We start from the raw sequence: 57,671 nt of genomic DNA, 5'->3' as shown, positions 1-57,671 counted from the left end.
CAGTGCGCAGAAACTTTAGCCCAAAAGCAAGAACCCGACACAGCGTCGGGTTCCTGGTACTTCTGCACTGTTGTTTTACGAGGCGTTTTTCTGCGCGTTCATCGCTTCAAAAATAGAAGTAATGCTTGAAGCCGTTGCCTTTAACTGCCCGACGACCAGGTCCATTGCGTTGTATTTCTTGGTGAGGGTTGCCGTCAATGTCGTAATACGACGGTTGAGCGCCTCCTGATCATTGGCCAGTCGCGTCTGCACCTTATTAAGACTGGTGGTCTTGCCAGCCAGAACGCCATCGGCTTTCGTATACGGCTCAAGCGCAGTGTTCATGCGTGCGATCAAGCCACCCGAGCTGGTGCCGTCAGCATTGGTCACACCGGTGAACATCGCCTGAATCTGGCTGCCCAGCTTCTTGTCGCTCAGCGCTGTTGTGAGTTCGGTAGTGCTCAACGTCAACTTGCCGTCAGACTGTTGAGTCTTGATCCCCAACTGCGACAGGGAACTCAAGCCGGCATTCGACGTAGCCGTGGCAATCTGGTCACGTATCGTTGCCAGCAGCGCACGCGGCGTGGAATCGCCGGTCAACGCGGCGGCCGTGTATTTACCCTGACTGTCGACAGTGCCCTTGGTCAACGACGACACCAGAGAAACCAGTGTGTTGTAGGAGTCGACGAACGACTGCAATGACGTTTTCAGACCATCGGTATTAGTGGCTACCGTGACCTTGGTCGATGCCGAAGGATCAGCAGAAGCGCTGGGCGCGACCAGCTCGAATGTCAGACCGGAAATCGCCGTGCTCACGGTATTGGTCTTGCTGGTCAGACTCAAGCCATCGACCGTGAATGCGGCGTCCTTGGCGACATCGGTAATCGCACCGGCGCCAGTACCCGAGGCACTCATCAACTTGGTGCCATCAATGTTAAGTGCTTCCTGGCCGGAAGACCCCGTCACCGAAATGTCACTGCCCTTGCCGGTGGTCGTCGAACTGAACACCAGCCTGGAACCGTTGTTGTCGTTGATAATGTTGGCAGTGATGCCTTTACCCTGCAGCGTCGAGTTGACCTTGTCGCGCACTTCCTGCAGCGTCGAGGTCTTGTCGATCGCCACGTTGTAATCAGTGCCATTTTGAGTGATTTTCAGAGTACCACTCGGAATAGCACTCGCCTGCGTCGAGCTCAGCGCGGCGGTAGCCACCTTCGAAGGCGTTGCCAGCTGGCTAATGTTGATCGCGTAGGTGCCGTTGACTGCCGTGTTGCCCGCTGTGGCCTTGACCACCGCTTCATTGGAAGACGTAGCAGCAAAGCCCTGAAAGGCAGGCGTGGTGGAACTGGCAAGGGTGTCCAGTGTTTTCTGGAACGCAGCCAGTGCAGACGTCAACTGACTGACACCCGACAGCGATGCAGTCGTTGAGGCACTTTGCTTGTCGATCTGGTTTTGCTTGGGCGTCTTCTCGGCGTCGACAAGAACCGTCACGATATTGCCGATCGCCAGGCCCGAACCCAAGCCTGTTGAAGCTGAAATTGGACTTGCCATGTTACTTCTCCCTTCAAGAATGCCGCCGGCTTTCCTGCGCTTTCAAAGCACCGGGCAACCTGCAACAAATACCGTACCGGTGTTCAAGCCTTGGCGCGAAACAACAAACTGTTCGCATCACTCAGGCTATCGGCCAGCTTCAGGATTTCTGCATTAGGAATCTGTCTTACCACTTCACCCGAGTCGCTGGCAATGACCTTGACAATGACTTTGCCAGAATCTTCGTCAATCGAAAACTCGAGATTGCGCTTTACCTCGTGAAAGAACTTCTGGATGTCCTCAGCGGCTGCCTTGACTTTGGCATCGTCCTTGGAATCATCCTTGTGCAGACCGGAGCCTTTACTTTCGGCCGTTGCGGCAACGCGCTCGACGGGCGCCTTATCAGCAGGCTTGTCAACCGACGCATCCGGCACAGGGGCCTGACTCACCGGTAGAACGGCCGGATAAGTCACGTTCAACTTCACACTCATATCCATGACCATTACCTCAGAAAGTAAAAAAGCGAGAGAGCACTGTTAAGTACTCCCCCGCTAAAACTCACGCCGCTATTACTGAAGCAGTTTCAGTACTGCGGATGGCAGCTGGTTAGCCTGAGCCAGAACAGAGGTGGAAGCCTGTTGCAGGGTCTGTTGCTTGGTCAGCTGTGCAGTTTCAGCAGCGAAGTCGGTATCCTGGATACGACCCAGTGCAGCACTGGCGTTTTCGTTGATGTTCTGCAGGTTGGAGATGGTGCTGGTCAGACGGTTTTGTGCAGCACCGAGATCAGAACGCGTGTTGTTGATGGTCTGCAGAGCCGAGTCGATAGCGGCCATTGCAGCAGAGAAGTTGGTCTCTGCAGCAGCACTGTCGGAACCGACGATGGTGATTGCCGAACCGACACCCAGGGTGTTTGCGTCAAAGCTGGCGCTCAGAGTCAGAGTGATCTGGTTCGAGGCGCCGGAGTTGGAGCCAACCTGGAAAGTCATGGTGCTGGCAGAACCGTCGATCAGGTTTTTGCCGTTCAGGTTGGTACTGTTGGCGATACGGGTCAGTTCCGAACTCATCTGAGTGAATTCTTTGTTCAGCGCAACGCGGTCAGTAGCGCTGTTGCTGTCGTTTCGCGACTGAACAGCCAGTTCACGCATACGTTGCAGAATGTTGGTCGACTCTTGCAGCGCGCCTTCAGCGGTCTGAGCAATGGACATACCGTCGTTGGCGTTTTTGATCGCCATGGTCTGACCTTTGATCTGCGAGTTGATCTTGGTGGCGATGTTCAGGCCAGCAGCGTCGTCTTTGGCGCTGTTGATTTTCAGACCGGAAGACAGACGAGTCATCGAGGTCGAAAGGGCGTCGGAAGCGCGACCCAGGTTCTTCTGGACGTTCAACGATGCTACGTTGGTGTTTACTGTTAAAGCCATGATGAATTCCTCGTTGGTTTGGTACTACGTGGCTTCCGGCCCCTGCAAGCGCCGGGTGTGCCTAGAGAACCTTCGTAATAGTTATCGTCGCGATGGCAGGTTGCTTGAGTGTTTTTTTTTAATATTTTGCCATCACCGTGACACCCCTTATAAAACAAGGGTTTGGGGCAAAATCACACGACGAAAAAGAGAGGAATTGATGACAGTGAGAAACAGGGTGAGGCAAGCGTGTTGCGTAGCGAAGTTCAAAATGTGACGGAGATCACAGTTTAATTTAAAAACGCCCGGGGAGTTATCCGCAGGCGTTCTTTGTAAGACGAGTCGAACTCAGTCTTTATAGATAATTGCAGAGCCCCAGGAAAGTCCCACACCAAAGCCACTCAAGGCGACCCGCTTCCACGAAGAGCCAAGCACATGCTTTTCGATCAGCAACGGAATACTGGAGGACACGGTGTTGCCGGTTTCGACCATGTCCTTGAGAAACTTCTCAGGCTTGTCCTCGAAGCGCCGCGCGACCGCATCGACGATCGCGGCACTGCCCTGATGAATACAGAAGGCATCGATATCGTCTGGAGTCAGATCCGACTCGGCCAATAGCTCATGCAGATGCGCCGGCACTTTCAACAGTGCGAAGTTGAACACCTGACGACCGTTCATGAAGAAAATGCCGTTACTGACCTTCAGATGTGGCGCACCGGAACCATCGGTACCGAACTTCGCCTTGCCCAGCTGCCATTCGGCACCCTCGCCCATCCAGGTGGCTGTCGCCGCGTCACCGAACAGCATGGTGGTGTTGCGGTCTTCCTGATCGACAATTTTCGAATACGGATCGGCAGTGATCAACAGGCCATTTTTCAAGCCTGCCGCCTCCATGAAGCCCTTGATCGCATAAATGCCGTACACATAGCCGGAACAGCCCAGCGATATGTCGAATGCAGCGACGTTGGTCGACAGCCCCAGCTTGTCCTGAACGATGGCTGCGGTATGCGGCAGCCCTTCCTCGTCGCCATTCTGGGTGACGACGATCAGCACATCGATGCTTTCGCGCTTGAGCTGCGGGTTATTGGCAAACAGCGTGTTGGCTGCCTCAACGCACAGATCCGAGGTTTCCTGGCCGGCGTCTTTGCGCGGCAGGAAGGTGGAGCCGATTTTCCCAAGGATGAATTCTTCATCCTTGCCGAATCTGGCGCCTTGAGCGTAGTTATCAACACCTGCAACAGGCACGTAACTCGCTATGCTTTTAATGCCAATCATCATGGCTTCCCGATGAGTAAACAGGTCATTTTTCGTCCCGACGAAATCGGGGCGCTACCGAATAGGGGTGATTTACGGACATTTTCAGGGCGCTTGGCAGGTTAAAGCAAGTCAGGCGCATGTCGCTCCCTGTAAAACAATACAGTGGAGATGCACTTTATGACCCGCAGGTCACTCCCGTGTGCATGCTTTAGGATAATTTGCGTCGAGGGAACATGCACTTGATGCTTGCCGGCAGCTTCCTGCGAAGAAGCCTTCAAAGTGACGAACCGGCCGCGAAGCAGCCGGTTTTACGGGGGTGAACGACTCAAACGGCCAGAGTGAAGCCTTTGCCGTGGAGATCCAGATTGACGTTGTAGGCTTCATCCTGCGCGAACTGCGCTGACCACTTGTCCATCAATGCTTCGCGCGCCTGCTGCGGGGCATGCAGCACACCGGAATGCACCACCTGCACATGCGGCGTCCATACGGTCAGGTAGCCGGCTTGCGCAGCCTTGAGGCACAGGTCGACATCGCCCAGCGCTTCGGCGAATGCCTCCTCATCAAGACCACCCACTGTGTTGTACAGCTCCTTGGCAATCATCAGGCAGGCCGATGACACGGCAGAGTAGTTCTGCTCGACCACCAGACGCTGCATGTAGCCGGTGGCGGTCTTGGGCTCACCGACAAACCCCGAACCCACACCGCCATTCAGACCCAGCACCAGACCGGCCTGAGTCACTGCGCCTTCGCCATCCACCAGCTTGGCGCCTACCACACCCACTTCCGGGCGCTGCGCCTGGTTGAGCAGTGATTCGATCCAGCCGACATTGACGATCTGACTTTCGGCATCCAGCAGGATCAGGTATTCGCCACCGGCTTCCTGGCTGATCAGATTGCGCAGGGTCGCGGGACTCATGCGCTGTTCGGTACGGAACACCCGCACCCGACCCGACACCTGCTCCTGCCGGTCAAGCCAGGTCGACAGTTCGGCAGAAGTGCTGGCGTTGTCACCGATCAGCACTTCATAACGCTGATAGCGGGTGCGTTGCAGAATGCTTTGCAGGCAGCGCTGCAATTCGGGGAGGTTGTCCTGGCTGTGCAGCAGGATCGAAACCACCGGCCGGTGGGCGTGGCGATAATCGATCTTGTAGGTGCCAGGCTGCGCCGAGCTGACTTCAGCCTGATAACCGCGCTTGCCAAGGTGGCGCTTGAGCGCTTTCTGTTCGTCCGGATTGTCTTTCAGCTCGGGCGCATCACAGATCAGCAGCGGCTCGCTCAGATGGGCCAGGCCACTCATGCCGCCCTGCTCGATCAAGCGCAGCAACAGATCGAATTCCAGCGCCTCGGGAAACTCGCGCGAGTAACCACCCGCCTCGACCAGCAACTCGCGACGCACCAGCCAGTGACGAGCCATCAATGCTGGCAGGCTTTGCAGCAGATCAAGGTTGAAACCAGGGCGAAACACCGGGGCCAGCGTGCCATTGGCTTGACGCTGAACCTCATCCACTGCAACAGCCCGGCACTGCGTCGCATCGATCAGCTCGGCGCTGGCCAGCAGCAGACCGCTGCGGGTGAACTCTTCGCCGGCCTGCGCTAGCATCAGCCAGTCGCTGGGCGACTGTTTGACGACCTGATTAATCTTGTCGACGTAATTGCTTTCGGTGACTTTCACAAAGTGCAGGGTATCGTGCAGCGTGGTCACTGCTGGCAATTCCCCGGTGGTGAACACCACCACCCTGAAGGCCTTGTAATGACTGTTGATCAGGCTGTCGAACGTGGACTGCAGCTTGAATACGTCAGCCTCCAGGTCCAGCAACAGGATACCGATCTGCGACCCGGCGGGTTTGCTGGCGAGCTTGTCGCTGATCTGCTTGAGGGCCTCAGGCGCCGGATCGCGCGAATCGAGCCAGTTGAGCAGTTGACCGGAAGCCATGCCATCGAGCAGCCGACCATTGTCGAAAGCGGATGCCGCCTGCAGACGCTGGCTCCACGCCGAAACCTGTTCGATCTGCTTTTCGCTGTCCTTGCCTTTGCCGCTGATCAATTCCGCGATCAGGCTCTTCACGACGCCCAGGTTGAAAGCGTAGGTTTCGTAGGCGTACCACAAGCGGCTGATGCGCGCCTCGGCGTCCGGGTTGCTCTGCTCGCGCAACAACTCGGCCTGCTTGAGCAGCGCCGCTTCCACCCCTTCCAGCTGCAGACGGCCCGCCGGCATCAGATGGATGAGGAATTCGATTCTGGCCAGTTCATCGAAGAGTGCCTGGTTGTAAAACGGCATTTCGACGAACTGGCGAGGCTCGAAGAGCGCGTCCGATTGCTCAAGGCCGACATTCCACACCGCGCTGATGATTTTCTCATCGCCCTGGAAGCCCTGAGTCTTGAGGCACTCGCCCATGGCGGCAAGACCGGCCTGAATCTTCTGTTCGCCCTGCGCGCCGTCGAAGCCCGCGCCTTCACCGAGCAGCGCGGCGAGTTTTTTGGCGAACGCATCGCGGGCTGCCCTGGCTTTGGGATCAGTGTGCCTGACGGCTGCGGCAATGGCCGCGCCATGGCGCAGCTCGGCCTGCTTGCCCGAGGTGAAATGCAGCGCATGAGGGACTGGCAGGATGCGCAGGCGAGCCGCCGCAACCAGATAGTTCATGTGGCCGATTTCCTGCCAATGCGGCTCGGTGTCATCGGTAACCGAGGTGAACCACTGCTGCGCCAGCTCCGTACGCGTCACTGCGCTGAGCAGCGACAGGCTTTCGCTCATGAAACTCAGAACCCGCTCACCCGCGTCATCCGAGGCATAGTCTTCGCAGGTTTTGCGATCGCGACGGAAATAGTCCACCTGACCGACCTGCGCCTGATAGCTCAGGCTGTAGCCCTGACAGGCGCCGTAGGTCGGGTTGGCCTCAAGAAAGCTCAGCGCTGCGCTCAGTGCATCAGGCAGCAAAAAACTGTCGACAGGAGCCTGAACCACGAAGGGGGTGGTCACCTGCTTGAGCCCCTCGGCGACCCTGACGCCAAGGCTGGCACTGGCCAGCGCGTCACTGTGCAGGTAATGCAGGCCGGCTGTGCCGGCAATCTCCGCATCAGGCTGGGCTGACGCATCGACCACTATGAGGGTGCACGGAAACTGGCTGTAATACTTCAAGGCGCGGCGCAGGAAGTCTGGCTGGTCCCTGGCCATCAACAGCAGGGTCAGACGCTGATTCAAAGCGGTGTGTTCATTTCCCGAATGGCTTTGCATGATCTTTCCTTATAACGAATCGATTGCGCCTTCAACCGCAGCGGGCGTTGAAGCAAGAGCGTAGCGTGACCGTGCCAGCGGACAACCCGCTGGTGCGTGTTCAAACGGATCGGATCAGTCCGGCAACCAGCCGTTGGCCCAATACTGCAGGTTTTCGCCGCGCAACATGAAGTCACGCAGTACTGTCTCGCGCAACTCGTCGCCCATGCGGTAGCTGGCATTGGGGTCGGACAAGTGCATGCGGATCGCCTGCAACCATTCTTCCGAGCTGTTGGTGTACACCCGGGTCGCCGGCAGATGGCCGCGATACGCCTCGGTGTCGGAACAGATCACCGGATAGCCGCAGGCGCCGTACTCCAGCAACCTGAGGTTGCTTTTGCAGTCATTGAAAATATGGAATTCCAGCGGTGCCAAGGCCAGATCAAGGTTCAGGCTGGCGAGCTTGGCCGGGTAGGTTTTCAGGCTGACCCCTGGATGGAACTCATGGATGTAGGGCTTGAGCAGATCCGGGCACATGCCGAAGAACACCCACTCGACTTCATCAGCCAGTTCGCGCACCACATCGGCAATCAGCTCCAGGTCCCCCCGATGGCTGGTGCCGCCGCCCCAGCCGATTCGCGGCTTGTCCGAGCTGCGACGCTGGGTCCGGAGGTTACTCCACAAGTGGGTCGCCAGCATGTTCGGCACGACGCGAATGTCGCTGTGCATGCTCGACAGCGCCTCGGCCAGCGGGTGAGTCGATACCACCACACGGTCACACAGGCCTATGCCCTTGCGCAGCATGGCGCCAATGTTGTCCGGCATGTTGCGCTTGTGCTCGTTGCGCTCGGGGACATCGGCGATGTAGTCATCGAGCTCGAAAATACGCATGGCACTGGAGTAGTTCTTCGCCAGCTCGATGTCCGGAACCTTGGCTTCTGTGTAACGGCCCTGGAAAACGATGACATCCGGCGACTGGCGCTCTATTTCGACCGGTGTTGCGGTCTCGTAAGTCATTCGGCCAACCACCCGCCCGGCCGCCATCAACTCCAGCAGTGGCTGGCTGACCCGGTAGTGCCCCACCGCCGAGGAGTTGACCGCCATACCGAAAATGGACGGCAGATGCCGGGTGCAGAACGGGCTCCAGCCCGCCAGCAGACCAGGGTCCAGAGTGAACGACAGCGCCTCGTTGAGGTACAGGTTGGGGTTGTAGGCCTGATCCCTGGCCATCTTCGGCAGCCACTTCTGGAAGAATGATTTCTGCTCGTTGTCGAGTACCTGACGAGACGTCTCGTTACGTTCGGCGGCAGCAGGCTCGGCCAGTACCAGCGATGAATCCGGGGTACCGACGATCAGGTAACCCTCGTGCCCGACGCGCATGCACAGGTCCAGATCCTGCAGCCCCTGCGTGAAGGTCGCCGCCTCCAGTGCGCCGACGGCGTCGAACACCTCCTTGCGCACCATCAGGCAATTGCCGCTGACCGCACTCCAGTTCTGGGTCAATTGCAGGCGCTGCATGTAGCCACTGGCACCTGCAGGGAAATTGATGAACGGCCGACCGGCCAGGCCATCCATGCCCATGACCATGCCTGCGTACAGAATATTGCCTTGTGGATTGAGGATACGTGGACCGACGATCCCGACCTCGGGGCGCTGGGCATGGTGCATCAGCCCCTGCAGCCAGTCCGCCTGATGGATCAGGGCATAGGCGCTGAGCATCAGCAGATAATCGCCACGCGCCTGACCGGCGGCATGATTCTGGGCGGCTGCCTCGCTGCCTGCTGCGGACAGGGAAAAAATCCGCAACTTGTCGCTGCCCAGCTCACTCATCGCCGTGAACCATGCCCGCGCTTCGGCGCTTTCGCTGGCGTTGTCGACGATCAGGACTTCGTAATTCGGGTAGGTGGTGTTGCTGAGCAAACTGTCTATGCAGCGCTCCAGGGCGCCCAGTTGATCCCTGGCGGTGATGATGATCGAGACCAGAGGCTGCGACGGGTGAACGTACTCGATGCGATTGAGCAACGGCAACTGATCGTGATGAATCACGTGTTCTCTGCCGATCCGTGACAGGTGGGCTGCAACCAGAGGCTCGCTGTGCTTGATGACACTAGGCAGTGACAGCCAGTCAGCGAATGCCAGACGCGACTCGACCTGCACTTCGGCGATGTGCTCGATGCTCTGTGGCCCGGCCCCTTCGACCAGACGCCAGATCACATCGTGCGGGGCGAGTTCATCGAAGGCCGGATCGAAACCGCCCATGTCGAGCAGATTTCGACGTTCGAACGCCAGCGTGCGCCCGACATAAGGGTAGGCACGCAGCAGGTCCAGGTTGAAGCCGGGTTTGAAAATCGGCTCTCTGGACTCGTCCTCGACCAGCGCGCCTTCGTCGCTGTAGACACACAGCAGCCCGGGGATCTGGGCGATACGCTCGGCCAGAATCAACAACGCTGGCTGCGTCAACCGGTCACCGGCGCGCAACAGGTAGACCCAGTCGGCACTGTCCAGCAATGGCAATACTTCGTTCAGTTGCCGAGCCCAGTCCGGCTGCAGAGAAAAACGCAACACCTGCGGATCGTCGACACTGGCGTTGGTCAGCACCACCACCGAGTCTGCGGCATAGTCCTGTTCGGCCAGGCTGCGCAAGGTGATATCGAGGGCCTCGGCATCGCCATCCGCATCGATGATCACCGGCACGATACGTGGCTGCCAGGCCCAACTGACGATGCGCTGTTCCAGCAGTTTTTTTTGCGGCTCGGAAAACCGGCGGCAGGACAGCCATTCGGCGTAAAGCTCTGCATAGCTGTCACTGCTGCTGCCAACGCGGCTCATCATGATGCCCTGGCGACCAGCCATCACCCCGTAAAGGCCGACCTCATCCCACTCGCGCGGCTCTTCGTGCGCGCGGCGCAGAGGCAGAAAACGCACCCAGCCCTGAGCCGGTGCGTCTTCGCCGCTACGCGCCTTGAGCATTTCGTTCAGCCAGCCCCATTCGGTGGTGGCTTTCTGGTGCATATCGCCCTGACTGCTGAAGCGCCCCGGATGCAGGCGTTCGGTGCTCTGGATACTGTGCAGCACCACCAGATTGCCGCGTCGCAGCAGGCAGATAAACAGCGTGAAATCCAGCAGCGCGACGAAACCTTGCGGCAGCGCAATGGACGGCAGGTACTCCTGGACATCGGCGCGACGCATCAGCGCACCACTGAAACCGCCCAGATAATTGCGCGGCGTGCGCTCGAAAATCGCCAGCATGTCCTCGCCCTTGAACACGGCGTCGTAGGGCACGAGGCCGACGTTTTCCATGCGGGCCGGCAAGACATAATCATCGACATCCACCAGATGGCGCTTGCTGACGACGAGTTGGACGTCCTTGTAGGCATCAAGGGTTTGCGCCTGATACGCAATGCAGTAGTTATAGAGGCGGTCGTCGTCACAGAGAAACTTGATGTACTCGCCGCTCGCCTGCTCCAGCCCCTTGAGCAGGTTGCCCTGAAACCCCAGGCGCTGAGGATTGCGCAGGTAACGGGCCCGGTCGCTGTCGGGAGCCACCAGTTCGTCGAAAATCGCCTTGATCTCGTCGCTACGGCAATCATCACAGACGATGATTTCGAGATTGTCGTAGACCTGGTCCAGCGCACTTTGCAGCGCTGCGCGGAAAAAACGCGGATTGAAGGAGGGAATGACAATACTGACGAGAGGGACTGAATTCACTATGACTGACTCGCGAGCGGCTGGGGACCCATCAGTCGAGTGGCCTCCCTCACCGCTGAAAAAAGACGGCGGATGCTCAACGTCAGAACTCAAAGCTGACTGAACAGGTTCAACTTGGATAGCATGGTAAACACCTGCTGAGAAGCGTCCAGCATGGTTTTCTGCAATGTCAGGCGGGTGGTCGCCTCGACGATATCGGCGTTTACGTAAGTGCCTTGCTCAGTGGTGTTGTTACCTTTGAGCAGATCGTTGGTCGTGCCTTGGGCGGTTGCCGCCAGCTGACGCGCGCCGCCGCTGGAACGTGCCGTAGAGGCCTGTTCGATGGCACTGCTCATGTTGCCCAGTGCAGAGTTCAGCGCCGCCGTCATATTCTGCGAAGCTACCAGGTTGCCATCGGTGGGCGTCGACAGGGCTTTGATCGCCGCTGTCAGCGTATTCAGGATGTTCTCGGTCTGGTGTGTGCCGGATTCGACGATGAATTGGTCGCCGGCAGCCGGTGTGCCGCTGATATTGAAGTTCACCCCTGAAGCATTGGCCGTCGAACCGGTCATGGTGCCGCTGGACACTGGCTTGCTGCTGCTGGTCAATGGCGCAGCATACAAGTCGTAATCGGTCGGACTGGTGAACTTGAGGATCGCGCCTTCTGTCGGGAAGGTATTGTTGAACGCGGCCCGGTCCGCAGCGGTATTGCCCACGGCAGAGCTGCTGACGGTCGCCGTTGACGTATTGCCGGCGCTGCGCGCGGTGGAAACACTGTCCGGTGTCGATGCCAGCTGGTAGCTGCGATTGGTCAGCGCCGCATCGGCGGTAGCGTCCGAGACCCGGTCAGCGGCTGGCAGGTTGACGTTGAGGGTCATTTCCACGCCGCGGAAGGTGAACGTCTGGGCATCGAACGAGCCGTGGGAAAACTTGCCACCCGACGACGTATCGGAACTCACGTCAGTGCCACTGGCGTCAGTGATCTTGAACTGCGTGCCGCTGAGAAAGGTCAGCGTGTACGGCTCGCCGCCCTGGTAGCTGGCGTTATAGGTCGGAGTGGACGTCACCAGACCACCGCTGAGGCCGATCTTGCCGTCATCGGTTGCAGGCGAAAGCAGCGTGGCAGACGTACGGGTGGTGTTGACCGACTGCTCGAAGGCCTCGAAACCTGTGGTATTGCTGGCCATTACCAGGCCGTCGCCCACCGCCAGATTGACGCTGGTCTGGTCGCCCTTGTAGCTGTAAGAGCCGTCAGCGTTCTGCGCGTACGGTGGCGTCGACGCCTTGGAACCAGAAAATATGTACTGACCATTCGGGTCCTGGCTATTCATCAAGCCCAGAATCTGGCTCTGGTACTGCTTGAGCGCCGAAGCCTTGGCGAGACGGTCGGAGTCGGTAAAGGCGCCACTGCCCGCCGAGACGATCTGCTCACGCGCAGCCTGCATCGTGTCGATGATGCTGGTCAGGGTCGTTTCGGTAGTCACAACGTTGGTATTGATCGTGCCGATATTGGTTTCGTACTGGGTCAGCATGGAGTTCTGCTGGGCCAGTTGCAGTACGCGCGCCGCACCCACCGGATCATCGCCCGCGGTATTGAGCTTGATGCCGCTGGAGACCTCTTCGCTGGTCTTGTTCAGGTTCGAATAGTTACGCTGATAATTGGTGTTCGTGGATTCGAAGAACTGGGTAGTCGAGATACGCATGGCTCACGATTCCTTAAAGACTGTTGATCAGCGTGCTGAAAATGGTTTGTGCCGCCTTGATGATCTGCGAAGAGGCGGTGTAGTACTGCTGGTACTTGATCAGGTTGGACGCTTCTTCGTCGAGCGATACACCCGAGACCGAATCACGCGACGACTTGGCCTGGCTGACCACGGCCGCAGTGGCGGTCACATCGTTCTTGCTCTGGCTGGCCAACGTACCTACCACAGATACCGTACTTGCATACGCACCGGACAGGCTGGTGCCCACACCACCGTTGATGACGCCGACAGTCTTGGCGGTCTGCAGACCTGCCACCGCCAACGCATTGCGGTTATCGGACGAGCCACCACCGGTCATGCCAATGCTGAACGTGTCATTGGCAACCGGCGAGCCGGAGATAGTCATTTGCAGTTCAAAAGCGGTTTTGCTGCTTGGCGTCGTCGTAGTGTCAGTGTAGCCAACGTTCAACTTGACCGTGTTGGCCTGGCCCTGAATGATCGAACCGCCGACGGCGTTGCCATTCTGGTCAAGCACCGCACCGCCACTCGCATTGATCAGGGTGTAGCTCTGCACGCCGCTGCTATTCGCAGCACCCATCACCAGTTTCATCGGGGTGGAGGATTTGAGCGCATTACGCAGGTCAGCGGTCTGGGTGCTGTCGTATATATTGGACTTGGTGTTCAGCACCGGCTGAGTGAAGCCACCGGTGCCGGAGTTGCTGCTACCCGCCGTTGCCGTCAGGGGCGCCGCAGCTGCAATGTCCTTGGCATCGGTCAGCGCCACCGAAATCCCCGCCGCGCCAGTGCGTGTCGGGATGACCTTGAAACTGTCACCGGCTGCCAGCGTGTTGCCATTGAGGCTCACACTGAAGCCTTCGAACTGCTTGGGCGGATTGTCAGCCAGCGAACCGGCCCCCACGCTCTCGCCGTTGGGCAGGCGGCGCACGCTGAAATTCGATGAGTCGCTGAACGTCACTTCATAATCGTTGGCGGTCAGCTTGCTGGTGTCGCCGATCGTCACGTTGAGGTTGCCGGAGCCGACACTGTTGGTGGTTTTGCCGATGCTGCGCTGGGTAATGGCATCCGCACTGTTGATGCTGGAGTACAGGTTCGAACCAAAGTTACCCTTGCTGTCGATACCCTGATTCATCTGGCTGTTGACCTGATCGGACAGCACCATCGCGGTACGGCCCAATTCATTGGTCGCGGGCACCAGCACTTCGTTGCGATAACGCAACAGACCACCGATCGAGCCACCCGTGAGCACCGAGGTCACATCCGTCTGGGTCTGGCCGTAGGCAACCTGCACGTTGTACTGCAACGGATCGGACGGGCTCGGGCTGGCCGACATCTTGTAGGACGTGCCGCCACTGACCAGTGATTGTCCGGTGCCGGTATAGATGTCGAAGTTGCCGTTGTTCTCGACAACCTTCACACCGACCAGCTCGTTGAGCTTACGAACCGCCTCGCTGCGCGAATCGAGCAAGGTGTTCGGCGTGGCGTTGCCCGCCGACGCTTGTGTAATCTGCTTGTTCAGGCTCGCCAGGGTGGTGGTCAGTTCGTTGACCTGCTTGGTGAACGTGTCGAGCTGCGTGTTGACGTTGTCGTTCTGCGTGGACAACTGCGACGACACCGAGTTGAAGCGTGCGCTCAACGCGCCAGCCTGGGTCAGGAACGACGAGCGTTCGGCCGACTGCGTGGCGCTGGTGGCGATGCCCTGCATCTTGGTGAAGAAGTCCGCCAGCTGCACGGAGATCCCCGTCGCACTGTCGGACAGCAATGTATCGGTCTTGCTGGCCTGACCGGAATAAGCCACTGCATCCGCGCTGAGGGCGGTGCTCGATTGCAATTGGGTGTCCAGATAGCCGTTGTAGATGCGACGTACGTCGGACAGCGTAGTGCCGGTACCGATGTAGCCTACACCCTGACCAAGAGCGATCTGCGCCGACGCCGTGGTCAGCACCTGCTGACGCGAGTAACCAGCGGTATCCACGTTGGCCGTGTTGTTACCGATGGTGTTGATCGCGGCACTGCTGGCATTGATACCTGAGAGCCCAATTGAAATCAGCGACATGAGTCAAACCTTATAAAGTCGTGGAAGAGCCCGCTGCAGCGGCGTAAGTCTGGTAACTCTTCATCTGCTTCGCAATCTGCGAAATCTTGCTGGCATAGTCCGGGTCAGTGGCGTAGCCGGCCTTCTGCAATTCTTTTACAAACTGTTCCGGTTTATCGGCCGAATTGACCACTTCTTTATACCGGCTGTTGTTCTGCAACAGACTGACCAGGTCGTGGAAGCTGTCGGCGTAGGAATCGTAGGAACGGAAGTCCGCCGTTTCCTTGACCATCTTGCCGTCGCGGAACTCGCTGGTGATCGCGCGTGCTTCGGCACCCTTCCAGCTGCCCGCCGCCTTGATGCCGAACAGGTTGTGACTGCTGCTGCCGTCCTGCTGACGCATGATCGATTTGCCCCAACCGGTTTCCAGTGCCGCCTGCGCCACCAGCATGACCGGGTCGACGCCGATTCGTGCTGCGGCTTCCTTGGCCAGTGGCAGCATGGTTTCGACGAACTGGTCGGCGTTGCTGAACGCACGCTTGGCCGGTGCCAGCGGTGGCTGGGCCATGGAGCGCACGTACTCCGGCGCGGGTGCCAGGTTCGGATCAAGAGTCCAGTCGCCGTTGTTGCCTGTGCTGCCGGCTGTCGCGCGAGCAGGTACCGGGCTGTTGCTGACCGCCGCTGTAGCGGAAGGCACGATGCCAGCCAGCAGGCGATCGGTGAGCTTGGCGGGCAAGGACAGACGACGCGAGTTGAGCATCGCCATGTCATTGCGCCCTTCTCCGGACGCCGATGCCGCAGCCGCCGCCTGATCGGCAGCCACCGAGCGTGTGGCCCACAACGGACGCTGGTAGACACTGGTCGCCAGGCCGGTCTTGGCCGGCGCAGCGTCGATAGCGGCCGTTGCAGCCTTGGCGGCGTCGGTCGTATTGATCGGCGCGGCGTGGTTTATCCCCTTGTCTTTCGACAATTGGCGCATCAGCACGTCCTGCAAGCCGATACCGTTGCCACGGGTGGACAGCGTGACCGCCAGTTGCTGGTCATACATATCCTGATACTGCCGCGTGGCCGGGGTGTTCATCGGATTGTCCTTGGCCAGCACTTCGTTGGCCGAGCGCATGGCCTTGAGCATCTGGCTGACGAACAGCGACTCGAACTCGCGGGCCACTTTCTTCTGGTTTTCCACACTGTCCTTGTCGCCATGCTTCAGCGACGCCAGACGGTTGACGTCGGTATAGGCACCCGAATCGACCGCCGACGAAATTCCGCTCTTGGGCATATCCATGCTCGAATCCTCAGATCACGATCAGGTCGGCTTGCAACGCGCCGGCCTGCTTAAGGGCTTCGAGAATGGCCATCAGGTCACCGGGCGCAGCGCCCACCTGATTGACCGCGCGAACGATCTCATCCAGCGTCGTGCCTGGACCGAACTTGAACATCGGGTGCAACTCCTGCTGGGCATTGACCCGCGAGCGTGGCACGACCGCAGTCTGACCACCGGACAATGCGCCCGGCTGGCTGACGATCGGGTCTTCGGTGATGGTCACGGTCAGGCTGCCGTGGGTCACGGCAGCAGGCGACACCTTGACGTTCTGGCCGATGACGATGGTGCCGGTCCGCGAATTGATGATGACCTTGGCAGCGGTCTGGCCCGGATCGACTTCCAGGTTTTCCAGAATCGACAGGTAGTCGACACGCTGGCCCGGATCAAGCGGCGCGGTCACACGCACCGAACCACCGTCCAGCGCCTGAGCGACGCCCGGGCCCAGCAATTCGTTGATCTTGTCGACAACCCGCTTGGCAGTGGTGAAGTCGGAGCGATTCAGGTTCAGGGTCAGGGTATTGCCCTGATTGAAACCGCTCGGCACCGAACGCTCGACCGACGCTCCGCCAGGAATGCGCCCCGACGACGGAACGTTGACAGTGATTTTCGAGCCGTCACGGCCTTCCGCGTCGAAACCGCCGACCACCAGGTTGCCCTGAGCGATGGCGTAGACGTTACCGTCGACACCTTTCATCGGTGTCATCAACAGCGCACCGCCGCGCAGGCTTTTGGAGTTACCGATCGAGGAAACGGTGATATCGACCGTCTGGCCTGGCTTGGCAAATGCTGGCAAATCTGCGTACACCGCAACTGCTGCAACGTTTTTCAACTGTACGGTGCCAGAACCGGCCGGGACCTTGATGCCGAACTGCGACAGCATGTTGTTGAAGGTCTGCAGGGTGAACGGGGTCTGGGTGGTCTGGTCACCTGTACCGTTGAGACCGACGACCAGACCGTAACCGATCAACTGGTTGGCCCGCACGCCGGAGATGCTCGCGATGTCCTTCAGACGCTCGGCGTGGACGCCGAACGCTGTGGACAACAACAAGGTCGCCGCTATCAGTTGCTTGAGCTTGATCATGTTTATCCCGCTATCAGAAAGGGAACAACGGGCTGAGGAAGAACCGGTCGAACCAGCCTGGCTGGCTGGTATCGGCAAAGGCTCCGGTCCCCGAATAGGTAATACGTGCATCAGCGATACGGGTGGACGACACAGTGTTGTCGGTCGCGATGTCATCAGCCCGGACCAGACCGGCAATCCGCACCAGTTCGTCGCCGGTATTGAGGGTCATCCACTTCTCGCCACGTACCGCCAGAATGCCGTTGGGCAGCACATCCGCAACCGTCACGGTGACCGAGCCGGTCAGACTGTTGCTCTGTGCGGCCTTGCCGTCACCCTTGGTGGTCCGCGCGCCGTTGTAACCGGCGTTGAGGCTCAAATCATTGCCGCCAATCGGGTTGTTGGTGGTCAGCCCCGAACCGAACAGCGAGGTCAGACCAATGCTGTTGTTGCTGTTCTTGGACATCGCCGAAGTGGCCGCCTTGCTCGCCGCCATACGCTCGGAAAGCGTGATGGTGATGATGTCGCCAATGCGGAAGGCCTTGCGGTCACCGTACAGGTTCTGCTCGAAACCGGCCTGATAGATGGCGCCATTGTTGGCAGCCGCCGACATGGGCGTACGCGGTAACACCGGAGCGTAATAAGGGTCATTGGGCTTGGCCGTCGGCGCAACACAGCCGGACAGCAGGGTGATCCCGCACAATGAAGCGATCAACACTGAAAAACGCGGAACACTAAGGCGGTTCATGACACTTGAAACCTCGCGGTGTAACAGGCGCTTATCAGGCGCCCCATCGGATTGAGCGGTTCTACGAGCAGCGACATCAAGGACTTACAGGTTCTGCGTCAGGTTTTGCAGCATCTGGTCAGCGGTTGAGATCACTTTGGAGTTCATCTCGTAAGCGCGCTGGGTAGTGATCATGTTGACCAGTTCCTCAACGGTGCTGACGTTGGAGTTTTCCAGGGTGTTCTGCAGGGTCGGACCCAGGCCGTTAAGGCCAGGAGTGCCGATCTGCGGCGCGCCGCTCGAACCGGTTTCCAGGTACAGGTTGCCACCCATGGCCTGCAGACCGGCCGGGTTGATGAAGTCGGCAGTCTGGATGTTGCCGATGATCTGCGGCGTAGCGGTTGCACCTGCCAGCGTGACGGAAACAGTACCGTCCTGGCCGACGGTGAAGGTCTGGGCGTTCTGCGGAACGACAATCGCAGGCTCGAGGGCATAACCGTTAGCGGTCACGATCTGGCCGTTGGCGTCGAGGTGAAACGTACCGTCACGGCTGTAGGCAATGGTGCCGTCCGGCTGAGTCACCTGAAAGAAACCACGACCGTTGACCGCCAGGTCCAGCGGATTGTTGGTGGTCTGCAGGCTACCGGCAGTGAAGTTCTTCTGCGTGCCGACAATGCGCACACCGGTACCCAGTTGCAGGCCGGAAGGCAGTTCGCTGTCCTGAGTGGACTGAGCACCCGGCTGGCGTTTGATCTGATACAGCAGGTCCTGGAACTCGGCACGGTCACTCTTGAAACCCGTGGTCGAGACGTTCGCCAGGTTGTTGGAGATGGTGGTCAGGTTGGTGTCCTGAGCGGCAAGGCCGGTTTTGGCGACGTATAGTGCAGGAAGCATGTGTGTTCTCCTCGAGCGCCGGTTTGTCGGCGCAAGCTGTCATTGATTAGCCAAGTTGCAAGACGCGAGCCATAGACTGATCGTCTTCTTCGGCGGTCTTCATCATCTTGACGTGCAATTCGAATTGACGGGACAAGGCCAGTACCGAGGTCATTTCCTCGACCGCATTGACGTTGCTCGCCTGCAGAAAGCCGGACTCGACCTGAACGGTGGCGTCTGCGTCGGCAGGCCGGCCGGTCTTGGTGTGGATCAGGCCGTCAGGGCCCTTCTCCATGGTCTTCAGGTCAGGCCTGACCAGCTTGATGCGGTCAACCTGCGCCATCACCTGCGGACTCTCGCCCAGCGAACGAATGCTGATCGTGCCGTCGGCGCCGATCTCGATCTGCTGCTGAGGCGGCACGGCGATCGGACCGCCGTTGCCCATAACCGGCAAACCACTGCCGTCGCGCAACACGCCCAGGGCATCGATGTTCATGCCGGAACTGCGGGTATAGGCTTCACCGCCATCGGGCGTCTGCACGGCGATCCAGCCATCACCCTTGACGGCGATGTCCAGCTCGCGACCGGTCTGCACCATGGCACCGGCGGAAAAGTCGGTACCGGGACGCTCGCTCATGGCGTAGGCGCGCGATGGCATGACCTCGCCAAACACCGGCATCGAGCGGGCCTGTTCAAGGTCACGCATGAAACCGTTGGTCGAGACGTTTGCCAGGTTGTTGGCATGAGCCTTTTGCGCGATCGCGTTTTCGGATGCACCGCTCATTGCGACGTAAAGCAACTTGTCCACAGTCTTCCTCCTCCGACAGACGCTTGCCGCCTGTAGCTGTTCTGAAAGGGTTAAAGCAATTTTTGAACCAACTTGTCAGGCTCGATACAAATGCCTGATTAACCAGTAAAAACTGGTGTTCGCCGATGACCTGAGGACAGAGCGCCAGCCAATAGCGGCGGCGGACTGCCGCCTGCCGCTTGCCAGGCAGGAAACACCGCCAAAAAAACTTCATCGAACTGCGCTGACAACCGGATCGACAGTGATAATCTTGCCGACACCGCAACCCTGATCGGGAACCGTCATGCCTTTTCGTGCGTGCATCATCGGTATCGCGAGCGCGAGCCTGATGACCTTTGCCCTGCTCTCTCAGGCCGCTCCCGCCCACTATTACAAATGGCAGGGCGACAGCCGGATCGTCTGCGCCCAGGCCAGCCCGGGCCCAGGCTGGAAACGATTGAAAGGCCACTTCATCAAAGCCGACTGCTCGATGTAATCAGGTCGACTGAATCAGCGTCTGCATCAGCGTCACTTCGGTGGATATCGCCTTCGAGTTGGCCTGATAGGCTGTCTGGGCCTGGATCAGCGCAATCAGCTCATCGGCCAGCACGACGTTAGAACCCTCCAGCGCGCCACTGACGATGCTGCCCAGCGTACCGACGCCCGGCACATCATATTCAGCCACTCCGGAATCAGCGGTGGCGGTCCAGCGTGTATCACTACGCGGCTGCAAGCCATGCGGATTGGCGAAACTGGCGAGCATCACCTGACCGATAGACTTGGTCATGCCATTGGTAAACCCGGCACGCAGAATGCCGTCCCGGCCAACTTCAAGACTTTTCAGCTCGCCTGCCGAATGGCCATCCACGTAGGCAGCCGAGCGCGAACTGGTAGCGTTGTGCTGAAGCAGACGGGTGAAGTCGATGGTGATGCCGTCAGCGCTGCCAGCCGCCCCGTTGGATATCCAGCGCTCGCGGGCGGTGCCAGGATCAACCGCCATCACAGGCGACCAGCCAGTGAGTTTCAGCTGAGTGCCATTGCTGCTCAGGCCAGGACTGCCGGTCAACGACGCAACGGCGCCATGGGAATCGAAGACGATGTTCGCCGTCAGCGGCGTGGTGGACGCGGAGTTCTGCGGGTTTCGATCATCGATCAGTGCGTGCATGCGCCAACTGTTGGTGCCGTCCTTCACGAAATACTGTTTCAGCTCATGAGTGTTGCCCTGACTGTCAAAGATCTGGTTACCGAACATCCTGCTGTAGGTGTTCAGGTCTGCCGGATTGAAGTCTGGAACCGGCCGATGCATGACCGTATCACCGGGATCGAGCAGACTGGCCCCGGCATCGTTCAACGGCAACGAAACAGCCCCGCCGTTCAGCGAGCCATTCGCCGCCCAAGCGCCATTGACCTGCGCGGCAGGCACCCAACCCTGCAAGGCAAATTCGGTGTCCGAGACTTTGCTCAGGTGCTGATCATTGCCGCTGTACGACAGCGAGCCGTCAGGCTTGAGCTCAAGGCTTACCTGCAGCGGCGCTACGCTGTCGGGATCCACCGGATTGCGCCCGTCCACCAGCACATACATCGACCATTGATTGGCCTCGGTCTTGACGAAATACTGCTTGAGCTCATGATCGGCTGCGGGCACCGGAGTGATGCCCACATCCTGGATGGTCCGGGTGGCGACCCGTGTGTAGGTCGCGGGGTCGTCCGGGTCGAAGGTCGGCAAGCGAGCAAGCGAAGGCAGCGAGGCATCCAGATTGATAGTTTCAGCCACCGTGGTCGTAGCCCTGGCACCGACGTTGGACGTATCGATCTGCAAGTCCGTGCGGATACCACTGGCAATCTCGCCCTTATCGTTTGCGGCATACCCCTGCAAACGTCCGCCATCGCTGTCGACGACAAAGTTGGCAGCGTCTTTCAAAAAGGCGCCGGCCCGCGTATAGGCCAGCGAACCCTGATCACTGACCACGAAAAAACCGTTGCCCTGAATACGCATATCCAGCGCATTGCCGGAACTGATCACGGTTTCACCCTGATTGAAATTCTGCTGCACCGAAGCAAGTCGTACACCATCCCCGACAGCGTGCTGCCCGGCCCCCAGCTGTGCGGACGCATATAAAGCCGAAAACTGCGCACGGGACGACTTGAAACCCAGAGTACCGACGTTGGCAATATTATTACCCGCCACTTCCAGTCGTTTATTGGCAGCATGAATACCGCTGATCGCTGTATTGAATGACATGAGGACTCCCTTGCCGCAAAGGCAATTCATAGAGGAGTTTTATTCTCACATCATCGTGCGTAGGAAGTTTCCAAGTAGGGTGCGGGAGTAATCCGTAACTTTCAGCACTAAAAGATATAACAACGTACTGGGCAGGCAGGCATAAAAAAGCCCCTTTTACAGGGGCTTTTTCAATACAGTTCAAACAACGTTTGTTACGTCATCTGAATAGTGGTCTGCATGATGGTGCTTTGTGTGGAAATGGTCTTGGCGTTAGCCTGATAGTTGCTCTGCGCCTTGATCAGGTTAACCAGCTCCATGGTCAGGTCGACGTTGGATTCTTCCAGCGCCTGACCGGTGATGTAACCCAGCGTACCCGACTGTGGAGCGCCGCTCACCGGTACGCCGGAAGCGAACGTTTCACGCCAGTTGGTGCCGCCGGCCTGCGCCAGGCCCTGCACGTTGGCAAAGCTGGTCAGCGAAGTCTGGCCAATGACCTGCGACTTGCCGTTGGTGTAAGTGGCGAACAGGTTGCCGCTCGAGTCGACGTTCATGCCGCTCAACTGGCCAGTGGCGTAACCGTTCTGATCCTGCTTGAGCAGGCCCGATACCGAAGCGGTCTGGGTAGTGGACGACATGTCCAGCTTGATCGAAGCTGCGCCAGCAGCGCCGTTGGCTGCCCAAGTGGCCGTCGTGCCAGTACCGACCTGCACGCCAGGTACCCAGTTGTTCACGGCAAACGTACCGTCAGCATTGAACTTGATGTTGGCGCTGTCAGTAGGAACAGCGGCGCCGGCGGTGGTCACCAGGTTGCCCGAGGAATCGAACGTCAGGTCATTCTTGTCCGGCGCTGTAGACGTCGGATCGGAAATGCTGCGCCCGTCCATCAGGGAATACATCGACCAGGTATTGGTGCCGGTCTTGACGAAATACTGATCCAGGGTGTGAGCATTACCCTGAGTGTCGTAAGTCGGGGTGCTGTACTTGTTGTTGTAACTCTTGGTGTCGGTCGCATCGAACGTCGCAACGGTCGGTAATGGCGTCGTCGAGTTCAAGTTGGCGGAGTTGGTGATCGTGCTCGTTGCCTTGGGGTCCAGGTTGGACGCGTTCACACGCAGATCGCTGAGCGCGCCGGTCACGACAGAGCCATTGGCGTCAACGTTGTAACCCTGCAGCTTCATGTTGCTGCTATTGACGACGTAGCCTTCCTTGTCGGTGTGGAATGCACCGGCACGGGTGTACAGCTTCTCGCCGTTATTGCTCATCATGAAGAAACCGTCGCCATTAATGGCAAGGTCCAGACTGTTGGCTGTTCCGGTGGTCAGGCTGCCCTGGGAGAACTGCTGGGAAACCGCAGCGGTCCTCACGCCACTGCCGACGTTGGTATTGCCGGAAGTACCACGAATCGACTGAGCGTATTGATCAGCGAACTCGGCACGTGACGATTTGAAACCGGTTGTCGCGACGTTGGCAATGTTGTTGCCGGTAACGTCGAGACTTTTGTTTGCAGCATAGAGCCCACTAAGGCCGATATTGAAAGACATGTTTCACTCCTGCGCCGTAGCGGCTCTACAATCCGATAGTTTGAACTTTGGACAGGGCGACACTGCCGCTGGCCAGGTTAAGCGTTGTTTCTGCGCCATTGACACCCATCGTGACACTGTTGACCGTGGCGGGCAGGTAAGTTGAAAGCTGTGTGTTCTTGCCTTCGACCGAGCCTTCAGCTTTGAAGGTATAAGTTCCCGATGGCAACTGAGTACCGCTTGAGTCCGTACCGTCCCAGGCAAAGCTGGTGGTACCGGCTTTTTGCGTGCCCAGGTCAACACTGTCGACCAGATTCGATTGCGAGTCGTACACCTTGACGGTCGTTAGCGAGCTTTCGCTCGGCACTACGATCGACCCGGTCAGGCCTTTGGTCGTATCGACCGATGTACTGCTCGCATCGATGATTACCGAGCGTCCGACCAGTGACGAGGCCTGCAAGGCCTGCGACGACTTGTAGCTGCTGGCGATCGTGTCAACGGTCGAGGTCAGATTCTGCATGCTTTCAAGGCTGCTGAACTGCGCCAGTTGCGCCACGAACTGCGTGTTGTCCTGCGGATCCAGAGGGTTCTGGTTCTTCATCTGCGTCACGAGCAACTGCAGAAAAGAGTCCTTGCCCAGCGTGCCGGTAGAATTCGTCGCGGTCGGCGTCGGATTCTGCAGCGTATTCAAAAATGTCGATGAAACGCTGTTTGCTGTGGTGCTATCAACGGCCATAACGTTCGCCTTCTATCACTGACCGAGGGTCAGAACCTTCTGCATCATGGATTTAGCGGTGTTCATGATTTCTGCGTTGGTCTGGAAAGACCGGCTGGCAGAAATCATGTCGGCCATTTCTTCCACGACATTGACGTTGGGGTAATAGACATACCCGTCCTTGTCAGCGGAAGGATGATTGGGCTCGTAACGTGCTTCCAGGTTCGAGCTGTCTTCGATGATGCCGTTGACCTGAACGCCCTGCCCGGCTTCGCCCTGGTCCTGAAACAAAGAACCACCGGTCGACTGCTGACCCTGCATCACGGTGGCGAACACCGGGTGACGGGCACGATAGGTCTGGTCCATGCTCGAAGACACGGTCTCGGCGTTGGCGATGTTACTGGCCGTGGTGTTCAGACGCGTGGTCTGGGCACTCATGGCGCTACCGGCAATGTTGAACACATTGGCTAGTGACATGAATTATTCTCCGCGAAGGGCTGCAACCAGCCCCTTGAACTTGCTGTTGAGCAATGTGAAGCTGGCCTGGAAGCCCATGGCGTTCTCGGTGTAGCTGGCCTGCTCGACCTGGGAATCAACGGTGTTCTGGTCCAGCGAAGGCTGCGACGGCGTGCGATACATCAGCGTCCCGTCGTCATTGCCCATGCCCTCGGCTTCGATATGGCGGCTGTTGGTCTTGTTCAGCGCGAAGTGACCGTTCTGGGCCTTGTCGGTTTCGGCAGCCAGCACCGAAGAAAACTCCAGATCACGAGCCTTGAAGTTCGGGGTGTCGGCGTTGGAAATGTTGTTGGCCAACACCTCTGCCCGCTGAGCCCGGAAGTTGAGGGCCTTTTCATGTATGCCTAGCGCTTTATCGAAGCTGATGCTCATTTCGGGAAACCTTTGCCGGTTGACCTGATTCTGTTGTTACTGACAAAGCAATCGGCGTGCCATGTTGTAAAAGTCAATGTTTGCAGGGCCCGCAGGCGGTGGCGAGGCGGCAATGCCAGAAAAGCGGCAAGGCATTTCCGCTGTGGAGGGGTAAAGCGGCAAGGTGGGTGCCGTTTTTTTGCCAGTACCGGATTGCCGCCTGGCAATGGCGGCCCTTCATCATTGCCTCGATCAGACACCCAATAAAAAAAGAGACCCGAAGGTCCCTTTGACGGTTGATCAGAGACCCAGCTCACTCAAACCCGGGTGATCATCCGGTCGGCGCCCCAATGGCCAATGGTATTTGCGCTCGGACTCGGCGATCGGCAAATCGTTGATGCAGGCAAAGCGCCGTTGCATGAGGCCGTTTGCAGCGAACTCCCAGTTTTCATTGCCATACGAACGGAACCAGTTGCCGGAGTCGTCATGCCATTCGTACGCATAGCGCACGGCGATGCGGTTATCCGTGAATGCCCAGAGTTCCTTGATCAGCCGGTAGTCCAGTTCCTTGCGCCACTTGCGTTCCAGAAAGGCCTGAGCCTCTGCGCGACCATTGACGAACTCGCTGCGGTTACGCCAATAGGTGTCTTCGGTGTAGGCCAGCGCGACTTTCGCCGCATCGCGCGAATTCCAGCCATCCTCGGCGCCACGGACTTTCTGGACTGCAGTCTCCAGGGTGAAGGGTGGCAATGGCGGTCTTCCTTTATCACTCATCTCGGCGTCCTCAGAACGGTTTGTAGGGCAGGAATTTTCCATCGAGGGTGATCACGGCTCGCTCGCCCCCTTCCGGATCGTCGACTTTCTTGATGTCGAGCTTGAAGTTGATTGCGCTGATGATGCCGTCGCCGAACTGCTCGTGCACCAGTGCTTTCAGCGTTGTGCCGTAGACCTGAACCATTTCATGGAAGCGGTAGATAGTCGGGTCACTGGAGACGTCTTCGACATTGCCGCGCAACGGGATGGTTTGCAGTTCGGCGACCGCGTCCCGGTCCAGCCCGAGACGCTCGGCGACCACCTCGGCCACCGCTTCCGGCAAAGGGTGCTGACCGAGCAAGGCAGCGGTGACATACACCACGCTCAACCCCGTACCTTCTGCGAGCCCCGCCCAGGTCAGGTTCTTTGCAGTCTTGGCCTGCAGCACACGTTCAGTCAGATGCTGGCGCGGCGCTCTGGAAATATTGCTGTGCGGCATAGGTAACCCTCCGGAATGAATTCACGTCAATCACAGCATCGGCAACTATCACCATAAGATCCAAGACTGATTTATGATCATCGCCATAATCCTGACTTATGGTGATGCTGTGCTCTTACGCCATATACGTTATTTGCTGGCAATCGCCGACCATAGCAATTTCACCCGGGCAGCCGAGGCCCTGCATGTCTCGCAACCGGCGTTGTCGCAGCAGATCAGGCAGCTGGAAAGCAGTCTGGGTGTGCAACTGTTCGACCGCACCCGCCGCAGTGTCGTGCCGACCGATGCCGGCCGCGTGTATCTGGACCACGCGCGTCGCTGCCTGCTTGAGCTGGAGGCCGGGAAGCGTGCGCTCGACGATGTCAGCGATCTGTCACGCGGACAATTGCGCCTCGGCGTCACGCCCACCTTCAGTGAATACCTGATAGCACCACTGATCGACCGCTTCAGCGCGCTGTATCCCGGAGTGGCAATTATCCTCACAGAACTGCCTCTGGAGCAGATTACCGAGGCATTGATCAGTGACGCGCTCGATCTGGCCATCGGCTTTGCCGGCAGTCATGCTGTCGAGATAGACAGCCAGGCTCTGTTCGATGAACAACTGTGCCTGGTCATGGCCAAGCCTGGCCCCGAAAAGCAGGCCGCATTGACACTTGAGGACCTGCAAGCGCTTCGCTTTGCCTTGCTCGCTCCCGGATTCGCCACTCGCCAGTCGCTGGATGCCTGGTGCCAGATGCAAAACTTCAAGCCGACAGTCGGCCTAGAGGCGAACTCGATTGCCATTTTGCTCAAGGTCGTCGCCCAGGGCCGCATGGCGACCATTCTTCCCGATGCCATCGTTCGCGAGCAGCCTGGATTGCGCGAAGTTCAGACCATCCCTGCCTTGCCTGGGCGGACGGTTGCGCTGCTGCGACGTAAAAACGGCTACCAGAGCGCTGCCGCCAACGCTTTTGCAAAACTGGTGAGCGGCAGCAGTACGCAAACATGAAACCGATGGGCAGACGATCAGAGCTGTTTTCGGCCGCGCACAAAAAAAGAGACCCGAAGGTCTCTTTTTTCATGACAGGCAACTGACAGATCGTCACTTGGCCTTATAGATGATCCCGGGGCTGCACTGAACCATCTGGTAGTGATCCGGCAAACCGTTGAGTGCTTCGGAAGCCCCCAAAAACAGGTAGCCGCCTGGCTTGAGCGTGCCGTGGATACGCAGCAGGATGTCCTTCTTCACTTCGGCCGAGAAGTAGATCAATACGTTACGGCAGAAAACGATGTCGAACTTGCCCAGCGAGGCGTAGCTGTCGAGCAGGTTGAACGAGCGGAATTCCACGCGACTCTTGATCGGCGCCTTGACCACCCAGCGGCCCGGACTTTTTACGTCAAAGAAGCGCTGCAAACGATCCGGCGACAGGCCGCGGCCAATGGCCAGACTGTCGTATTCGCCGGTCTTGCAGTTATTGAGCATCAAGCCCGACAGATCGGTTGCGACGATCTGCACGCCCGATTTGAGCTGCCCCTGATTGGCACGCTCGAACTCATCGATGGACATCGACAGCGAATACGGTTCCTGACCCGACGAACAGGCGGCCGACCAGATGCGCAGTCGCTGACCAGGGCTGGCCTTGATCTGCTCGGGCAACACCTTGTTCTTCAGCACTTCGAATGGATAAGTATCGCGAAACCACAGGGTTTCGTTGGTGGTCATCGCATCGACTACCTGCTCGCGCAAACCACTGCGCGGCTGGGTCTGAATGCGCTGGACCAACTCGCCAAGCGACTTGATGCTTTGCTGCTCCATCAATTTGTTGAGGCGGCTGGACACCAGGTACTGCTTGTTTTCCCCAAGCAGGATGCCACAGGCTTTTTCCAGAAATACCCGGAACTGATCAAAATCCAAATTACCCGTAGACAAAGTGCCGCCTCTCAAATCATGTGAATCACCGGGGACGACGCCCCCGGCTGGTTATTCTGCTGCCTTGATCCGCGCAACGACCCTGGCCGCCAGATCATCAGGCCTGAATTTCGCGAGAAAATCATCCGCGCCAACTTTCTTGACCATCGCCTGGTTGAATACCCCTGACAGCGAGGTATGCAAAGTGATGTGCATCTTCTGCATGCGTGGATCATTACGTATTGCTGCGGTAAGGGTATAGCCATCCATCTCCGGCATTTCAATGTCGGAGATCATCATCAGGAACTCTTCTTCAGGTTTTTTGCCTTCTGCGATCATCTTGAGCAGGTAATCCAGCGCCTGACGACCATCGTTGAGCGCTACGACTTCCACCCCGACGGTTTCCAGGCAGCGGCTCACTTGCTTGCGGGCCACCGACGAGTCGTCGACCGTCAGCACGCGCAGGGAGACAGCCTTGTGCTGAACCTCGGCGTCAATGACACCGACCGAGATCTCTTCGGACACTGGAGCGACTTCGGCGAGAATTTTCTCGACGTCGATGATTTCCACCAGCTGGTTATCAACCCGGGTAACGGCGGTCAGGTAATGATCGCGCCCGGTGCCCTTGGGTGGTGGATGAATCTCTTCCCAGTTCATGTTGACGATGCGTTCGACAGAATGCACCAGAAAGCCCTGAACCTTGGTGTTGTACTCGGTAATGATGACGAAGGAATTAACCAGCGAAATCATGCCTGTGGAACCTGTCGCCATTGCCAGATCCATGATCGGGATCGTGCCGCCACGAATATTGGCCACGCCCCGAACGATCTTGCTCGATTTGGGCATGATGGTGAGTTTCGGGCATTGCAGTACTTCTTTTACCTTGAAGACGTTGATCCCATAGAGCTGCTTGCCGTCGAGACGGAACAAGAGCAGCTCCAGGCGATTCTGACCCACCAGCTGAGTTCGCTGGTTTACCGAATCCATTACACCTGCCATGCCGAACCCCCTTACAAAATGACCGCCGCCCAGACACCAGATCAACAAGCGGCACGGGCTTTGCTATTTATTACTTCATGAACGCAAAGACGACAATTTCTCGACACCTCGCATTAGAAACCCGCAGGCTTCTGTGCGCAATCGCCCTGCTGTGCCTTTCCAGCACGGTGACCCTCGCTCGCGCCGAGAATTTCACACTGCCTGAGCAGCTTATCGGCGTCACCCAAGGGTTTCTTGAGTTCACAGTAGAAGACTATTTGGCAACCAACCAGATTGACGGGCGTCATGAGATACAGGTCAAGCAACTCGACCCGCGTTTAAGGATGGGTGCCTGCGACAAGGATTTGACAGCCACACTGGAAAGTCCGCGCCCGGTTGGCCGGGTCACCGTGCGGGTGCGCTGCGAAGGTTCTTCACCCTGGACGGTGTTTGTACCCGCCCAGGTGCTGCTGTATCGCAACGTCGTGACCGTGATGCGCCCGCTCAAGCGTGACGCGATCGTCACCGAAGAAGACGTTGCGATGCGCGAGCGGGATGTCAGCAGCCTGGGTCAGGGTTTCCTGGCATCGCTGGATCAGGCAGTCGGTCAGAAGGTTGTCCGACAAATGGTCATCGACCAGGTCATTACCCCGGTGGCGCTTGAGCAGCCACAAATGGTTCACAAGGGCGATCAGGTTGTGATCATTGCCCGCAGCGGCTCGCTGGCGGTTCGCATGCCCGGCGAAGCGATGTCCGATGGAGGCTTCAACGAACAGATACGGGTGAAAAACCTCAATTCCCAGCGGGTGATCAAGGCAAGTGTCACCGGCCCAGGGCAGGTGGAAGTCGCTATGTAGTGCATTGATAGTGGCGCGAAGGGTGTGTTTTTTTTAGACTGCGGGGAATGCCCGACGGCAAATGTCGTCTATTGGGAAGCTTTCTCACAATCAGCCTAAAGTTTGATAGGGGTTGGCCGAAAACAAGGCAAGCGTCCAAACACCCAGAGGTTTTTTCAATCATGGTCATAGATTTCAGTCGCCTTAACAACTCACAGTCTGTTGCCGGTGCTTCCCGTACCAGCCCCAGTAAAGACACCGCCAAAACCGCTGCCCCAGACCCTGCCGTCACCGCAGGCGTCAAAAGCACCGGGGAAACTTTTTCCTTGAGCAGTGAGGCTCAACAGTTGCAGAAAATCACGGACAAGCTGACCGATCTGCCAACCGTCAACAGTGCTCGCGTTGCCGAGCTCAAACAGGCCATCGCCGACGGTAGCTACACAGTGGACAGCAACCGTGTCGCCAGCAAACTGTTGAATTTCGAAACCCAACGCTAAGCTCAGGCTGGCGCTGGATATTCTGGACGCTTAAAAACCAGAGCATGCGATGCAAGACACTACTTTGCTGCAGATGATCACTGACGACATGGTTTCGGCCCGACAGCTCCTTGAGTTGTTGCAGGCCGAATCATTGATTCTTCACGGCCGCGACATGGGCGAGATGGAGCAGGTGCTGGCGCAGAAACAGGCGCTGGTCATTCTTCTCGATCAACATGGTCGCAAACGTAGCCAGGTGCTTGCGGGCATGGGGCTGCCAGCCAATCGCAGTGGTCTCCAGCAACTGGCCAGCCAGTCGGATATCGGTGAGCAATTGCTGCTGGCTGCCGACGAGCTGAATACGTTGATCAATGAATGCCAGACGCTCAACGAGCGCAATGGTAGTCTGATCCAGATGCAGCAGGTCAGTACCGCTCACCAGCTTCGCATCTTGAACGGTGGCGATACGCCTACACTCTATGACAGCCGCGGGTCGACTGCACTTAGAGCAAAACCACGCCCTCTGAGTCAGGCGTAACTTCCTGTATCAAGGTTTCGTGCATGGTGGCAGAATGCCTGATGTTGCGTTGCCGTAGTATTTTGCCTGGAGATTCAAGAACGTGAATGGCTCAAGCGCGGACGATGCTCCGCAGCCCCCGAAGGTTCTCAATACACCTTTGGAAATTGCCGCTAACCTGCGGCTGCTACTCGAGAGTCATGATCCTCTGATCATTACCTTTCATGAGCGCCCCCAGCGCTTTCAGAGCTATATACTTGAAGTCGACCGCGACAACAACGTCATGGCCCTCGACGAAATGATCCCCCGCGATGGCGAACGATTTCTGAGCAACGGCGAATCCTTCCGCGTCGAAGGCTTTCACGACGGGGTGCGGATTGCCTGGGAAAGTACTGCGCAAATGGACATCCTCAGCACCGACGGTCAACGCATGTACCGTGGTCCGATGCCTGAGGAAGTGGTTTATCACCAGCGCCGCAACGCATTCCGGGCCGCGCTTAAGCTGGCGCAACTGGTCGACGTCGAAATCGGCGGTGACCGCCTGAAATTTACGCTGGCCGGCAAGCTGCTGGATATTTCTGCTACCGGTTGCAAGTTGCGCTTCGAGGGCGACGTGTCCGATCGCATGCAATTGGGCCAGGTATACGAACGCTTCGTTGCCAAGCTGCCTTTCGGCGCCATGACAGCGCCTGTCGAGTTACGCCATCTGCATTTCGAAGAAAGAATCAACACTACCTTTGCCGGCGTGCGCTTCCACAACATGAGTGGGCTGGTGCAGCGTCAGGTCGAACGTTTCGTCTATCAGTTACAGCGAGAAGCACGACGCTTCGACAAAGACGACGACTTCTGACACTCATCCGAATCGCCCAACGATTGCGGCATTGCTGCCGCAATCGTGCACTGCCCTGCGCTACTCGTCAGGCCTTCCAGGTCTCGCTTTCACGCTCGCGTTCATGCTCATCGGCTTCAGCCGTTTCCGCCTCGGCAGCCGGCCCGGCCTGAACCAGAACCTCGCTTTCCGTATCGACCTCTGCTTCGGACACGACCTCGGAATCCGGCTCCGGCTCTGGCTCAACGGTTGCCTGCATCTGTTCCTGAACCACCTGCTCGTCGACACGCGGGTCAAGTGCAACCACCAGTGGCGAACTGGACATACTGTCCGGCATCGCAACGTGGTGCAGCGGTGCGTTTTCGACCTGGTGCAGGTGAGTGACCGCCTTTGGCCTGATCAGCAGTACCAGAATCACACCAGCGCCACACACGAACGCATACAGCATGTGCCCGCCAAACAGCTTCATCACCACACCCGCAGCCAGCGGACCGATACTGGCGCCGATGCCGTAGGTCATGAGCAACATGGCCGTCAGCGACACTCTGCGCTCGGCCTCGACGTGGTCATTGGCGAAGGCCACTGCCAGCGGATAAAGGCAGAACTGCATCAGCGAAGCCAGAAACCCGACACCGAACAGCACCTCGACCGGCACGCTGGGGAACACCGCCAGCGGTAACGACGCCACCACCAACGCGGCGGCAAAGATACGCATCAGTACGGAGCGGTCATAGCGGTCGGACAGCAGGCCCAACGGCCACTGCACCAGAAAACCGGCCAGAATGCAGCAGCCCATGAACAGACCGACCTGCTCGGTGGACAGCCCCTGCTCGGCGGCGTAGACCGGTGCCAGACCATAGAACGAACCGATGATCAGACCGGCGCCCAGTACCGCCGTCAGCGACTGCGGCACACGCTTCATGAAGAAGCGCGGCTCCAGTGGCGCCGGATGCAGCGGTGCCGGGTGAATCGCCCGGGTCATGGCGACGGGCACCAGACACAGAGCGAAACACATCGCCACCAGCATCAGCAGCTCAGGCCCCAGTTGCGGGTGAACCACCAGCACCAACTGACCCAGCACCAACCCCAGGTAGGACGCAATCATGTAGCCGCTGAAGACCATGCCGCGCTGTTTGGCAGCCGCCTGCTCGTTCAGCCAGCTCTCGATGACCATGTATTGGCACATCATGCCCAGACCGACGATCACCCTCAGCACCAGCCAGGCTGGCAACCAGCTAATCAGGCCATGCCCGAGCACTGCCGCACCGACGATGCCGGCACAGGTGGCGTAGGCGCGAATATGCCCGACACGGCCGATCAGGCGGTGACCGATCTTGCCGCCCAGTACCAGACCGAAATAGTTGGCAGCCATCAACGCACCCACCCACAGGCTGTCAACCTGATCGGCGGCCAGGCGCAGGGCCAGATAAGTGCTCAGCAGACCCGAGCCGATCAACATCATCAACGAGGCAAAATAAAGCGCTCGAAAGGACTTCCAGATTTGGCGCATCAACTTTCCAAAAATAGGGAGTCGCCCGACTGGGCGAGCCCGACACTGCGATTCTTAAACCTGAGCAGCCAGCACGCGCCGTTCCCAGGGGGTTATCTCGTCAAAAAAACTGGTCAGTTCCAGGGTCTTCGACGCGATGTAGCCTTCGATGAATTCATGACCAAACAGTTCCTTGGCCAACTGACTGCTTTTCAGACGCTCCAGAGCAGCGTGCAAGGTACACGGCAATAACAATTCTTCCGGCACCTCCAGTTCGCCCTGCAGCGGCGGCGTCGGTTGCAGTCGTTGCTCGATGCCATGCAGCCCGGCCGCCAGACTTGCGGCAATAGCCAGATAAGGATTGGCGTCAGCGCCCGGCAGACGATTTTCCACCCTTCTGGCCGCCGCTGCACTCGACGGAATGCGTAATCCGGCAGCGCGATTGTCGTAGGACCAGCAGGCGTTATTGGGTGACGCATAAGGATGGCACAGGCGCTGGTAGGAATTCACATTGGGCGCGAACAGCGCGGTGAAGTCCGCCATGCAGGCTTGCTGGCCAGCAATAAAATGACGAAACGCGTCGGTCGGCTCACCCTGCGCATCACTGAAGACGTTCACTGCGGTCTCTGCTGCCACCACGCTCTGATGAATATGCATCGAACTGCCCGCCGTATGCGCCAGCGGTTTGGCCATGCACACCACGATGAGCCCGTGCTTGAGCGCAACCTCCTTGAGCAAGTGCTTGAACAGAAAAGTCTGATCGGCCAGCAGCAGCGGATCGCCATGCAGCAGGTTGATCTCGAACTGACTGACCCCCATCTCGTGCATCACGGTGTCACGTGGCAGGCCCAGCGCGGCCATACAGGCATACACCTCGGCAAAAAAAGGCCGCAAGCCGTTGTTGGAGCTGACACTGAATGCCGAGTGCCCCTGTTCGCGTCGCCCGTCCAGCCCAGTCGGCGGCTCAAACGGATAAAGCGGCTCGGGATTGGGCGCGAAGATAAAAAACTCAAGTTCGGTGGCCACCACTGGCACCAGGTCCTGCGCAGCGTAACGGGCGATAACCGCCTTGAGCTGATTACGGGTGGAGAGCATGCAGGGCTGGCCATCGAGGTCCTGCGCATCACAAATGGCCAAGGCACGCGGCGACGTGCTCCAGGGCAGACGGTGGAGCTGCTGCGGATCACTGATCAGCGCCAGATCGCCGTCGTCACTGCCGTAAAAGTGCGCCGGCGGATAGCCGCCCATGATGCATTGCAACAACACGCCGCGCGCCAGCTGCAAACGGCGACCTTCGAGAAAACCTTCAGCCGTCATCCCCTTGCCGCGCGGTACACCGTTCAAATCCGGGGTTACACACTCCACTTCATCAATGCCCATCAGCATTTCTTGCTGCGGATGGGGGTCATTGCGTGTCATGGGTCAGTCCTTTTAGTTGAGCAGCAAACGCCAAGCTTCAACCTTCAGGCTGCAATCTTCAAGCACCGCGCTTCACGCTGTCGGCCTGCTGCTCGACGTGTCAGAGAACCGGGTTATGGAAAGGTGTCCCGGTCACTTCGATGAATTCCTTTCGGTAGTCTTCGTTTTCCGGGTCGACCACAAGGGCCTGGCGCAGGAATTCGACGCCTTCGGCCACATTGCCCAACTGACGACTCAGGGCGCCGGCGAGATGCAGCCTGGTGGCATCGAAAAAATTGAATGACAGCATAATCTTGGTCAGCGTCAGCGCGTTCTCGAGCTTGCCCGCCATCAACAATTGGTTGAACTGGGTGTTGAAGTCGCCGACGTCCTGCCACTTTTCGGCAGACAGGCCCTCCACTTTGCGCAGCACGACGGTGTGGCCGTTGCCTACTTTCGAATCGGTTTCTTCGACGCACTCGATGTACCAGCAACCCAGGCCTGACGAGTTAACGTAATTGACCGCGCGGAGCATGCTTTGCAGGGAAAAGACCTGATAGTGACCGCGCCACTCGCCTTCAGTGACGGTGGTCATGTCGACCTTGTTTTCATAGTCCTCGATCATCTGCGCCAGCGTCGTCAAACGACGCGCCCGATCAGTCTTGGCTGCGGTGCGCTTGGGAAAGATGCAGAAGAATACCCCGCCGTTCTTCAGCACTCGGAAGGATTCGACGTAGGCAGAAAGCAGGTTGGGGACGTGCTCGATGACGTGCGAACTGATCAGATAGTCAACCGACGAGTCTGCCGTATGGATGCATTGAAAATCGCCCAGCATGTCGACCTTCGAAACGTCGCCCGACACTTTCATCTGCTCGACGAAGTACTGCTGATAGTCTTCCATGTCGCGAGGGTGCAGAAAATCCACACCGTTGCACGGCGCAACGTTCAGGCAATGGGCAAGATTGAACGCATTGTGAGCCGCGGCGCCCAACTCTATACCGTGCCCCTGGCAGTACTTTTTAGCTAACAGCATCACCCACCCACCGCTCATCGTGATATCGAATACAGCCTTTCAACGATTTCGGCGGTGTCCGCTAAAACTTTAACCAGCACCGCTCCAGGCCTTTGGCGTGCCAGCAATTGGCGCAAATATTGCAATCCACCGCGTACATACATCGATTTACGTCAGCGCGGGCTTGAACTGCCCGCCACGCTGCGACGCCAATCAACAAACAATCACGCTAACGCCCGAGAGAACAGAGGATCACCATGATCAATGGTCAAAAGGTTGGCTGCGGAATCGTCACCTACAACCGTCCTGCGCTGCTGAAAAAGCTTTACGATTCCCTGCCTGCCGAGATCATCGACTGCGTTGTCATCATCAATGACGGCGAGGTGTACCCGGAGTTTTCAGCGTATGACAGCGAGGTCTTCTTCAATAACGAAACCAACCTCGGCGTTGGAAAATCCAAGAACAGAGCTTTGTCGCGACTCATGGACGCCGGGTGTGAACACCTGTTCCTGATCGAAGACGACATCTATATAAAAAGTCCGGAAGTCTTCGAGCTTTATATTCTGACCTCGACGCTGACCGGCATTCAGCACCTCAACTACAGCCAGCATGGTCTGATGAACAAGACGCCGTCCGGCGAGGCCAACGCGGTGTACCGGATTGACTACGGCAATGGCATCAACCTGCCCTTGTACCGCCATTGCGTTGGTGCGTTTTCCTACTATTCCAGACGTAGCCTGGAAGCGGCCGGCCTGATGGACGAGACGTATCACAACGCCTTTGAACACGTCGATCACACACTGGCCATCATCAACCAGAACATGCACCCGCCTTTCTGGTTTTTTGCCGACATCGATAATTCGCAGCTGTATCTGGGCGACGAGCCCTGGACGCTCGAGGGCTCAACGATTTCGTCCGATACCCTGCACCGCAAAAACGCCCTCGCAGCCATTGAACACTTCACGCTCAAGCACGGCTGCGAACCGGTCAGACATCCGTTGGCGTCTGATCAGGAGCTGATGGACAGCCTGAACAGCATCAAACAGAACTTCGGATTGAATATCTAAGCGCCCAACACGCCCCGCAATCCTGACAAGGCGTTGCGGGGTCCTCGTTGCAAGGCCGCTGCCTCAGGGCAGGGTCATACTGAACATTGCCCCGCCCAGCACGCCGCCGTTGGCGATTTCAATGCGCCCGCGCATGCCGTTGCGTACATGCAGCCGGGCAATGTGCGCAGCGAAGTACAAGCCCAGGCCGGTACTGCCGCTGCCCTGGTTAATGCCCTGCACATAGTCGGTCTGGCGCTCGATCAGATACGCCGGGTAGCCGGGGCCATCGTCATTGATGGTGATTTTCAGCTGCCCGCCTTCATCACCGACACTCACAGAAATCTGCTCGCGGGCAAAGCCGATGGCGTTGACGATGATATTGCCCACCACCGAGCCGATCAGTTCGCGGTCGAAAAAGCCCAAGGGGCTTGCCACGTCGATCGCATGACGCGCGGCAATCCCGCGGCTGGCCAGCACGTCCTGATGATGGGCGAGTTGCGCTTCGATGAAATCGTCCAGTTCGTGGTAGTCCGGACGCAATGGCATCTGGTTGACACCCAGCTTGTAGAGGCCGAGCAACTGCACGAGCATGCCGTTGAGGTTGGCAAATTCATAGTCGATGATGCCATGCTCGGACGTGTCGCGCTGCTGGACCGAAAGCTTCGCCTGCCACTGGCTGTGTGCCTGGGTCAGGGTCGCCAGCGAGTTCTTCATGTCGTGCACCGTGGAGGCGATCACCATGGAAAAGTCGAGGCCCTGCTCTGTCTCTTCACTCATGCGCTAAACGCCCTCTCCCTGAGTTTATGGTAGCGCTCATAACGTGGATCGCTTTCCGGGATCTTGCCAAGCATGGTCAGGCTGGCACGACACTCGTCAATTCCGGCCTGGCCCAGATTCTGGCCAGGGTGAAGCAGCGACTGCACCATATTCAGCGCAATACTGATGTTCTTTGGCTGCAAGCCAAGCGCACTGCGAAAAAACGCTTGTGCTTCGGTGAGGTTGCCGGCCTTGTAACTGCGCACGCCTTGCAGGTTGAAATCGACAGCCGCCTTGCTGGCCCCCAGAATCGCCGGATCATCGGTCATGCTGGCAATGCTTTTCATCACTGCAGGATCGTCGCCGTAGGCCCCGGCACAACTCTTCAAGACGCCGGCACCGGCCTCTTCCTGACCGAGTTTCTTCAGTTGCGCAGCCACCATCAGTGCGGCGTCGGCACTGAGCACCTGCTCCATGCCATCCAGCCTGGCCATTGCCTGCTCGGTGAGCTTGGCTGCGGCTTCCGGGTCCGAATGCTGCAGGCTGGCCGCCTTCATTAGCCGGGTACGTACTTGCAGCCCCTCGTCATCGCCATGCTCCTTGGCGACATCGACGAGGGCGTTGTTGATCTCGACACGGGTGCGCGCATCGAGCCCCTGATCGCCACCTTTGCTGATCAACGCATGCGCCAACCCGAGGTTGGTTTCCGGATCCTTGAAACGCGAATGCTGACCTTGGGAGACGGCCTGGCGATAGGCCTTGGAAGCACTTTCGAAGTCATCGTTGCCGAGTGCCAGCTTGCCCAGCAGCTTCTGCCGACGCACCGCCAGCGGCGACAGGCGCACTGCGCTTTCCAGCACAGACTGCGCGCGCTTGCCATCGCCAAGCGCGACCAGCACATCAGCCAGGCCATCGAACAGCGCAGGCATGGTCGGAAATGCCTTGATTGCCTGTTCGTAGACAGCCTGCGCCTCGGCGGTCTTGCCGCGCTTGAGCAGCAGGCTGCCCAATGCGCCGTAGGCCCACGGCGTGGCCCGATCAGCCAGAATGGTCTTGAGGAACGCTTCCAGGGGCTCGTTCTGCTTCAGGTCACGCAAGGCATCGGCCTTGTAGCGCAGGCACAACGGCGCATAACGCGGGTCCTGCTCGATCAGCTTGTCACACGCGGCCAGCACCTCGGCCGGTTTGCGACGGTCGAGGGCCTGCAGAATCGGCTTGAGCAAGGTCTTGCGCTGCACCAGCTTTTCCAGCCGCTGGGCCAGCCCGGCGCGGTTGAACGGCTTGGTCAGGTAACCATCCGGCTCCCACTCGAGCGCACTCATGACCATCGCCTGACTGTTTTCGGCAGTGACCATGATGAATACGCTTTCGTAACTCAGCAGGCGCTCGATCATCAGGTCTTCCAGCACCTGCTGGCCGTTCTTGCGGCCATCACCCAGGTTGAAATCGTGCAGCACGAAGTCATAACGCTTTTGCGAGCACATGCGCAGAGCCTGCTCGCCGGAGTCGGCGGTGTCCACTTCCTTGACGCCCAGTTCACGCAGCATCGATCTCACTGAACTGCGAAAGTCAGAGAAATCATCAACGATAAGAAAGCTTTTTTGGTTGTACGCCAGCATCCGGATTCCTGCACAGGAGAGGGTGAAAATATGAGATCCGCGGCCTGAACATCATTCAGACCCGACTCGGCAGCCCATTTTTCAGGACGCACATAATAACTGATGGCAAAGAGCCATAACACAACTTGCCATGCCCCCTCCCCGCGCATCAAAGCGCGAGGCTGAGGGCAACACTCAGTTTTTCGACCATCCACGCAGAAACTGTAGAACGAACATCAACTTCGCACACGAACCCTATGCCAGGCAGACATAAAGAGTGTGGGCTGGGTCGTGATTGCGGCAGGGGAAAGGCATTTTCGGAGAGGTCCGTCACACATCGGCTGCGCACTCGATATAACGCACAACGTGGTGGACAGCATGCCAGCGCGGGGCGCTGGCATGTGAGGTGGTCCAGGCGGTTTACACCCAGCCGTCGTTCTTCTTGCGGCCCTTGGTCAACGCCGGCAGGATCAGGCCGACCAGCAAGCCGGCACCGGCAATGCTGCCGCCGTAGACCATGTAACGCATCATCACTTGCTTGTTCTCATCGCCAAGTCGCGCCTGAGTCGCACGCAATTCAGCCTGAGAGTCGGCCAGTTGATCGTTGAGGGTCTTGGTGCGCGCCTCCAGTTCGTCGACCAGTTTCTTGCGCGCGTCCAGCGTTTCCTGCATGCCCTGCACGCGGGTCTTCCAGGTATTGTCGATGCCCGCCAGTTGCTCGGTCAGATCGGCGACCTGCTGAGTCAGCTGTGGCACACGCTCGGCCTGCCCAGGGACTTCCTGCAAGTCGCTGCTCGGAATCCACACCGTGGAACCGCCTTCGCCACGCACCTGGCTGAACTTGCCCGAAGCGCTGAGCAGCTCGACCTTCTGCCCGGATTTCAGCGTCCCCACGATCCGGTGATCGTCGGTTGGTCCGCTGCGTACATAGGTGGTGAGGCTGTCGCTGACCCAGCGATCGCTGCCTGCGGCCTGTGCGCTGCCAGGCATGACAACGGTCAATGCAGCGCCAACCAGGCCTGCGCCGAGCAAGCGACGCGAAACGGCGAACAGGCCAGGGGCTCGGGAAAGAAGTGCGGAAAAATGACGAGACATGGCGATAATTATCTTTATCTGAAATGAAAATAAAGCCTCGTTTAACGGGCCGGCTAAGGATGGGAGCGGCAAGTGATCAACGGTTTTGCAACTCCTGCCCGGACGGAATGTCTGCCTATCAGGCGCGTTGAAAAAGCACCTGATGATCCCTTTCATGCAGGCCGTCCAGAAAGTCCATCAGCTAACAGACTCCGTTAAAGGGGTCAGGTTCACTATTGCCCGTTGTCCGCGTCAAAATTCAGCCGCACGGTCAGCGAAGCAAGTGCCTGCTTTCAAAAGAATTCGCCTGCCGATTCAATCCTGCGATGACGCACAACGGCTCAAACAGGGGACGTCTGCGGTCCGGCGTTTGCTTTCCCGGCCAAGTGCTGTAGAAAAGGCTCCACAGGGGCGAATGTTCTCGATATTCGCCATCCTGATGCTCGACTGCATCGCTCTAATGGAAAATAGAATGATCCCAAGACAAGTGATTAACGCCACCGTAAGCCCGAAAGGCAGCCTTGAAACCCTGTCCCAACGTGAAGTGCAGCAGCTCAGCGCGGCCGGTTCAGGCAGCACCTATACCCTGTTTCGCCAGTGCGCCCTGGCCATTCTCAATACCGGCGCCCACGTCGATAATGCCAAGACCATTCTTGAAGCGTACGAGAGTTTTGAAGTCCGCATCCATCAACAGGACCGCGGCGTTCGCCTGGAGCTGCTCAACGCGCCTGCCGATGCATTCGTCGACGGCGAAATGATCGCCAGCACCCGCGAAATGCTGTTCAGCGCCTTGCGCGACATCGTTTATACCGAAAGCGAGCTGGACAGCCAGCGCATCGACCTGAGCAATTCCCAGGGCATCACTGACTACGTGTTCCACCTGCTGCGCAACGCTCGTACCCTGCGCGCCGGTGTCGAGCCGAAGATGGTGGTGTGCTGGGGCGGCCATTCGATCAATACCGAAGAATACAAATACACCAAGAAAGTCGGCCACGAGCTGGGCCTGCGCAGCCTGGATATCTGCACCGGCTGCGGCCCCGGCGTGATGAAAGGCCCGATGAAAGGCGCGACCATCGCGCACGCCAAGCAGCGCATCGTTGGCGGTCGCTACCTGGGCCTGACCGAGCCGGGCATCATCGCCGCCGAAGCGCCCAACCCGATCGTCAATGAGCTGGTCATCCTGCCGGACATCGAAAAACGCCTCGAAGCGTTCGTGCGCGTCGGCCACGGCATTATCATTTTCCCTGGCGGCGCGGGCACTGCCGAAGAGTTCCTGTATCTGCTGGGTATTCTGATGCATCCAGACAACAAGGACGTGCCATTCCCGGTAATCCTGACCGGCCCTAAAAACACCGAACCTTACCTGCAGCAGCTGCACGCGTTTGTCGGTGCCACGCTGGGTGAAGAGGCGCAGCGTCACTACCAGATCATCATCGACAACCCGGCAGACGTTGCCCGGCAGATGACGCAGGGCCTGAAGGAAGTGAAGCAGTTCCGCCGCGAGCGTAACGACGCGTTTCACTTCAACTGGCTGCTGAAGATCGAGGAAAGCTTCCAGCACCCTTTCGATCCGACCCACGAGAACATGTCCAGACTGCAACTGAACCACGATGTGCCGACTCACGAACTGGCCGCCAACCTGCGCCGGGCGTTTTCCGGCATCGTCGCCGGCAACGTCAAGGACAAGGGCATTCGTCTGATCGAGCAGCATGGTCCTTATCAGATCCACGGCGACCCATCGATCATGGGCCCGCTGGACAAGTTGTTGCAGGCCTTCGTCGATCAGCACCGCATGAAGCTGCCAGGCGGCGCGGCGTACGTGCCGTGCTACCAGGTCGTGACCTGACCGCATAACGGCATGCTGCAAGCCGACGGGGTGCTCTTGAACACCCCGTTTCTATTTCTGCTGGCGAAAGGCCTTGGGCGACTGCCCGGTAGCGCGCTTGAAGAAGCGCGAAAAATACGCAGGCTCGGAAAAACCCAGGCTGTCTGACACCTGATTGATGGTCAGGGTGGTGTAGATCAGGTTGCGCTTGGCCTCCAGCAACAAGCGCTCACTGATGATCTGCAAGGCCGACTGATTGCACAGCCGCCGACACAGTGCATTCAAATGCGCGGCGCTGATACCCATCGCCTGAGCATGCTGGTCGATCGACCAGTGCTCGCGAAAACTCGCCTCCAGTTGATGCATGAATACCTGCAAATGCTCGCGACCGCGATCCATCGCATGAGTCTCTTCGCCGGCATGCTCACTGCTGCGCCGGCTGAGCCATACCGCCAGCACATTGACCAGCGAGTGCAGCATCAGATCGCGGCCCGCTCTGGGCTGCCGGTATTCATCGGCAATGGCATTGAACAGCGTGTCCACATAATCGCTGTCTGCCCCGAGCACATAGCAGCGGGAAGCGCTGAGGGCAGAGACGTCGAGCGCAGCCTCCAGTTGCTCCACCAAGGGTCTGGCCAGGCTGAGAATATGGCCCTGAATATCTCTGGAAAACCTGAAAGTGTGCACGCTCAGTGCGGGAACGACCTGCAGCGCAGGCATCTCGACCTCGCTGACCCGGTCCTCGACCTTGAGCATGGCCTTGCCCGACTGCACGTAAAGCAGCTGGACCAGATCGCCATGCCGATGCGGCTTGATCTCCCATTCGTGAATCCTGCTGCGCTCGGGGATCGACTCGCAATGGATCAGGTCCGGGGTGGGCCAGGCCGTGGTCTCTCCGTAGAGCTTGAACACCGGTATCGCTGCTGTGGCAGGTCTGGCCATGTCGTCCTCTCTCGTCCGGACCCTCGAAAAGTCCAGATAATGCAGCGGATATTGCCTTCTTATCCAGACGGCATCCATTAAAAATGCAGGAGACAAAAACAAACACGTCCCGCTGGCTAAACCTGGCAGGGATCAAAAGACAGGACTATCGCCATGAAGACCAAGGTTGCCATTATCGGTTCAGGCCCTTCCGGGTTGCTGCTGGGCCAACTGCTGCAGCGTGCCGGCATCGACAACGTCATCCTCGAGCGCAAGGACCCCGATTACATCCTTTCGCGCATCCGCGCCGGCGTTCTGGAACAAGGTATGACCGACCTGTTGCGTGAAGCGGGCGTCAGCGAACGCATGGACGCAGAGGGCATGATCCATGACGGTTTCGAGCTGGCGTTCGCCGGTCGCTGCGAGCGCATCGACCTGAAGAGTCTCGCCGATGGCAGGACGGTAATGGTCTACGGTCAGACCGAAGTCACCCGCGACCTGATGGCCGCGCGCGCAGCGACCGGTGCAATGACGATCTATGATGCCGCGGACGTCAAGGCGCACGACCTCAAGAGCGATAGTCCGTACTTGACGTTCGTGAAAGACGGCGAGACCGTGCGCCTGGACTGCGATTACATTGCCGGCTGTGACGGCTTTCACGGAGTGTCACGGCAATCGATTCCCGCTGACGCCCTCAAGGTATTCGAACGCGTCTATCCGTTCGGCTGGCTCGGCGTACTGGCCGATACGCCGCCGGTCAACGAAGAGCTGGTCTACGCCAATCACCCGCGCGGCTTTGCCTTGTGCAGCATGCGCTCGGCCATTCGCACCCGCTATTACGTGCAAGTCAGTGCCGACGAGAAGGTCGAAGACTGGTCGGACGAGCGCTTCTGGGATGAACTCAAATCCCGCCTGCCCGAGCATCTGGCGGAGCGTCTGGTCACCGGGCCGTCCATCGAGAAAAGCATCGCGCCGCTGCGCAGCTTTGTGGTTGAACCCATGCAGTACGGTCGCCTGTTCCTGCTCGGCGACGCCGCGCACATCGTCCCGCCAACCGGTGCCAAGGGGCTGAACCTGGCGGCCAGCGATGTCAGCACGCTATACCGCATCCTGCTCAAGGTGTATCAGGAAGGCCGCACTGACTTGCTGGAAAAGTATTCACAAATCTGCCTGCGCCGCGTGTGGAAAGCCGAGCGTTTCTCCTGGTGGATGACGTCGGTGCTGCATAACTTCCCCGACACCGACGCCTTCAGCCAGCGCATCCAGCAGACCGAACTGGACTACTACGTCGGCTCGGAAGCCGGGCGCAGGACCATTGCCGAGAACTACGTGGGCCTGCCGTATGAGGCGGTCGAGTAGAGCGTTGGCCCCGGCGCTGTGATGTTCGTTGCGTACTGACGTTGGCGACAAGCCATAACCTCCCCCGCGTACCTGCGTTGTGCAATCACACAACGCATGCCCCCTGCCGCCGTGCAAACCCCCAAAGCGTTTTCGTCACCGGCCACCTATGATCAAGCGTGCATCCAATAGCTATCGGGCTATATAAAAACAACAAGCACAGAGGAACACCCGCCATGACACCTGTTTCGACCCACGAGGTGGGCGACGCTGAAGGCAATCTTGTCTACCGTCGCATCACCCTGCGCCTTATCCCGTTTATCTTCATTTGCTACCTGTTCAATTACCTCGACCGCGTGAACGTCGGCTTCGCCAAGCTGCAGATGCTCGATGCCCTGAATTTCAGCGAGACGGTTTATGGCCTCGGTGCCGGTATCTTCTTCATTGGCTACGTGCTGTGTGGCCTGCCCAGCAATCTGGCGCTGAACCGCTTCGGGCCGCGTCGCTGGATCGGTCTGATGATGATTACCTGGGGAATCTTCTCGACCTGCCTGCTGTTCGTCACCACGCCGGTCGAGTTCTACGCGCTGCGCTTTCTGACCGGTATGGCAGAGGCCGGTTTCTTCCCCGGCATCGTGCTGTACCTCTCGCGCTGGTATCCGAATCAGCGTCGCGGGCGGATCATGGCACTGTTCATGTCGGCCATTCCGGTCTCCGGCCTGCTGGGCGGCCCGTTTTCCGGATGGATTCTCAATCATTTCGCTGCGGGCCAGGGCGGCATGGCCGGCTGGCAATGGATGTTTCTGATTCAGGGCGTGCCCACCGTGGCGCTGGGTGCGCTGGCCTTCGTTCTGCTGTGCGACAAGGTCGAGGATGCCCGCTGGCTGACGCCCGAGCAGCGTCAGCGGGTCAAGACCGATATCACCAACGATGAACTGAGCCGCCCGGTACACGGCAAAAGCTCGGTGGCCTCAGTGCTGAGCATGCCGTTCATATGGATTCTGGGCTTTATCTACTTCTGCATTCAAAGCGGCGTCTACGCGATCAATTTCTGGCTGCCGTCGATCATCAAGAACCTCGGTTTCAGCGATGCACTGGTAATCGGCTGGATCAGCGCCGTGCCGTACCTGATGGCGGGCGTATTCATGCTGCTGGCCGGCCGCTCCGCCGACCTGCGCAATGAGCGCCGCTGGCATCTGGTGGTCCCGATGCTGATGGGCGCGACCGGCCTGATCATTGCCGCCAACTTCGCGACGCTGCCCATCGTTGCCATCATCGGGCTGACTATCGCGACCATGGGTGCGCTGACCAGCCTGCCGATGTTCTGGCCATTGCCGACCGCCCTGCTGAGCGCCAGCGTTGCCGCAGGCGGGCTGGCGCTGATCAACTCGATTGGGCAGATGGCAGGCTTTCTCAGCCCTTACCTGGTGGGCTGGATCAAGGATCAAACCGGCTCGACTACCCTGGCGCTGTATGCACTGGCCGCGCTGACCATCGTTGGTAGCCTGGTGGCATTGCGGGTCAGTCGTTCGTCAGCAGTCAAGGTGGCAGGCCCCGCCTGATCACCATGGCCGAAGACAGCGTGATCCTGCGTATTTGGCATGAAGCGGGATGCGCAGATTTTTGCGCACCCGATACCCGCATAAAACTGACCAAGGCTTGTATTTAAAACGCTGCAGCACACAGGAATGAGTCGGCGCATGTGCGCAGACGTTTGCGCACTATTTCACGTTTTTTTTGCTCAATGTCTTTGCTTTAAATCTCTATCTATTTGTTTTTTATAGGTAAATAGACAGTCGGCACATATCTTGGAATGCACCTCTGCATACAGCGGGCGATATCGCCCGTTTCTGCGCAGAGATTCCATGCATGATCGAAAAATCCGGCACCCATACACAACGACGTGCTGCAACGTTCGCCAAAACACCCGCCACGGCCACCAGCCTGTGTCCCTTCCGAGGACCTGACGTGGCTATCGTGCCGGTGCGCTATGCGCTGGACCGCTCCCGCTACGATGCCGCTCCCCAGAAGCTGAAACCGCTACTCACGGGCAGCCGCTGGGCGGTGATGCCGAAGCTGAAAACACGCAGTTATACCCTTCGCCAACTGTATGACGGCTATGTGTATGTCTATGACGAAACGGCAGAGACGTTGCACGAGTACGCGGTGTCAGCCGCCACCGGCAACCTGAGCCGTATTGTCTGGACCGATGCGCAGCTTGGCAGCAACCAGCGCAGTGGCGGCAGCGATGCCAAGCCTTTCCTGCTGTATCCGCGAAGCAACCTGCTGCGCATCGCCTTTTCAGCGCAGCAGTGGACCTGGCGAATCTGCGAACACCTGCGCTCGAATCCGGAAAGCCGCTCTTCATGGATGAAAGCGCTGGATCTGAAACGCTACTGCATGACCATGGCCGAGCCGGATACCTTGCCACTGAACCGCATAGCCGAAGCGGTGGCGGACATCGACAAGGAGCATGTGGTTGATGATGACCGCTTTGCAGACTCGGCTGTTCCTACGTCCGAGTCCTCCAGTGAAGAAACCCAGCCGCTGTTTTCGCCAATCGGCGCTGACGTTTTCTGGCAGGGCAGCGTTGAAGACCAGGACAGCTCCCTGCTCATTGCTCTTGATGATCCGCTGGCCATTTTCAATGATCTGGGCATGCAACTGGCTGGCGATCAGGCCGCCTATCGTAACTGGCAAGCCGAGCACGAACACAAGCTCCAGATCGCCCAGACCGTCACCACGCTATGTGGCGCTGAAAGCGAACCGGAGAAACTGCCGGCATCGGTGCGCGACAATGCCGCGCTCACCCATCAGTACCTGAGCGACGTCGAAGCCTATTTTGAACAATGCACGTTTGAACAAGAGCAGATCGGCAACAACACCGCTCCCGGTGGCGTGCTGTTGCTGCCGGATATTTTCAAAAGCCCGGAGATGCGCAGATCGATTGAAATGCGTTACGGCAGGGCGCCCTCCGACGACGCCCTGCAAGCCTGGAACGATCGCCACAAATGGCGGCGCGAGGTCGATCTGAGCGGTGCGCGTCAGTACCTTCAGCAGCACCTGCCAACCGGCGACACACTGCTGCTACAGGTGCGTGACACGCAAAGCGATTTCCAGCAATGGGCGATCCATCTGGGCACGGAACCGCTCAAGCTGTTTGTCGACCCCACACACCCTGAAAGCCTGCTTTATCTGCAAACGCTCATGCTTAACCTGCAGATCATTTACGCTCAGGACAACGCCGCCAGCGCCTGGCTCGCCGAGCAGGAAGCCAACGACAGCAGCCTGTTTGGCACCTTGCGCTACGGCTTCTCACCGGCGCTCAAGCACGCGCTGCACCAGGAAGCCAACGCGCTGCTGAACGGCCTTGGCGACATCACCAACCTGGCTACCCGCATCGGCGAACTCAACGGCACGCTCAATCACCAGGGCTTTGCCGACAAGCCGTGGATGAAGGCGCTGAAACAACCCGTTCAGGACACCTTCAAAGCCCTCGGCCAACTGGCCAGCAGTGCTGGCAAGGCAACGTTCGAAAGTATCCTGCTGGCCTGGGTGCCCATCGACAGCCGTCTGGCGGTGGGCAAGCAGCAGAACATCGTCGCACTGATTCGCACACTGTTGATCGGCCAGATCCTGCTCGATTCAAAGGCGCGTATTGCGATCGATCACAACATGCTCGCGAAACTGAAAAACTGGATCAGCGAATGGCGGGTACTCAACAAACAGATCAGTGATATCCGTCGCAGCTGGCTCTACCCAACCGCTTACAACCCCCGCAAAAGCATCGCCAGCCACCTGCGCGCGCTCGAGCAAAAGCTTCGCCTGCACGAACTGAGCATGCCCGCCCTGCTCGACTATCAGAACAACCGATACGCCAAGCAGTTGCAGGACGAAATTCGCCTGCACTTCCAGTCCGGCAAAGCCATCGCCAAAGAATGGCTGAGCACCGTCAGGCGCTGGCTCGATGGACTGGGAGGGATTGCCGGTTCGATCACCTGGGGCGTGATCATGCTCAACTTCATCAACACCGCCTTCACCTATCGCGACCTTACTCGGGATGGCGAATTCAGCACCAAGGACATCGGCAAGGTGACGTATGGGTTGGGGTATAGCTTTAACTTGCTGATGGCGGTGTTTGTTGAAGCACCGTGGGGGGTTATCAGTACAGCCAAGCCTCTTTCTATTGGCGGATATGACATAGGCATTCTCGATAAATCGGCGGCTTACTGGAAAGCACGAGGTAATGCGGTTTGGGGGTATGCGATAAGGGGGTTTAGAGGCTCGATGGTGGCGATGGGGGCGTTTGGGATCGCGGCGGTTACATTAGAGCTATTTGACGCTTTGGATGATTTTTACGCAGCTAAAACTTCAGATGAAAAACACGGACTCCGTATTAAGAGAGTTGCTGTATTCCTGATGGGTTTAGGTTCTTCGGCACAGCTATTAGCAGGCGTTTTCCCTGCTAGCACTTTTACGATTATTGCGATGAGTTCGTGGTTCAGCGTAGCCCTGATGGCAGTTGGCTTTATTTATCTCCTTGCCACGATGACCCTAAACTATTTCAAGCAAGACAGTGTGGGCTGGTGGCTACGTAAGTGCTGTTGGTCAAGAACCATAGACTATCGCTACGACGAGACTGCAAAAGGTAAGAATGAAGAAGTAAGCGCGTTGATGGAAATTCAATTATCTCCGCAAGCTCATGTAAAAAGTACCGTGCATTATGAGGATCGTTACCTTGGCAAAGGCGACTATATGAGTGTCGCTGTGCAAAATGGCGCTGGGGTACAGGTGTATTTCCCACACTTTTTACGCGGCAAATCTGTCCACTTCAACATTGTAAGTAGCAAGCGCCCGTGGGGCGTGCTACCTGTAGAAAAAATAGATACCCCAATATATGAAGCGTTTCTGAACCGCGGAAAATTCAGGAAGGTCGAGCAGTTCGGGATGCTCACTAACAAACCAACTGCCAAGGCTAGTGAAGACTTCACCTACCCTCTAATGCCCCCTGAAAACGAGGACCTCATCTGGGAAACCTGGGTGCCGCTTGATAAGGAAGCAACTTTTCTGGAGCTACAACTCTGGTATCCGTCTGACCTTATAAATTCCGGCGAGGACGATAGAAGCTATCTTTTTCAGATGGAGCTTGGCACAAGAGGCGATACCTCTATTGACGGCTTGGCGGCGATGGAACTCGCGGTAAAGGCATCAAGCAGAACTGGTTCCCTTACCCTGGAAGTCGCAGAGGGCACACCTATATGACTCAGCAAGAAAAGGCTTTAGACCTGCCGAAAGGCAAAGACATTTTAAACTGGAAAGTCAAAACGCTGGCGAGGTCACCTAAAGAGATCATGATCACACAGCTTGGATTTATCGCCTTCTATCTGACCGCCAGCTCACTTTTTATTTGGGGAGGCTGGATAATGTTTTCGGATAGCCTTTATTCTTTGGTATACACAGTTCTTGCACTTGTAGGGTATCTCGCCTATTTCGTAGGCCTGCTCATCCGCCAAAAAACCATCTTCAACTACACCCTGAAAACCGATGGAGCCACGGTCGAGTATTACCTCCACTACCCCGACTTCGCCTCAAGCTTCTTCAAAGGCATCGCCATTTTCGTCATGCTGGTATTCGGACTCGTCGCCATCCTGACCGGATCGTTACTCTTTCTGGTCGGTCCGGTAGCGATGGCTTTCATCGCCGCCATCAAACTGCTGACCTGGGAAAACCCTGTCCACCATCGACAAACCGCCCCATGGCAACTGCACGAATTCGTCACGGTCGATCACAAACGCCTGATGGTCATCATCCATTGCGACGATATCACCACCGGCTTTGCCGCGCGTTTTCCCAGCAAGGCGTTGATGGGCAAGTACCTCGCCTTCCTGCGCGAGGTACTTCCAGCGAACGTTGAATACATCGAAAAGGCTACTAACTGGTATCAGGGCTGATGCGACTCAGGCTTGAGCTGAAACTCACTGCAAGCCTGAGAAAGCGATCAAACCGCCATTGGCACCGTGAAGCGGAACTCGCTGCCCTCGCCCACCCGGCTTTGCGCAGCCAGTTCACCGCCGTGGGCCTTGATGATGCCTTGCGAGATGTACAGGCCCAAGCCGGTGCCGGTCGGGTTGCCTTCCTTGACGGTCCAGTAGCGTTCGAAGATATGCGGCAACTGTTCGGGAGGGATACCCTCGCCGGAGTCCCGCACGGTGAACACGATTTCGGAGCCGTTGGACATGGCTGACACGTCGATCTTGCCCAGTTTCGGGGTGAATTTGATAGCGTTGCCAACCAGGTTGGACAGCACCTGAAACAGGCGCTCCGGGTCAGCATTGACCTTGATGTCCGGCTCGGCGCTGAAGGAAATTTCGACGGACTTGTCCATCGCCAGCGGGGCCAGCAAGGTATAGGCCTCCTCGAATATCTGGCTGACTTCCAGCGGCTGCGGCGTAATCGTGTAACGGCCTGCTTCGATTTTCGAGGTGTCGAGCAGGTCTTCCAGCAACACATTCATGCGGCTGGCGGCTTGCTGCATGGTATCGATTGCCGTGGAAATACGTCGCGACGTGTGCGGCCCATCGGAGCTGAACGACTTCTGCATCATTCCGCAAAGCATGGAAATGACCGTCATCGGGTTACGCAAGTCATGGGACACAACCGCTACCAGTTCGTCGCGGGCGCGAACAGCCTGCTGCTCCCTGCGCACCTGACGGGCAAGGTCGTTTTCCAGGGCGGAGCGGCGCAGGTCATTGGCAGCGAACACGTCGCCATAGCTCCACTTCGTAGCGATCCCGGTCATCTCGACCTTCCAGATCTCAAACGAGGTGCGCGGCCGAAGACGCATGCCGCCTGCCGAGCTCTCCATATCCAGTGGTTTTTTCGGATTACCGCTCCACTGGACCGTTTCCTTGACCTCGGGACGAAACCAGATAACACCGTTGTCGACCGGCTTTGGCAGGCTCATCGCCAACACGCCGCTGGCGATTGGCTGATAAGCCTCGGCAGGCGCGTAGACACTGGATAGATGATGACTGGCATACACTGGTTCGCCACCAGCGATCATCCAGGCATGCAGTGCACGTATGTCGGACGGCTCCGGGCAGATGCCGAAACAATGCGTTTGCCGGTCTTCGATGATGGCGACGCCGGTTGCGCCCACCATATCCATCAACAACTGTGGTTGCTGCGCAAGGCCATCGAAGACGTTTTCTTCGGACCCGGCCATGGCCAGATTCAATTGCTCGAGCGCCCTGACCTTCGCCTCTCGCTGACGGCTTATTTCCAGCGCTTCCATGGCGCTGATCTGCAGGGACAGCACCTGGCCGATCGCCTGACAGGCACTGCGCAGTTCGTGGGACACGTACAGCGGCGTACGGTTGCCGCAACTGATCAATCCCCACAACTTGCCGCCTTGAATCAGCGACACACTCATGGATGACAGCACGCCCATGTTCTTCATGTACTGGCAGTGGATCGGTGAAACACTGCGCAACGTCGAAAAACTCAGGTCAAGCTGCTGCTGAGTGTCCGGGCGCAGTTGAGGCACCAGGGGCACCGGGGTGTAATCGGCATCAGGAATAATGCGCAGCCAGTTGCGGCGATACAATTCGCGCGCCTGCTCGGGAATGTCCGATGCCGGGAAGAACAGACCGTTGAAGAGTTCCATGCTTGGCGCCGAGGCTTCGGCGATCACCTGACCATGACCTTCTTCTTCGAAACGGTAGATCAGCACCCGGTCGTAACCGGTCATTTTCTGGATCTCGCGGACGCTGACTTCATACAGGGTCTGCAGATCACTCGCAGCGTGCAGTTGACGCAACATGCGCCCCATGTTGCCGGTGCGCTCGGAATAACTGACCGATTGCGCATCCTTGCCCTGAATTTCGAGCTCCAGAACCAGAACGCCCTGATGGCGGTGCAGCAAGGCTTCGAACTCGATGCCGTTGATGGACATCAGCAGGCGTTGCGCGTCAATGAACGAATCATGAGCACTGGCGCTTCGGATCACGTCGGCCCAGCCAGCGCCCAGCACACAGTCCAGCCCCTTGCCGAGCACCTCCTCCGGCACATGGCCCAGCACGGTCTGCACATTGGCACTGACTTGCAGGATCGTCAGCTCGGGCTCTGTCAGCGTGAACAGCAGGCCATGAGGTTGAATGGCACCGGGAAACTGAATGGGCTCATCCGCACAATTGGCCAGGAGGACTTCAAAGGCATCTTTGTCGAGTTGGCTCATAACAGTACCTCTTGACCCTCGAGCCAGTGCTCGAAACATGCAAATGTGGAGTGCGCTGCAAAAGCGGCGGCATCAGTAAAGGCAACTTCTTGGGGTACTTCATCCAGATGATCAAGAAACGCTTTCCAGCGAGGTCCGGTGCGGGCACCGTACACATCGAGAAAGGCCGTTCCACTTTGCTCATCCAGACCCAGACGCTTGTTTATTTCGCGTCGCAACACTTGCCCGCCCAATGTGGCCCCTTCCAGCACATACATCACCCCCATACAGGCCCCGGGAGAATCAACAGCGGGTAACTGTTCGCAGCGAGGCAATTGGCCAATGTCATGGTCGGACAGCCCCAACGCACGCAAATCCTCGACCAGCACAGGGGTTTTGACCCTCTCGAGCGGGATAAGCTCCGCGGGGATCAAGGCACTGGCATGCAGGATCGCTTCAAGCGGTGCATAAAAACCGTAGTAAGCCTGAAGCAGGCGCAGGTAATGGGCGCGATCCAGAGCGGATGAAAAAAATGGCATGCGTTTTTCAAGCCTGACGTGCAACTGACTCGTCTCAGCACGCAGTGCATCAAGCAGTTTCGGCGGGGTAACAGATGAAAAACTTGCCGGCATCCAGGAAGGCTCTTGAGTGTGCAATGGGCAGAAAACGCATCCGAGCGAAAACAGGCCGCCAAAATACAGATTCAGAGCAAAATCTGACAGTTTTTTCCTGCGTTTGCGATGAAATACCACAATCCATAAAGAAAAAGAGTCAGGGTTACAAGACGACGGTCTACAACTCCCCGCGAAATACGCGCTCAACTAAAGGCGATAGTCGAAAACCGAGCCCTATACGCGTTTGGTGCGTGCGCGGTTCACAGGAGCAAGCACTTTAACATCATCTAATTGCGATGCCATCCTTACGCAAGACGCAAGCCACCGACTCGACCGGCGGCTCGCGTATGCCCCTGAATAAAGCCGGCTCTCTCTGTCAACGCACGTTCTGGTACAGCATCATTCGCGAGGTTTCATGCAGGCCGCGGGTCAGGTCGCGCAGCCGTTCGAACTCTTGCGGGTTCTGTTCGGCAACGTTGTCCAGCGGCGTGGGGGAAGACAGGTCGTGGAGCGTGGGCGAACTGCCGTCGTGCTCCATTTGCAGCAGGTAGTTGCGCGTGACACCGCCGATCAGCGGGAACGTACCTTCGCGCAGTACCAGCGGCACCACACGCTCACCTTCTGGAGCCGCCTGCTGAATGTCACGGCCCATGGTGCCGCTGGTGAAGTCCATACCGGCCATCCCGGCGACTGTCGGCAACAGGTCGGCAAGGCCGACCGCTTCGTCGACGACCCGTGTGCCCAGCAGGCCGGGGGCGTGAATCAACAGCGGGACGTTGTTGCTCTCCAGGCCCAGTTGCTCGAACGCCGGCGCCATGTGCGGGATCTGGCTGATCCGCGTGTTGTGATCGCCAAACAGCACGAAGATGGTGTTTTCGTAGTAACCGCCCGCCTTGGCCAGTTCCATCAATCGCCCGATATTGAAGTCCAGCAGGCGCACGGCGTTGTACTGCTCCACGCTGCGCGAACCGGCGGCCTGAACCTGCTCAACAGTCTTGTCGCTGACCTGAAAACCGTCGTTGTCTTTGGGGATGGTAAACGGCCGGTGATTACCCGCAGTCTGCACGTAGGCAAAGAACGGTTTGTCGGCTGGCAACGCACGCAGGATCCGGTCACTCTCCTTGAACAGGTCCAGGTCGGAAATCCCCCAGACATCCACCTGCGGTGACTTCCAATCGCGCTCGTCATACAGCCGTACGTCGTCGATACTGCGACGGATCAAGGCGTTCATGTTGGCCCAGCCGGAATTGCCGCCAATCATGTACAGCTTCTCGTACCCTTTGAAGTCGTTGATGATGGTGTTTTGCCGTGTGAGCAGCGGGTGACGCGTGGCGGTTTCCTGCCGTGTCACGTCGGGCACCCCGGTGATGCTCGCCCAGACCGTTTTCGCAGTGCCGGTAACCGGCACGTAAAAGTGCTTGAAGAACCAGCTTTGGGTGGCCAGATGGTCCAGGTTCGGCGTCGGGTTCAGCGGGTTGCCGTAGGCGCCGACGGCACTGGTGCCCAGCGATTCGAGCATGACGAACATGACATTCGGCGGCCGCTCGCCCGGCAGCCGGTAAGGCTGCACGGTCTGGTGACGTTTGAAACTCAACCCCTGCACGTCTGGCTGGGGAACGCCCAGATAACGCGCGACCCGTTCATAGTGCTTGCGCACCTCGGGTTCATCGAAGTTCGACTGCGAGACCTTGAGCGTGTCGTACAGAAACAGCGCTGGATTGAGCCCCAGCGCCGCCACCTGACTGTTGCCGGAGAAGAACGCATCGCTCCAGCGCAACGGTACCGGGTTTTCCAGATTGAGATTCTCGACCCGGCCCAGCAGGCCGAGGAAGGTAGCACAGACCATCAGCGCCGAACCCCAGACCACGGACCCGCGTTTGATTGGCCTGGCCTCACGGTCCAGGGTGACACGTTCAAGCCTGATCAATACCCAGCCGAGCACGGCGACCGTTAGCAGCCAGCCGACAGTGATCCACAACACCGGATAGGTCTGCCAGAGCATGTCCCGGGAAATCTGCGCATCCTCCAGATAGCGCAGCACGCTGGCGTTGAGCCTGACCCCGAGATAGGCGTAATGGCCGAAATCGACGATGTAAATCATCGTCAGGATCGCCAGCGCCACGATCAGATAGCCTCGCGCCAGCCAGCGCAGGGCACGCACGCTGATCAGGTTCCAGCCCGGCAACCAGAGCAGCAGCGCGATAGGCAGCAGTATCAGCAGCGCCAGGCGCAAGTCGAAGCGCAGACCGATGCCCAGCGTCTGTGCGACCTCGCCATGCGTGAACAGCGTGCCCGGCTCGATGCCGGAAAACCCGAAGAAGAACACACCCCTCAGCAACGCCGACAGCAGGAACACCACCATGACCGCGCCCAGCCAATAATGCAGGCGTCGCGATTGCAACCAACTCATCGTCATTCCCCTAGACATTGCCGACAGACAGAGCGGCCGGACGGCGCGTCTCCATTGCCCGGCGATAAACAAAACGGACAGCCAGGATCAGCAATGCCCCACAACAGTAAAGGCCAAGCAGCGGATCGATCAGGTAATCCCAATAATTCTCCGATGGCTTGATGCGGAAAGTGAAGGCCAGCGTCGCAGCGCTGAGCATCACCGCGGCCAGCGCATTGCGCATAAAGACCAGCCCCAGCGCGATGACAGCGACAATCATGATCATCGGCCGCGGGTTGTAACCCCAGCGGTACGGATCGAAATACGTCAGGCCCAGTGTGGCCGGGTACAGCGTCAGTGCCAGCGCAGCAAACACCAGCAACACCACCGCGCGCCTGGACACGGCCAGTGGCTTGAGCACACCCAGTCGCTGCAGGGTCAGCCAGCCCAGCAGCACCAGGCTGCTGATGGCCAGGTCATCGGTCAGGCTGCGGGCATAGGACGCCATCGACAGCCCGTCGATCGAGATCACACTCAATAGCGAGACGGCGGCCAGCAGGCCGCAGCGCCACCATAACGATGCGGTCAGCGGCGCCAACAGCACAAACAGGGTCCAGGCAAACGCCAGATGAGCCAATCCCAACGCGATCATAAAAGTTGCTCCGCCAGCCAGGCCTCGTTGAAGCTGACATGCTTGATGAAGGTGTTATTCCATGAGTAGACCAGGTGATACAGGCCGTCCGGGCTACGGATGAAGTACGGGTATTCGTATTCGAAGTCGCAGCCCTGGGGCGAGCAGACGCGTTGGTCCAGATTGCTCAGAAACGCCTCTTCCATCGGTTGACGCAGGGCGCCACTGGAACTGCGGAAGCCCTCGCCGATCACCTCCTTGTACGCCTCAAGGGTAAACGGCGTGCCCAGCGGATCGGGCGACTTGTCGAAATCCATCAAGGGCCTCCAGACGTTCATCTCTTCATCAGTGCCGTACAGGCTGAGCTTGAAGCGCCCCTCGCGCAGGTCATTGAGCGCCACCAGCAACCCCCTGCCCGGCACACCGACCGCAGCCAGCGAAGAATTGGGGTTGCTCGGGGTCAGCGGATACGGCTCGCTCCAGCTCTGCCCGCCGTCTTCGGTGCGGCTGGCCAGCACCCGGTGGAACGTCTCGCCGGCATAGCGCAACAAGGCCACGGCGCGCTGCCCATCCAAAGGCACCACGGTGGGTTGCAGGGAATTGTTGCCACGGCTGATGCGAAACTTGTCGATCACTTCACCGTCGGCACTCAGGTACAGGTATTCGGCAAACTTGCCGAGAAACTCATGATAGACCGGCAGGCCGATCGAACCGTCGGCATGAAACACCGGCGCGCCGCGCACCAGCGTACTGATGTTCAGGAACGGTGTTGTCACCAGTTGCCATGGCGGCGACCAGCTGGCGCCCATGTCGCTGGAGACCATGGCGTTGACCGTGCTGCCCGCCCAGCCGCCGACCGAGACTGAAACGTAGAACAGCCACAGGCGATTGTCCGGAGCCAGGGCGATCACCGGATTGCCCAGTTTACGGATGTATTTACCGGTGCCTGACTGGGTGGACTCACGGGTTGCCAGCACCTGCTCGCCGCCCCACTCGCCACTGGCCGCATCGAAGCGCGAGGTGCGTATTTCAACGTCGCCCGCCCCTTCGCGAGAACCGGCGAACCACACCGACATCAGGTCGCCGCCGGGCAATGCTGTCACGGCTGAGGAATGCACGAAGTCGTCCAGGTCGGAAGACGCGAAACGCGACATATAGGACGCCTTGGGCGCCACGCTCTCAGCGCCCACTGGCGCGGGGCTGAGCGCAAAGGGCGCAATACGGTGCTGTGGATGGCTGAGCCACGCACTGAGAAAAATCGCCACAACAATCAGGCCTGCGCTCCATGCAGTCAGGTTTCGGGAAATAACACGCATCGGGAGGCATCACTGTAAAGAGGAACAAAGGTGTGGTTTCAGCGATGGCGATCTTCGGGCAACGGACGTCGTTTGCCAGTCAGCATCGACAGGGGCAGGTTGTCACGCACCTGAACGCTTTCGAAGATGGCGGCGGCCATGTGCAGCACCACCAGGGCACACAAGGTGTTAGCGAGAATTTCATGGATGTCCTGCGGCCAGTCGGCGCCCCACAAGGCATCGACCTCTTCCATCAGAAAACCGGTCAGGCCCATGCCGAAGATCAGCACCATCATTAGTACCATGACCAGCGCGCCGAGCGGGGAATGACCGAGCCGATGTATCGGTCGCCGGTCGATCAGCGAGCGGATATGCGCACG

47 protein-coding genes (1 of these 47 running past the window's edge) are annotated in these 57,671 nt (G+C 58.3%); 12 read left to right on the top strand and 35 right to left on the bottom strand.

What is annotated here, in order from left to right:
- Positions 1 to 75: 75 nt before the first annotated feature.
- From fliD to JOE34_RS14545, 13 genes are all read right to left on the bottom strand, one after another.
- The gene (gene fliD, locus JOE34_RS14605; RefSeq protein WP_003422158.1) at positions 76 to 1,527 is read right to left on the bottom strand and encodes a flagellar filament capping protein FliD; all 1,452 of its coding nucleotides are present in this window, start codon (positions 1,525 to 1,527) and stop codon (positions 76 to 78) included.
- Positions 1,528 to 1,610: 83 nt separating this feature from the next.
- Complete coding sequence (locus JOE34_RS14600; RefSeq protein WP_003316799.1) at positions 1,611 to 2,003, bottom strand: flagellar protein FlaG; 393 nt, start codon at positions 2,001 to 2,003, stop codon at positions 1,611 to 1,613.
- Between the two features lie 72 nt (positions 2,004 to 2,075).
- Positions 2,076 to 2,924, bottom strand: a complete 849-nt coding sequence (locus tag JOE34_RS14595) for a flagellin domain-containing protein (protein WP_003316798.1) — start codon at positions 2,922 to 2,924, stop codon at positions 2,076 to 2,078.
- A 327-nt stretch (positions 2,925 to 3,251) separates the two neighbouring features.
- Positions 3,252 to 4,178, bottom strand: a complete 927-nt coding sequence (locus JOE34_RS14590) for a ketoacyl-ACP synthase III (RefSeq protein WP_010425391.1) — start codon at positions 4,176 to 4,178, stop codon at positions 3,252 to 3,254.
- A 307-nt stretch (positions 4,179 to 4,485) separates the two neighbouring features.
- On the bottom strand, positions 4,486 to 7,392 hold the full coding sequence (locus JOE34_RS14585; RefSeq protein ID WP_209996015.1) for a TIGR00180 family glycosyltransferase: 2,907 nt from the start codon (positions 7,390 to 7,392) through the stop codon (positions 4,486 to 4,488).
- Positions 7,393 to 7,506: 114 nt separating this feature from the next.
- Entirely contained in the window at positions 7,507 to 11,079 is a 3,573-nt protein-coding gene (locus tag JOE34_RS14580) for a glycosyltransferase (protein ID WP_046266340.1), read from the bottom strand.
- 89 nt (positions 11,080 to 11,168) lie between these two features.
- The gene (locus tag JOE34_RS14575) at positions 11,169 to 12,761 is read right to left on the bottom strand and encodes a flagellar hook-associated protein 3 (protein ID WP_017279332.1); all 1,593 of its coding nucleotides are present in this window, start codon (positions 12,759 to 12,761) and stop codon (positions 11,169 to 11,171) included.
- 13 nt (positions 12,762 to 12,774) lie between these two features.
- Positions 12,775 to 14,835: a flagellar hook-associated protein FlgK gene (gene flgK / locus JOE34_RS14570; RefSeq protein WP_003391318.1), complete on the bottom strand. Its 2,061-nt coding sequence runs from the start codon at positions 14,833 to 14,835 to the stop codon at positions 12,775 to 12,777.
- Positions 14,836 to 14,845: 10 nt separating this feature from the next.
- Complete coding sequence (gene flgJ, locus JOE34_RS14565) at positions 14,846 to 16,099, bottom strand: flagellar assembly peptidoglycan hydrolase FlgJ (RefSeq protein ID WP_024663992.1); 1,254 nt, start codon at positions 16,097 to 16,099, stop codon at positions 14,846 to 14,848.
- A gap of 10 nt (positions 16,100 to 16,109) precedes the next feature.
- On the bottom strand, positions 16,110 to 17,219 hold the full coding sequence (locus JOE34_RS14560) for a flagellar basal body P-ring protein FlgI (RefSeq protein ID WP_003347335.1): 1,110 nt from the start codon (positions 17,217 to 17,219) through the stop codon (positions 16,110 to 16,112).
- Between the two features lie 13 nt (positions 17,220 to 17,232).
- Positions 17,233 to 17,946, bottom strand: a complete 714-nt coding sequence (gene flgH / locus JOE34_RS14555) for a flagellar basal body L-ring protein FlgH (protein WP_003316787.1) — start codon at positions 17,944 to 17,946, stop codon at positions 17,233 to 17,235.
- Positions 17,947 to 18,030: 84 nt separating this feature from the next.
- On the bottom strand, positions 18,031 to 18,819 hold the full coding sequence (flgG, locus tag JOE34_RS14550; RefSeq protein ID WP_003404338.1) for a flagellar basal-body rod protein FlgG: 789 nt from the start codon (positions 18,817 to 18,819) through the stop codon (positions 18,031 to 18,033).
- A gap of 46 nt (positions 18,820 to 18,865) precedes the next feature.
- Positions 18,866 to 19,606 carry a flagellar basal body rod protein FlgF gene (locus JOE34_RS14545; RefSeq protein ID WP_003316785.1) on the bottom strand — a complete coding sequence of 247 codons (741 nt, stop codon included), beginning with the start codon at positions 19,604 to 19,606 and terminating at the stop codon, positions 18,866 to 18,868.
- A gap of 283 nt (positions 19,607 to 19,889) precedes the next feature.
- On the opposite strand from JOE34_RS14545, the gene JOE34_RS14540 reads away from it, so the two are divergent.
- A complete protein-coding gene (locus JOE34_RS14540; protein WP_003316783.1) occupies positions 19,890 to 20,081 on the top strand; it encodes a hypothetical protein in 192 nt (63 codons plus the stop codon).
- On the opposite strand, the gene JOE34_RS14535 is transcribed toward JOE34_RS14540, so the two are convergent.
- The 7 genes from JOE34_RS14535 to cynS all read right to left on the bottom strand — a co-directional run bounded on the left by JOE34_RS14535 (position 20,082) and on the right by cynS (position 26,163).
- On the bottom strand, positions 20,082 to 21,827 hold the full coding sequence (locus JOE34_RS14535) for a flagellar hook-basal body complex protein (protein WP_032661319.1): 1,746 nt from the start codon (positions 21,825 to 21,827) through the stop codon (positions 20,082 to 20,084).
- 194 nt (positions 21,828 to 22,021) lie between these two features.
- The gene (gene flgE / locus JOE34_RS14530; protein ID WP_046266339.1) at positions 22,022 to 23,350 is read right to left on the bottom strand and encodes a flagellar hook protein FlgE; all 1,329 of its coding nucleotides are present in this window, start codon (positions 23,348 to 23,350) and stop codon (positions 22,022 to 22,024) included.
- 25 nt (positions 23,351 to 23,375) lie between these two features.
- Positions 23,376 to 24,065: a flagellar hook assembly protein FlgD gene (gene flgD / locus JOE34_RS14525; RefSeq protein ID WP_003316779.1), complete on the bottom strand. Its 690-nt coding sequence runs from the start codon at positions 24,063 to 24,065 to the stop codon at positions 23,376 to 23,378.
- Between the two features lie 15 nt (positions 24,066 to 24,080).
- Positions 24,081 to 24,521 carry a flagellar basal body rod protein FlgC gene (gene flgC / locus JOE34_RS14520; protein WP_002554316.1) on the bottom strand — a complete coding sequence of 147 codons (441 nt, stop codon included), beginning with the start codon at positions 24,519 to 24,521 and terminating at the stop codon, positions 24,081 to 24,083.
- 3 nt (positions 24,522 to 24,524) lie between these two features.
- The gene (gene flgB, locus JOE34_RS14515; protein ID WP_003316778.1) at positions 24,525 to 24,932 is read right to left on the bottom strand and encodes a flagellar basal body rod protein FlgB; all 408 of its coding nucleotides are present in this window, start codon (positions 24,930 to 24,932) and stop codon (positions 24,525 to 24,527) included.
- 279 nt (positions 24,933 to 25,211) lie between these two features.
- Positions 25,212 to 25,685: a nuclear transport factor 2 family protein gene (locus JOE34_RS14510; protein WP_004416966.1), complete on the bottom strand. Its 474-nt coding sequence runs from the start codon at positions 25,683 to 25,685 to the stop codon at positions 25,212 to 25,214.
- A gap of 10 nt (positions 25,686 to 25,695) precedes the next feature.
- Positions 25,696 to 26,163 carry a cyanase gene (gene cynS / locus JOE34_RS14505; RefSeq protein WP_003391308.1) on the bottom strand — a complete coding sequence of 156 codons (468 nt, stop codon included), beginning with the start codon at positions 26,161 to 26,163 and terminating at the stop codon, positions 25,696 to 25,698.
- Between the two features lie 73 nt (positions 26,164 to 26,236).
- Between cynS and cynR the strand changes: the two genes are divergently transcribed.
- Complete coding sequence (cynR, locus tag JOE34_RS14500) at positions 26,237 to 27,151, top strand: transcriptional regulator CynR (protein WP_010425419.1); 915 nt, start codon at positions 26,237 to 26,239, stop codon at positions 27,149 to 27,151.
- Between the two features lie 93 nt (positions 27,152 to 27,244).
- Here cynR and cheR read toward each other — a convergent pair whose 3' ends face one another.
- Both cheR and JOE34_RS14490 read right to left on the bottom strand, forming a co-directional pair.
- Entirely contained in the window at positions 27,245 to 28,072 is an 828-nt protein-coding gene (gene cheR, locus JOE34_RS14495; RefSeq protein WP_003347319.1) for a protein-glutamate O-methyltransferase CheR, read from the bottom strand.
- Positions 28,073 to 28,123: 51 nt separating this feature from the next.
- The gene (locus JOE34_RS14490) at positions 28,124 to 29,050 is read right to left on the bottom strand and encodes a chemotaxis protein CheV (RefSeq protein ID WP_209996013.1); all 927 of its coding nucleotides are present in this window, start codon (positions 29,048 to 29,050) and stop codon (positions 28,124 to 28,126) included.
- Between the two features lie 77 nt (positions 29,051 to 29,127).
- On the opposite strand from JOE34_RS14490, the gene flgA reads away from it, so the two are divergent.
- The 4 genes from flgA (at position 29,128) to JOE34_RS14470 (ending at position 31,708) form a co-directional block, all read left to right on the top strand.
- Positions 29,128 to 29,886 carry a flagellar basal body P-ring formation chaperone FlgA gene (gene flgA, locus JOE34_RS14485; RefSeq protein ID WP_003417867.1) on the top strand — a complete coding sequence of 253 codons (759 nt, stop codon included), beginning with the start codon at positions 29,128 to 29,130 and terminating at the stop codon, positions 29,884 to 29,886.
- A gap of 161 nt (positions 29,887 to 30,047) precedes the next feature.
- Complete coding sequence (gene flgM / locus JOE34_RS14480; protein WP_003316770.1) at positions 30,048 to 30,362, top strand: flagellar biosynthesis anti-sigma factor FlgM; 315 nt, start codon at positions 30,048 to 30,050, stop codon at positions 30,360 to 30,362.
- Positions 30,363 to 30,411: 49 nt separating this feature from the next.
- Positions 30,412 to 30,879, top strand: a complete 468-nt coding sequence (locus tag JOE34_RS14475; protein ID WP_003316769.1) for a flagellar protein FlgN — start codon at positions 30,412 to 30,414, stop codon at positions 30,877 to 30,879.
- Positions 30,880 to 30,961: 82 nt separating this feature from the next.
- Complete coding sequence (locus JOE34_RS14470; protein ID WP_003391300.1) at positions 30,962 to 31,708, top strand: flagellar brake protein; 747 nt, start codon at positions 30,962 to 30,964, stop codon at positions 31,706 to 31,708.
- Between the two features lie 67 nt (positions 31,709 to 31,775).
- Here JOE34_RS14470 and JOE34_RS14465 read toward each other — a convergent pair whose 3' ends face one another.
- The 3 genes from JOE34_RS14465 to JOE34_RS14455 all read right to left on the bottom strand — a co-directional run bounded on the left by JOE34_RS14465 (position 31,776) and on the right by JOE34_RS14455 (position 35,607).
- Positions 31,776 to 33,197 carry an MFS transporter gene (locus JOE34_RS14465; RefSeq protein ID WP_003391298.1) on the bottom strand — a complete coding sequence of 474 codons (1,422 nt, stop codon included), beginning with the start codon at positions 33,195 to 33,197 and terminating at the stop codon, positions 31,776 to 31,778.
- A 54-nt stretch (positions 33,198 to 33,251) separates the two neighbouring features.
- Complete coding sequence (locus tag JOE34_RS14460) at positions 33,252 to 34,493, bottom strand: glutamine synthetase family protein (protein ID WP_183133142.1); 1,242 nt, start codon at positions 34,491 to 34,493, stop codon at positions 33,252 to 33,254.
- Between the two features lie 202 nt (positions 34,494 to 34,695).
- Entirely contained in the window at positions 34,696 to 35,607 is a 912-nt protein-coding gene (locus JOE34_RS14455; RefSeq protein ID WP_004416963.1) for a methyltransferase domain-containing protein, read from the bottom strand.
- A gap of 236 nt (positions 35,608 to 35,843) precedes the next feature.
- Between JOE34_RS14455 and JOE34_RS14450 the strand changes: the two genes are divergently transcribed.
- On the top strand, positions 35,844 to 36,653 hold the full coding sequence (locus JOE34_RS14450; protein WP_003316764.1) for a hypothetical protein: 810 nt from the start codon (positions 35,844 to 35,846) through the stop codon (positions 36,651 to 36,653).
- A 63-nt stretch (positions 36,654 to 36,716) separates the two neighbouring features.
- On the opposite strand, the gene JOE34_RS14445 is transcribed toward JOE34_RS14450, so the two are convergent.
- The 3 genes from JOE34_RS14445 to JOE34_RS14435 form a co-directional block, all read right to left on the bottom strand.
- Complete coding sequence (locus JOE34_RS14445) at positions 36,717 to 37,412, bottom strand: ATP-binding protein (protein WP_003391290.1); 696 nt, start codon at positions 37,410 to 37,412, stop codon at positions 36,717 to 36,719.
- Positions 37,409 to 39,010 (bottom strand): tetratricopeptide repeat-containing response regulator, encoded by a 1,602-nt coding sequence (locus JOE34_RS14440; protein ID WP_003347299.1) that lies wholly within the window; start codon positions 39,008 to 39,010, stop codon positions 37,409 to 37,411. The genes JOE34_RS14445 and JOE34_RS14440 overlap by 4 nt, the downstream gene beginning before the upstream one ends.
- Before the next feature lie 399 nt (positions 39,011 to 39,409).
- A complete protein-coding gene (locus JOE34_RS14435; RefSeq protein ID WP_003316760.1) occupies positions 39,410 to 40,084 on the bottom strand; it encodes a TIGR04211 family SH3 domain-containing protein in 675 nt (224 codons plus the stop codon).
- A 451-nt stretch (positions 40,085 to 40,535) separates the two neighbouring features.
- Between JOE34_RS14435 and ppnN the strand changes: the two genes are divergently transcribed.
- Complete coding sequence (gene ppnN, locus JOE34_RS14430; RefSeq protein ID WP_003391287.1) at positions 40,536 to 41,909, top strand: nucleotide 5'-monophosphate nucleosidase PpnN; 1,374 nt, start codon at positions 40,536 to 40,538, stop codon at positions 41,907 to 41,909.
- A gap of 51 nt (positions 41,910 to 41,960) precedes the next feature.
- On the opposite strand, the gene JOE34_RS14425 is transcribed toward ppnN, so the two are convergent.
- Positions 41,961 to 42,830: a helix-turn-helix domain-containing protein gene (locus JOE34_RS14425; protein ID WP_003422144.1), complete on the bottom strand. Its 870-nt coding sequence runs from the start codon at positions 42,828 to 42,830 to the stop codon at positions 41,961 to 41,963.
- A 153-nt stretch (positions 42,831 to 42,983) separates the two neighbouring features.
- On the opposite strand from JOE34_RS14425, the gene pobA reads away from it, so the two are divergent.
- The 4 genes from pobA (at position 42,984) to JOE34_RS14405 (ending at position 50,098) form a co-directional block, all read left to right on the top strand.
- Complete coding sequence (gene pobA / locus JOE34_RS14420) at positions 42,984 to 44,168, top strand: 4-hydroxybenzoate 3-monooxygenase (RefSeq protein ID WP_003391284.1); 1,185 nt, start codon at positions 42,984 to 42,986, stop codon at positions 44,166 to 44,168.
- A 215-nt stretch (positions 44,169 to 44,383) separates the two neighbouring features.
- A complete protein-coding gene (locus JOE34_RS14415) occupies positions 44,384 to 45,709 on the top strand; it encodes an MFS transporter (protein WP_046266337.1) in 1,326 nt (441 codons plus the stop codon).
- 307 nt (positions 45,710 to 46,016) lie between these two features.
- A complete protein-coding gene (locus JOE34_RS14410) occupies positions 46,017 to 49,409 on the top strand; it encodes a toxin VasX (protein ID WP_209996011.1) in 3,393 nt (1,130 codons plus the stop codon).
- Positions 49,406 to 50,098, top strand: coding sequence for a hypothetical protein (locus JOE34_RS14405; RefSeq protein ID WP_010413287.1), 693 nt, complete (start codon positions 49,406 to 49,408; stop codon positions 50,096 to 50,098). The genes JOE34_RS14410 and JOE34_RS14405 overlap by 4 nt, the downstream gene beginning before the upstream one ends.
- 47 nt (positions 50,099 to 50,145) lie before the next feature.
- Here JOE34_RS14405 and JOE34_RS14400 read toward each other — a convergent pair whose 3' ends face one another.
- From JOE34_RS14400 to JOE34_RS14375, 6 genes are all read right to left on the bottom strand, one after another.
- Positions 50,146 to 52,383: an ATP-binding protein gene (locus JOE34_RS14400; protein WP_024661335.1), complete on the bottom strand. Its 2,238-nt coding sequence runs from the start codon at positions 52,381 to 52,383 to the stop codon at positions 50,146 to 50,148.
- Positions 52,380 to 52,994: a biliverdin-producing heme oxygenase gene (locus JOE34_RS14395; RefSeq protein WP_046266502.1), complete on the bottom strand. Its 615-nt coding sequence runs from the start codon at positions 52,992 to 52,994 to the stop codon at positions 52,380 to 52,382. The genes JOE34_RS14400 and JOE34_RS14395 overlap by 4 nt, the downstream gene beginning before the upstream one ends.
- 358 nt (positions 52,995 to 53,352) lie before the next feature.
- Positions 53,353 to 55,386: an LTA synthase family protein gene (locus tag JOE34_RS14390; protein WP_046266503.1), complete on the bottom strand. Its 2,034-nt coding sequence runs from the start codon at positions 55,384 to 55,386 to the stop codon at positions 53,353 to 53,355.
- 10 nt (positions 55,387 to 55,396) lie between these two features.
- Positions 55,397 to 56,017 (bottom strand): hypothetical protein, encoded by a 621-nt coding sequence (locus tag JOE34_RS14385; protein ID WP_003314790.1) that lies wholly within the window; start codon positions 56,015 to 56,017, stop codon positions 55,397 to 55,399.
- A complete protein-coding gene (locus JOE34_RS14380; protein ID WP_017279183.1) occupies positions 56,014 to 57,312 on the bottom strand; it encodes a sialidase family protein in 1,299 nt (432 codons plus the stop codon). The genes JOE34_RS14385 and JOE34_RS14380 overlap by 4 nt, the downstream gene beginning before the upstream one ends.
- A gap of 38 nt (positions 57,313 to 57,350) precedes the next feature.
- Positions 57,351 to 57,671 carry the 3' portion of a cytochrome b/b6 domain-containing protein gene (locus tag JOE34_RS14375; RefSeq protein WP_017279184.1) on the bottom strand. It continues 225 nt past the right edge of the window, so 321 of the gene's 546 nt are visible here — the last part of the coding sequence; the start codon falls outside the window, past its right edge — the gene reads right to left on this strand; it ends in the stop codon at positions 57,351 to 57,353.

The sequence above is a fragment of the Pseudomonas sp. PvP028 genome (genome assembly GCF_017832255.1).
Taxonomy (GTDB): Bacteria; Pseudomonadota; Gammaproteobacteria; order Pseudomonadales; family Pseudomonadaceae; genus Aquipseudomonas; species Aquipseudomonas syringae.
Note: the sequence above shows the minus strand (reverse complement) of the source record. Positions and strands in the feature narration are given on the sequence as shown.

Excerpts from the sequence above, each read along its gene's own strand:
- JOE34_RS14540 (WP_003316783.1), top strand. The coding sequence starts at position 19,890 with ATGCCTTTTCGTGCGTGCATCATCGGTATCGCGAGCGCGAGCCTGATG.
- flgH (WP_003316787.1), bottom strand. The coding sequence starts at position 17,946 with ATGAACCGCCTTAGTGTTCCGCGTTTTTCAGTGTTGATCGCTTCATTG.
- JOE34_RS14455 (WP_004416963.1), bottom strand. The coding sequence starts at position 35,607 with ATGCTGTTAGCTAAAAAGTACTGCCAGGGGCACGGTATAGAGTTGGGC.
- JOE34_RS14415 (WP_046266337.1), top strand. The coding sequence starts at position 44,384 with ATGACACCTGTTTCGACCCACGAGGTGGGCGACGCTGAAGGCAATCTT.
- flgJ (WP_024663992.1), bottom strand. The coding sequence starts at position 16,099 with ATGGATATGCCCAAGAGCGGAATTTCGTCGGCGGTCGATTCGGGTGCC.
- JOE34_RS14490 (WP_209996013.1), bottom strand. The coding sequence starts at position 29,050 with ATGGCAGGTGTAATGGATTCGGTAAACCAGCGAACTCAGCTGGTGGGT.
- JOE34_RS14510 (WP_004416966.1), bottom strand. The coding sequence starts at position 25,685 with ATGAGTGATAAAGGAAGACCGCCATTGCCACCCTTCACCCTGGAGACT.
- JOE34_RS14475 (WP_003316769.1), top strand. The coding sequence starts at position 30,412 with ATGCAAGACACTACTTTGCTGCAGATGATCACTGACGACATGGTTTCG.
- JOE34_RS14535 (WP_032661319.1), bottom strand. The coding sequence starts at position 21,827 with ATGTCATTCAATACAGCGATCAGCGGTATTCATGCTGCCAATAAACGA.
- JOE34_RS14440 (WP_003347299.1), bottom strand. The coding sequence starts at position 39,010 with ATGCTGGCGTACAACCAAAAAAGCTTTCTTATCGTTGATGATTTCTCT.
- JOE34_RS14575 (WP_017279332.1), bottom strand. The coding sequence starts at position 12,761 with ATGCGTATCTCGACTACCCAGTTCTTCGAATCCACGAACACCAATTAT.
- flgM (WP_003316770.1), top strand. The coding sequence starts at position 30,048 with ATGGTCATAGATTTCAGTCGCCTTAACAACTCACAGTCTGTTGCCGGT.
- pobA (WP_003391284.1), top strand. The coding sequence starts at position 42,984 with ATGAAGACCAAGGTTGCCATTATCGGTTCAGGCCCTTCCGGGTTGCTG.
- JOE34_RS14425 (WP_003422144.1), bottom strand. The coding sequence starts at position 42,830 with ATGGCCAGACCTGCCACAGCAGCGATACCGGTGTTCAAGCTCTACGGA.
- cynR (WP_010425419.1), top strand. The coding sequence starts at position 26,237 with ATGATCATCGCCATAATCCTGACTTATGGTGATGCTGTGCTCTTACGC.
- JOE34_RS14390 (WP_046266503.1), bottom strand. The coding sequence starts at position 55,386 with ATGAGTTGGTTGCAATCGCGACGCCTGCATTATTGGCTGGGCGCGGTC.
- flgA (WP_003417867.1), top strand. The coding sequence starts at position 29,128 with ATGAACGCAAAGACGACAATTTCTCGACACCTCGCATTAGAAACCCGC.
- JOE34_RS14410 (WP_209996011.1), top strand. The coding sequence starts at position 46,017 with ATGATCGAAAAATCCGGCACCCATACACAACGACGTGCTGCAACGTTC.
- cynS (WP_003391308.1), bottom strand. The coding sequence starts at position 26,163 with ATGCCGCACAGCAATATTTCCAGAGCGCCGCGCCAGCATCTGACTGAA.
- JOE34_RS14590 (WP_010425391.1), bottom strand. The coding sequence starts at position 4,178 with ATGATTGGCATTAAAAGCATAGCGAGTTACGTGCCTGTTGCAGGTGTT.
- JOE34_RS14600 (WP_003316799.1), bottom strand. The coding sequence starts at position 2,003 with ATGGATATGAGTGTGAAGTTGAACGTGACTTATCCGGCCGTTCTACCG.
- JOE34_RS14595 (WP_003316798.1), bottom strand. The coding sequence starts at position 2,924 with ATGGCTTTAACAGTAAACACCAACGTAGCATCGTTGAACGTCCAGAAG.
- JOE34_RS14385 (WP_003314790.1), bottom strand. The coding sequence starts at position 56,017 with ATGATCGCGTTGGGATTGGCTCATCTGGCGTTTGCCTGGACCCTGTTT.
- JOE34_RS14460 (WP_183133142.1), bottom strand. The coding sequence starts at position 34,493 with ATGACGGCTGAAGGTTTTCTCGAAGGTCGCCGTTTGCAGCTGGCGCGC.
- JOE34_RS14445 (WP_003391290.1), bottom strand. The coding sequence starts at position 37,412 with ATGAGTGAAGAGACAGAGCAGGGCCTCGACTTTTCCATGGTGATCGCC.
- JOE34_RS14400 (WP_024661335.1), bottom strand. The coding sequence starts at position 52,383 with ATGAGCCAACTCGACAAAGATGCCTTTGAAGTCCTCCTGGCCAATTGT.
- flgC (WP_002554316.1), bottom strand. The coding sequence starts at position 24,521 with ATGTCACTAGCCAATGTGTTCAACATTGCCGGTAGCGCCATGAGTGCC.
- flgB (WP_003316778.1), bottom strand. The coding sequence starts at position 24,932 with ATGAGCATCAGCTTCGATAAAGCGCTAGGCATACATGAAAAGGCCCTC.
- JOE34_RS14585 (WP_209996015.1), bottom strand. The coding sequence starts at position 7,392 with ATGCAAAGCCATTCGGGAAATGAACACACCGCTTTGAATCAGCGTCTG.
- JOE34_RS14465 (WP_003391298.1), bottom strand. The coding sequence starts at position 33,197 with ATGCGCCAAATCTGGAAGTCCTTTCGAGCGCTTTATTTTGCCTCGTTG.
- flgD (WP_003316779.1), bottom strand. The coding sequence starts at position 24,065 with ATGGCCGTTGATAGCACCACAGCAAACAGCGTTTCATCGACATTTTTG.
- flgE (WP_046266339.1), bottom strand. The coding sequence starts at position 23,350 with ATGTCTTTCAATATCGGCCTTAGTGGGCTCTATGCTGCAAACAAAAGT.
- flgK (WP_003391318.1), bottom strand. The coding sequence starts at position 14,835 with ATGTCGCTGATTTCAATTGGGCTCTCAGGTATCAATGCCAGCAGTGCC.
- JOE34_RS14435 (WP_003316760.1), bottom strand. The coding sequence starts at position 40,084 with ATGTCTCGTCATTTTTCCGCACTTCTTTCCCGAGCCCCTGGCCTGTTC.
- ppnN (WP_003391287.1), top strand. The coding sequence starts at position 40,536 with ATGATCCCAAGACAAGTGATTAACGCCACCGTAAGCCCGAAAGGCAGC.
- flgG (WP_003404338.1), bottom strand. The coding sequence starts at position 18,819 with ATGCTTCCTGCACTATACGTCGCCAAAACCGGCCTTGCCGCTCAGGAC.
- JOE34_RS14405 (WP_010413287.1), top strand. The coding sequence starts at position 49,406 with ATGACTCAGCAAGAAAAGGCTTTAGACCTGCCGAAAGGCAAAGACATT.
- JOE34_RS14450 (WP_003316764.1), top strand. The coding sequence starts at position 35,844 with ATGATCAATGGTCAAAAGGTTGGCTGCGGAATCGTCACCTACAACCGT.
- fliD (WP_003422158.1), bottom strand. The coding sequence starts at position 1,527 with ATGGCAAGTCCAATTTCAGCTTCAACAGGCTTGGGTTCGGGCCTGGCG.
- JOE34_RS14395 (WP_046266502.1), bottom strand. The coding sequence starts at position 52,994 with ATGCCGGCAAGTTTTTCATCTGTTACCCCGCCGAAACTGCTTGATGCA.
- JOE34_RS14560 (WP_003347335.1), bottom strand. The coding sequence starts at position 17,219 with ATGATCAAGCTCAAGCAACTGATAGCGGCGACCTTGTTGTTGTCCACA.
- JOE34_RS14380 (WP_017279183.1), bottom strand. The coding sequence starts at position 57,312 with ATGCGTGTTATTTCCCGAAACCTGACTGCATGGAGCGCAGGCCTGATT.